At 49.4% G+C, this 57,671-nt stretch carries 45 protein-coding genes, 2 tRNA genes and 2 pseudogenes (2 of these 49 cut by a window edge); 5 read left to right on the top strand and 44 right to left on the bottom strand.

Annotation, left to right across the window (positions count from 1 at the left end; genetic code table 11):
• From GPL15_RS22335 to GPL15_RS28200, 14 genes and pseudogenes are all read right to left on the bottom strand, one after another.
• Window positions 1-617, bottom strand: partial view of an iron ABC transporter permease gene (locus GPL15_RS22335; protein ID WP_215700879.1) — the beginning only. 1,180 nt of this gene lie to the left of the window's left edge; 617 of the gene's 1,797 nt are visible here — the first part of the coding sequence; the start codon lies at window positions 615-617; its stop codon lies beyond the left edge, outside the window.
• Between the two features lie 112 nt (window positions 618-729).
• On the bottom strand, window positions 730-2,004 hold the full coding sequence (locus tag GPL15_RS22330; protein ID WP_215700878.1) for an extracellular solute-binding protein: 1,275 nt from the start codon (window positions 2,002-2,004) through the stop codon (window positions 730-732).
• A gap of 110 nt (window positions 2,005-2,114) precedes the next feature.
• The gene (locus GPL15_RS22325) at window positions 2,115-2,870 is read right to left on the bottom strand and encodes a response regulator (protein WP_215700877.1); all 756 of its coding nucleotides are present in this window, start codon (window positions 2,868-2,870) and stop codon (window positions 2,115-2,117) included.
• Entirely contained in the window at window positions 2,867-4,585 is a 1,719-nt protein-coding gene (locus GPL15_RS22320) for a sensor histidine kinase (RefSeq protein ID WP_215700876.1), read from the bottom strand. Before GPL15_RS22320 ends, GPL15_RS22325 begins: the two co-directional genes overlap by 4 nt.
• Before the next feature lie 25 nt (window positions 4,586-4,610).
• A complete protein-coding gene (locus tag GPL15_RS22315) occupies window positions 4,611-6,407 on the bottom strand; it encodes a S8 family peptidase (RefSeq protein WP_215700875.1) in 1,797 nt (598 codons plus the stop codon).
• The gene (locus GPL15_RS22310; protein WP_215700874.1) at window positions 6,364-7,293 is read right to left on the bottom strand and encodes a glycoside hydrolase family 25 protein; all 930 of its coding nucleotides are present in this window, start codon (window positions 7,291-7,293) and stop codon (window positions 6,364-6,366) included. The genes GPL15_RS22315 and GPL15_RS22310 overlap by 44 nt, the downstream gene beginning before the upstream one ends.
• 135 nt (window positions 7,294-7,428) lie before the next feature.
• Window positions 7,429-8,148 carry a DUF5131 family protein gene (locus tag GPL15_RS22305; protein WP_215700873.1) on the bottom strand — a complete coding sequence of 240 codons (720 nt, stop codon included), beginning with the start codon at window positions 8,146-8,148 and terminating at the stop codon, window positions 7,429-7,431.
• 258 nt (window positions 8,149-8,406) lie between these two features.
• Window positions 8,407-8,754 (bottom strand): LysR family transcriptional regulator, encoded by a 348-nt coding sequence (locus GPL15_RS22300; RefSeq protein ID WP_215700907.1) that lies wholly within the window; start codon window positions 8,752-8,754, stop codon window positions 8,407-8,409.
• Window positions 8,755-10,545 (bottom strand): beta-glucuronidase, encoded by a 1,791-nt coding sequence (gene uidA / locus GPL15_RS22295; protein ID WP_215700872.1) that lies wholly within the window; start codon window positions 10,543-10,545, stop codon window positions 8,755-8,757.
• Window positions 10,546-10,567: 22 nt separating this feature from the next.
• Complete coding sequence (locus GPL15_RS22290) at window positions 10,568-12,604, bottom strand: heparinase II/III family protein (protein ID WP_215700871.1); 2,037 nt, start codon at window positions 12,602-12,604, stop codon at window positions 10,568-10,570.
• Between the two features lie 17 nt (window positions 12,605-12,621).
• The gene (locus tag GPL15_RS22285) at window positions 12,622-13,803 is read right to left on the bottom strand and encodes a glycoside hydrolase family 88 protein (RefSeq protein WP_215700870.1); all 1,182 of its coding nucleotides are present in this window, start codon (window positions 13,801-13,803) and stop codon (window positions 12,622-12,624) included.
• Window positions 13,804-13,916: 113 nt separating this feature from the next.
• Window positions 13,917-14,753 carry a carbohydrate ABC transporter permease gene (locus tag GPL15_RS22280; protein WP_215700869.1) on the bottom strand — a complete coding sequence of 279 codons (837 nt, stop codon included), beginning with the start codon at window positions 14,751-14,753 and terminating at the stop codon, window positions 13,917-13,919.
• A gap of 14 nt (window positions 14,754-14,767) precedes the next feature.
• Entirely contained in the window at window positions 14,768-15,841 is a 1,074-nt protein-coding gene (locus GPL15_RS22275; RefSeq protein WP_215700868.1) for an ABC transporter permease subunit, read from the bottom strand.
• 1 nt (window position 15,842) lies between these two features.
• Window positions 15,843-16,025, bottom strand: a pseudogene (locus GPL15_RS28200) (DUF6783 domain-containing protein); the annotation flags it as partial.
• On the opposite strand from GPL15_RS28200, the pseudogene GPL15_RS28195 reads away from it, so the two are divergent.
• Window positions 15,963-16,133: pseudogene (locus GPL15_RS28195) on the top strand (DUF6783 domain-containing protein). The pseudogenes GPL15_RS28200 and GPL15_RS28195 sit on opposite strands and share 63 nt — an antisense overlap.
• Here the strand turns inward: GPL15_RS28195 and GPL15_RS22270 are convergent.
• Window positions 16,122-17,510, bottom strand: a complete 1,389-nt coding sequence (locus GPL15_RS22270; protein WP_215700867.1) for a sugar ABC transporter substrate-binding protein — start codon at window positions 17,508-17,510, stop codon at window positions 16,122-16,124. The pseudogene GPL15_RS28195 and the gene GPL15_RS22270 sit on opposite strands and share 12 nt — an antisense overlap.
• A gap of 286 nt (window positions 17,511-17,796) precedes the next feature.
• Here GPL15_RS22270 and GPL15_RS22265 point away from each other — a divergent pair, with 286 nt between their 5' ends.
• The 3 genes from GPL15_RS22265 to GPL15_RS22255 all read left to right on the top strand — a co-directional run bounded on the left by GPL15_RS22265 (window position 17,797) and on the right by GPL15_RS22255 (window position 23,327).
• Window positions 17,797-19,665: a histidine kinase gene (locus GPL15_RS22265; RefSeq protein WP_215700866.1), complete on the top strand. Its 1,869-nt coding sequence runs from the start codon at window positions 17,797-17,799 to the stop codon at window positions 19,663-19,665.
• Window positions 19,662-21,278, top strand: a complete 1,617-nt coding sequence (locus GPL15_RS22260) for a response regulator (RefSeq protein ID WP_215700865.1) — start codon at window positions 19,662-19,664, stop codon at window positions 21,276-21,278. Before GPL15_RS22265 ends, GPL15_RS22260 begins: the two co-directional genes overlap by 4 nt.
• A 165-nt stretch (window positions 21,279-21,443) precedes the next feature.
• Window positions 21,444-23,327, top strand: coding sequence for a heparinase II/III family protein (locus GPL15_RS22255; RefSeq protein WP_215700864.1), 1,884 nt, complete (start codon window positions 21,444-21,446; stop codon window positions 23,325-23,327).
• Between the two features lie 172 nt (window positions 23,328-23,499).
• Here GPL15_RS22255 and GPL15_RS22250 read toward each other — a convergent pair whose 3' ends face one another.
• From GPL15_RS22250 to GPL15_RS22200, 11 genes are all read right to left on the bottom strand, one after another.
• Window positions 23,500-24,246 (bottom strand): glutamine amidotransferase, encoded by a 747-nt coding sequence (locus GPL15_RS22250; RefSeq protein ID WP_215700863.1) that lies wholly within the window; start codon window positions 24,244-24,246, stop codon window positions 23,500-23,502.
• Window positions 24,247-24,261: 15 nt separating this feature from the next.
• Entirely contained in the window at window positions 24,262-25,389 is a 1,128-nt protein-coding gene (locus tag GPL15_RS22245) for an amidohydrolase family protein (protein WP_215700862.1), read from the bottom strand.
• A gap of 40 nt (window positions 25,390-25,429) precedes the next feature.
• Window positions 25,430-26,365, bottom strand: coding sequence for a BadF/BadG/BcrA/BcrD ATPase family protein (locus GPL15_RS22240; protein ID WP_215700861.1), 936 nt, complete (start codon window positions 26,363-26,365; stop codon window positions 25,430-25,432).
• A gap of 71 nt (window positions 26,366-26,436) precedes the next feature.
• The gene (locus GPL15_RS22235; RefSeq protein WP_215700860.1) at window positions 26,437-27,507 is read right to left on the bottom strand and encodes an SIS domain-containing protein; all 1,071 of its coding nucleotides are present in this window, start codon (window positions 27,505-27,507) and stop codon (window positions 26,437-26,439) included.
• Window positions 27,508-27,553: 46 nt separating this feature from the next.
• A complete protein-coding gene (locus GPL15_RS22230; protein WP_252198560.1) occupies window positions 27,554-29,947 on the bottom strand; it encodes a glycoside hydrolase family 9 protein in 2,394 nt (797 codons plus the stop codon).
• Entirely contained in the window at window positions 29,944-30,408 is a 465-nt protein-coding gene (locus GPL15_RS22225; protein WP_215700859.1) for a RidA family protein, read from the bottom strand. Before GPL15_RS22225 ends, GPL15_RS22230 begins: the two co-directional genes overlap by 4 nt.
• A gap of 15 nt (window positions 30,409-30,423) precedes the next feature.
• Complete coding sequence (locus GPL15_RS22220) at window positions 30,424-32,025, bottom strand: amidohydrolase family protein (protein ID WP_215700858.1); 1,602 nt, start codon at window positions 32,023-32,025, stop codon at window positions 30,424-30,426.
• Window positions 32,026-32,062: 37 nt separating this feature from the next.
• Window positions 32,063-33,184 carry an alanine racemase gene (locus GPL15_RS22215; RefSeq protein WP_215700857.1) on the bottom strand — a complete coding sequence of 374 codons (1,122 nt, stop codon included), beginning with the start codon at window positions 33,182-33,184 and terminating at the stop codon, window positions 32,063-32,065.
• 23 nt (window positions 33,185-33,207) lie between these two features.
• The gene (locus GPL15_RS22210) at window positions 33,208-34,047 is read right to left on the bottom strand and encodes a carbohydrate ABC transporter permease (protein ID WP_215700856.1); all 840 of its coding nucleotides are present in this window, start codon (window positions 34,045-34,047) and stop codon (window positions 33,208-33,210) included.
• A gap of 1 nt (window position 34,048) precedes the next feature.
• Window positions 34,049-34,981 carry a sugar ABC transporter permease gene (locus tag GPL15_RS22205; RefSeq protein WP_252198559.1) on the bottom strand — a complete coding sequence of 311 codons (933 nt, stop codon included), beginning with the start codon at window positions 34,979-34,981 and terminating at the stop codon, window positions 34,049-34,051.
• An 83-nt stretch (window positions 34,982-35,064) separates the two neighbouring features.
• Window positions 35,065-36,396: an ABC transporter substrate-binding protein gene (locus tag GPL15_RS22200; RefSeq protein ID WP_215700854.1), complete on the bottom strand. Its 1,332-nt coding sequence runs from the start codon at window positions 36,394-36,396 to the stop codon at window positions 35,065-35,067.
• A 399-nt stretch (window positions 36,397-36,795) separates the two neighbouring features.
• Here GPL15_RS22200 and GPL15_RS22195 point away from each other — a divergent pair, with 399 nt between their 5' ends.
• On the top strand, window positions 36,796-37,452 hold the full coding sequence (locus GPL15_RS22195) for a helix-turn-helix transcriptional regulator (protein ID WP_215700853.1): 657 nt from the start codon (window positions 36,796-36,798) through the stop codon (window positions 37,450-37,452).
• Between the two features lie 176 nt (window positions 37,453-37,628).
• Here GPL15_RS22195 and GPL15_RS22190 read toward each other — a convergent pair whose 3' ends face one another.
• From GPL15_RS22190 to GPL15_RS22110, 18 genes are all read right to left on the bottom strand, one after another.
• Complete coding sequence (locus GPL15_RS22190; RefSeq protein ID WP_215700852.1) at window positions 37,629-37,901, bottom strand: hypothetical protein; 273 nt, start codon at window positions 37,899-37,901, stop codon at window positions 37,629-37,631.
• A 196-nt stretch (window positions 37,902-38,097) separates the two neighbouring features.
• Window positions 38,098-38,223, bottom strand: coding sequence for a hypothetical protein (locus GPL15_RS27810; RefSeq protein WP_275950521.1), 126 nt, complete (start codon window positions 38,221-38,223; stop codon window positions 38,098-38,100).
• A gap of 153 nt (window positions 38,224-38,376) precedes the next feature.
• Window positions 38,377-38,466: transfer RNA gene (locus GPL15_RS22185), tRNA-Ser, on the bottom strand.
• Between the two features lie 4 nt (window positions 38,467-38,470).
• A tRNA-Tyr gene (locus GPL15_RS22180) sits at window positions 38,471-38,554 on the bottom strand.
• Window positions 38,555-38,729: 175 nt separating this feature from the next.
• Window positions 38,730-39,536, bottom strand: a complete 807-nt coding sequence (locus GPL15_RS22175) for a prepilin-type N-terminal cleavage/methylation domain-containing protein (RefSeq protein WP_215700851.1) — start codon at window positions 39,534-39,536, stop codon at window positions 38,730-38,732.
• An 80-nt stretch (window positions 39,537-39,616) separates the two neighbouring features.
• The gene (locus tag GPL15_RS22170; RefSeq protein WP_215700850.1) at window positions 39,617-40,168 is read right to left on the bottom strand and encodes a hypothetical protein; all 552 of its coding nucleotides are present in this window, start codon (window positions 40,166-40,168) and stop codon (window positions 39,617-39,619) included.
• Entirely contained in the window at window positions 40,165-40,617 is a 453-nt protein-coding gene (locus GPL15_RS22165) for a hypothetical protein (protein ID WP_215700849.1), read from the bottom strand. The genes GPL15_RS22170 and GPL15_RS22165 overlap by 4 nt, the downstream gene beginning before the upstream one ends.
• Window positions 40,614-41,471: a hypothetical protein gene (locus GPL15_RS22160; protein ID WP_215700848.1), complete on the bottom strand. Its 858-nt coding sequence runs from the start codon at window positions 41,469-41,471 to the stop codon at window positions 40,614-40,616. Before GPL15_RS22160 ends, GPL15_RS22165 begins: the two co-directional genes overlap by 4 nt.
• Before the next feature lie 26 nt (window positions 41,472-41,497).
• On the bottom strand, window positions 41,498-49,465 hold the full coding sequence (locus GPL15_RS22155) for a type II secretion system protein (protein WP_215700847.1): 7,968 nt from the start codon (window positions 49,463-49,465) through the stop codon (window positions 41,498-41,500).
• 12 nt (window positions 49,466-49,477) lie between these two features.
• The gene (locus GPL15_RS22150; RefSeq protein ID WP_215700846.1) at window positions 49,478-50,107 is read right to left on the bottom strand and encodes a hypothetical protein; all 630 of its coding nucleotides are present in this window, start codon (window positions 50,105-50,107) and stop codon (window positions 49,478-49,480) included.
• Window positions 50,108-50,695, bottom strand: a complete 588-nt coding sequence (locus tag GPL15_RS22145) for a hypothetical protein (protein ID WP_215700845.1) — start codon at window positions 50,693-50,695, stop codon at window positions 50,108-50,110.
• A gap of 29 nt (window positions 50,696-50,724) precedes the next feature.
• The gene (gene pilM / locus GPL15_RS22140) at window positions 50,725-51,738 is read right to left on the bottom strand and encodes a pilus assembly protein PilM (RefSeq protein WP_215700844.1); all 1,014 of its coding nucleotides are present in this window, start codon (window positions 51,736-51,738) and stop codon (window positions 50,725-50,727) included.
• Window positions 51,739-51,764: 26 nt separating this feature from the next.
• A complete protein-coding gene (locus GPL15_RS22135; RefSeq protein ID WP_215700843.1) occupies window positions 51,765-52,592 on the bottom strand; it encodes an A24 family peptidase in 828 nt (275 codons plus the stop codon).
• Window positions 52,593-52,726: 134 nt separating this feature from the next.
• Entirely contained in the window at window positions 52,727-53,182 is a 456-nt protein-coding gene (locus tag GPL15_RS22130) for a hypothetical protein (protein WP_215700842.1), read from the bottom strand.
• A 147-nt stretch (window positions 53,183-53,329) separates the two neighbouring features.
• Entirely contained in the window at window positions 53,330-53,755 is a 426-nt protein-coding gene (locus GPL15_RS22125; protein WP_215700841.1) for a prepilin-type N-terminal cleavage/methylation domain-containing protein, read from the bottom strand.
• A gap of 117 nt (window positions 53,756-53,872) precedes the next feature.
• Entirely contained in the window at window positions 53,873-55,084 is a 1,212-nt protein-coding gene (locus tag GPL15_RS22120; RefSeq protein WP_215700840.1) for a type II secretion system F family protein, read from the bottom strand.
• 29 nt (window positions 55,085-55,113) lie between these two features.
• Window positions 55,114-56,163, bottom strand: coding sequence for a PilT/PilU family type 4a pilus ATPase (locus GPL15_RS22115; RefSeq protein WP_215700839.1), 1,050 nt, complete (start codon window positions 56,161-56,163; stop codon window positions 55,114-55,116).
• Window positions 56,164-56,174: 11 nt separating this feature from the next.
• A protein-coding gene (locus tag GPL15_RS22110) for a GspE/PulE family protein (RefSeq protein WP_215700838.1) crosses the window boundary here: on the bottom strand, window positions 56,175-57,671 show its 3' portion. It continues 198 nt past the right edge of the window; only the last 1,497 of its 1,695 coding nucleotides appear in the window; its start codon lies beyond the right edge, outside the window; it ends in the stop codon at window positions 56,175-56,177.

The following is a 57,671-nucleotide window of genomic DNA, read 5'->3' as shown; positions in this document are numbered from 1 at the left end:
TCTTCCAGGTTTGCGTCCATGTTTCTCAAAATACCGCCGATAAAAATATAAGCAAAGGGCGCATAATGAAGGCCCGATACAATCACCATTGGAAGAAGCCCATAGACAAACCACTCCGGAGCACAAATTCCGGTAAGAGAATAGATAAATCCCGGCGAACCGGTTCCTATCCCCGGATTTTTGAACATATTGAGCCAGAATAAAGCCAATGTCCAGGAAGGCATGATGTACGGAAAAATGAAAACCGTTGAGATAAACCGTTTTGCCTTTAAATTGGATCTTGTCACCAGCCAGGCCACCGTTCCCCCGAATATGAGAGCAAAAACAGCGGACAGGGATGCCAGGATAATGGAATTCATCATCGGTTTATAGAAGTTTATATAACTGTATTTATGCGTGCTTGTGCACAATAATTTTTTCCAGCTTTGAAGTGTCAGTTCTCCTTTTTTCAGACCAGGCAAAACCGTAGCGTCCGTAGCGTGTACGATGAATGTATGATGGAGCAGTTCGCACAGCGGATACAGAGTCAGTAAAACCAGGATTACGGAAAAAAGGACTAATATGATATTGGCCGGTTTTGAAAAAAATGCTTTGATTCGATTGGAAACCTTGTTCATATCCCTCTCCTATCCAAATATTTGGTCAGAAAAAGAGCGCTGCAAAATCAGATCCAAATTAAGATTTTACAGCGCCCTCCACATCCTATTAACTATGTCTTATGCCGCCCGTTTACTGAGTACAATAAGTGATAAAATCCAGAATTCCGTCTGCATATGCCTTAGGCAGATAGAGCGGATCTTCTATTACCAGGCAGTCTTTCCAGAAAGCCAGCTCCCTGTCGCCTTCCAGTGATTGAATCGTCGTATTGGTGGAATATGTGCCAATATCGGAATCTTTCGTCTGGAATGCGGACTTAAAGCCGTCTTCAGTCATTAAGAAATAGATAAACAACTGTGATGTATAAGGACGGTCTGTGTTAGTTACCATCTGAAGATACATGGGGTACATGAATCCGGAAAATCCTTCCGGCTGTTTCTCAGCATAAGCCGCTACAGAGAGTTTATCCTGGGCAACACTGTCGTCACGCAGTTTGGAATAGACAAACAATCCCATATTACCGCCCAAACCATCAGCCAGCTCTGTTGCAATATCTCCGTCACCGGAACCGAATTTAACATTAGCCAGCATCTTCTTGATAAACTGATAACCAGCGTTCGGACAATCTTCATCCAGTTCGATTTCTTTTCCATAGAAGTCTTTATAAGCGGCTTCAATCTTCGCAGACCATGGGTCGCTTGTGAGCATTGCGAGGAAGTTCTTGTTGACGGATTCCTTACTGATGTCCTTCATAAACAATTTTCCTTTGAATGAATCTTCCGCCAGTTCCCAAATATTAGAAATCCCTTCTGATCCGTCCGTGTTGTTGTAAATAAACAATTTGTTGTAATAATAGCAGATCAGAGGAGCCTGATCCTCTTCGATGATGCTGTCTTTCAAATATGGCGGAACATAGTTTGTAACATAATCATAATCCACCAACTGGGTCTGGAATAAATACGAATCCTGCATGAGCACCACATCGGCGGTATCCTTTGTGTTAGCTTCCAATTCCGTTGTCAGCTTTGTGTACAAATCCTGTCCGCTCTCATTATAATACTCTCCCTGGATGCCGTATTCTTCTGTAAATGCAGCCAGCGCTTTCGAAATTCGGCTTGTAGGCGCATAAACCATAAAAGTTCCTGCCCCGTCCGCTGTCGCTTCATTCTGCGCTGCCTCAACCAGTTCTTCCAGAGTCATCTCTCCGCCTTTTGCCGCCTCTGTCTCCTGTGCGGCTGTTTCTGTTTTGGATGTTTCTGATTTAGATGTCTCCGCAGGCGCTGCTGCCGTGCTCTTCTCCGGCTCTTTCGCACCGCTGGTTTCCGCATTCTTAGAACCGCATGCCGCCATTGAACTCATCATTGCTGCTGCCATAACACATGCCAATACTCTTTTACCTGTTCTCATAAAACCCTCCTCTTATATTGATTACCCCTTTGATGGTTCTAATTATAATGGAGATTCTGTCATATGCTAATAGAGTATTTTGACATTCATCTTGAAATATTTGACATTATTTAATACACTTTTTTGATCTCCTGGTATTCACTGGGAGACATCTCCATGATTTTCTTAAAAATTGTGCTGAAATAATTGCTGTCTGTAAAGCCTACCTGTTCCGCCGCCTCACTCACCTTCATCGGGAAATTGGCCAGCAGCCCGGCCGCCACATGAACCCGGTAGTTGGTCAGATACTGGCCGAATGTGTATCCAGTCTCTTTTTTAAACAGCCGGCAGAAATACGCTTCGCTGATTTTCAAATATTCCGCCACATCCGAAACCATAATTTCCCTGGTATAGTGTTCCCTGACATAGGCGATGGCTTTTTTTATGTAAATATTCTCCGCCTGTATCTCCTCATCCGTAAGCAAAACGGTTTTTGACGTTTCTTCATCTATTTTATGAAGCTTGATTTTCACCTTCCTGATGCACTCTTCCAAATCTTTATAGTGGAACGGCTTTAACAGATAATCTACCGCTTCCAGTTTCAGCGCGCTGTGAACATAAGTAAACTTCTGGTGAGCCGTCAAAAATATGAATTCCGCGCCGCATTGTTTGCTCCGCAGCATCTTAACCATCTCAATCCCATCCACAACCGGCATTTCGATATCCGCAATGACCAGATCCGGCTTCATCTCTTCTATCACTTCGATTCCCTGTTTACCATTGGACGCTTCTCCCACAATCTCACAGTCCAGGCTCTTCCAGTCAAATGTCTGGATGATCCCTTTGCGCACATAAAATTCATCTTCCACAACCACAACCCTTATCATACCAATTCCTTCTCCCCGTTTATTCCGCCTTCTACCCCTTCCACAGGCAGAATTACCGTAATTGTGACTCCGTCTTCGCTTTCCACCTGCATTCCATATTCACTGCCGTACATCAGCTGGATTCTGCGGTGCACATTGTACATTCCCAGATGAGAACTTTCATTTTGGGGCAGGGTTAGATTATGCCGCAGTTTCTCCAAAAGATCTGAAGCAATCCCCACTCCGTCATCCTGACAGATAAATACCAGCCTTCCTTCATTTATTAAGGCCGTAACCCCCACATTCAGATGTTCCCTGCTGCCAAAGCCGTATTTAATAGCATTTTCAATCAGCGGCTGCAGTAAGAGTTTGGGCATCAGACATTCCTCCACTCCCTCTTCCATCCGGAGCTGATAATCGAATCTCTCACAGAAACGCACTTTCATGATTTCCAGATAGATCCTGATATACTTCAGATCCTCTCCCACAGTCACCTTTTCATTGGCGTTGCTGGTATTATATCTGAGCAGTTCCGAAAGGGATACCGTCATAAACTCTGCCAAATCCGCGTCTATTTTACACATAAACCGGATATTGTCCAGAGTGTTGAACAGAAAATGGGAATTGAACTGGGATTCCAACTGTTTCACATGGGCGTAAGCCACTGTTTCCGCCAGCTCTTTATTGGTTTCAATCTGCCTTTTCAGACTGTCCAGCATTTCATTGTAACATTTTCCGATATTTTCAAACTCTGTGCTGCTGCGGATATCCAGATACGCATCCAGACATCCTTCCGTCACGCTTTGAAAGGCTTTATCAATTTCCCTGATATCGGCAGTACTTTTAACGGCCATCCGTTCCGCGCTGGAAAAGGCGATGAGGAATACCAGAAAGAGCACAAAAAAACCGGTAAACAAAGCAGCAACCAGCATGCCAACCGTGTCCGTATTATCCGTAACCGTATAGACCGACAGCATGCCATTCCAAAGTTCACTGACCGTGGTATAATAACTGCCTCCTTTATAACTGTAAAAACCCGTTTTATCCTTTAAATCCCGCTTCATACGCCCCACTTCATCCACAAAGCTGTAGCTGCTGGTAGCAAATACCCAGCCGGTTTGATCCACAAGCATATTTTTCTGCAGGGAACCGGAAAGAAGAGCTGTAAATTCCTGCTGTGGTATGGATACAACTGCGTATCCGGCCGTCGTGGAATCCTTTTTCACAGCCCTTCCCAGATATATCCTTTTATCGCTTCCTATGGATGATGTGTAAATTGCAGTGCTACCGGGATCAGCTTCCAGAAGATCCAGTATCTTCCACTTTTTTTTAATCTCATGTTCCAGACGGTCGGCTTCCTCTTCTCCCGTTCTCATGCATATCTTATGATCCTGATCCAAGAGATACAAATCCGCGCCGTATCCCGTATCCACAGATACCGTATAGAGTTTCCGCATGATCTTCTGTCTCTTGGTCGTAGATATCCTGTGGTCAATGATATCCGGAGTCTGAACAAGGTCCTGAAGCAGTTCATCATATGACAGAAGCGTGTACTCCACCGCTTTGGCAATTTCCTGGTTCGTATTCCGGTTCCTGCTTATTATAAAAAAGCTCCCAACCCCCAGAACAATGACAACACAAAGCACCATCAGTTGAAAAACAGGAGCCAGAGAATACACCAACAACATTCTCTTTAAGTTTTCTTTAAATGATCTGACCGACTGATTCTTTTTCATTGGTTCCCCCGCCCCGTATGTTCCTTTACTGTTCCGAAGCATACAGGTTTACTGTTTTTACCGCTTCATTCCCCGCGTGATCCCTGGCATAGAAGGTAAAGCTTCCTGTGCCGGAAACCGGAATCTGCGCCTCCCCTTTTTCGTCCACACTGAGAACCGTTCCTCCGCTGCCTCCCGCAAACTGTTCCGCTGTCATGGCTCCCGGCCCATAGGAAGCCAGAGCCAAGTCTCCGTCGCTGTCATGGAACCGCACAATCAAAAAGGAACCTTTTTCCCGGTTATCCAGTTCTATCTCTATATCCGGCGCATAACCAATCCGCTGCCACTTTCTTCCAGACAGTCTGCCCGTATCATAAGACAGCGCCGCCCCTGCGTCCAGCATGCCGCCGGTCAGTGTCCTGCCCGCCAAACTGTCTAAAGGGCGCGCGCTGGACAAAAGGATCTCCTTCACGTCCGCCATGGTGATATCCGGATAATGGGAATAGACCATGGCTGCCGCCGCCGATACCATGGGCGCCGCCATAGAAGTTCCGGTCATATATCCATAACTGCTGCCCGGTACTGTGCTGAGTATGAACGTTCCCGGCGCCGCTATATCCACACCGGCTGCTCCGTAATTTGACCCCGGATAAAGGCTGCCGTCAAAGCTTAAATTCGCCACGGAAATGATGTTGTCTAAAGGATAGGACGCCGGATAGCTGGGCTGGGCATCGATGTCCCTGCCCTGATTCGTCTGGCCGTTTCCATTACCGGCCGATACCACAAACAGCATATCGGAATTGCCGATGGCCTGGTAAACAGCCTGATCCGATTCATCAGAAGACAGGCTCAAGTTGCAGATCACCGCTCCATTTGCCTGGGCATACCGGATGGCCTCCACCAGACCGGTGCTCTTTCCGCCTCCGTCAGAGCCGCCAAGGGCTTTCAATACCATGATCTTCGCCCTGCCGCCCGGCACAATACCGGATATACCCAGGCCGTTATTGGTCACAGCTCCGATGGTTCCGGCCCCGTGTGTGCCGTGTCCGTCTCCGGAATCGGGAAGCACAATGTTATTATTATCATGAAAGTTCCAGCCGTACACATCATCAATATATCCGTTGCCGTCGTCGTCAATTCCATTATCAGGTATCTCACCGGGATTCACCCATACTGCCCCTGAAAGGTCTTCATGGCCATAGTCCACTCCTGTGTCAATCAGGGCAATCACGGCTTCACGGCCGCCTGCTCCGAACCGATTCCATGCGGTTTCCGCATTAATGTCAATACCTGCCGTTGCTGCCATTCCTGCCGCCATGCCAGTCCCTGCCGCCGAAACGACGTCATCCGTCCCCTCTGTCCCCTGAGGAACAGCCTGCCCAAATGGCACGGACAGCACCGGAAAATTCCCGCCGCTTTCATCAATCCGGAAGCTTCCGTCGTTGGATAAGGCCCATTGATCGGCTGATAATGCATCATTACTGGATATGCCCTGTATCCGGTATACGGATTCCTCTTTCCCGGCGGGTATGAACCCATAAGAATCCGTCCGGTAAAAAACCTGGGGCCCGTCTGCCGCCGCCGCACTTAAAGCCGTCTGATATGCCGGAACCTGACAGTTCTGATTTATCTGATCTGTCTGCTCTTTCTGCTCTGTCCGCTCCGAACAGGCAGACAACTGGATTCCAACTAGAAACATAAGGAACATTATAATCTTTTTCTTCATGCCGCCTCCGCTGTTTTCCGGGATTTGATTGATCTGCTCCCCGCATCCGGCATTATCAGAGGACTTCTTCCAGTCACTGTACCGAACCGTCAGAGCCGAATGTGTAGGATACCCCATCAATCACCATGGTCGTATCATGTATCATGATGCCGTTGGAATCCAGGTAATACTGCTTTTCCTGATCCTGAATCCATCCGGTCTGCTTAACGAAATTTTTCATATAGTACCACCTGCCGTTAATGTTCTTCCACCCGTCAGCCGGAATAGAGGCGCCATAATCCTTAAATGCCAGCTCAATGGTAACATCCCCTTCGATCCCTGCTACCGATCCCTTATCCGTAGTCTGCCAGATGGTGCGGTTCGGGTATGCATAATTCGTTCCGTAACGTGCATACCAGATTTCATAAGGCACACGGGATACGTCGATATGTTCAGTCAGCCACATATTATTGGCGTAAACCACCGGCTGATAGCCTGCGTCCGATATAATCCTGCAGAATACATTGATCTGATCGGCGATCTGCTCTTTTGTCAGGTTGTTGTCCAGAAGGATCTGGGATTCCACATCATAAGCCACAGGATAGGACACCGGGTATTCTTTAATCACTTCCAGAACATATCTGGCCTCCTCTTCGGCAGTTGCAGCATCCAGAGCCTGGGTATAAAAAAACACCCCTGTCTTCAATCCGCTGGCAGACGCTTCCTGCATGTTGATTCCAAAATACGGATCCTGGTCTTTCAAATATCCCAGGCGCACCATTGCAAAAGACACTCCGTCCTCTCTGACCTTTGCCCAGTCAATTCCTGTCTCCTTATTGGCCCTGTTCTGGTACTTGGTTACCGTGATCCCCTTGGCAACCGCACCTTCTATGGGCGTTCCCGACGCGTCCACATACTGTCCGTTTTCCATCGTCCACGGTTCCGCCGCCAAAGTCTTAAAAGGGGTAACGGCGCATATGGCCGCAGCAAGCATAGAAACTCCAAATACTGATATCTTTTTCATCCTTTCCTCATTTCCACCGTCTGATTACGGTATTATATCATGTTTTAATATACTTACAGTTTACTACCTCACCCTTACTGTGAGTCAACTTAATATTTCTTAACAAAATCTTATCCGGTATGCCGGATATTTTTCTCAGCGCTTATAATTGATTCCGGCTTTTTGAGCCTGAGTCATCTGATCCTTGCGTTCGATGAGGTAAATCCGGCCGCCCTTTTTAAACCTGGCTCCAGTCTGCTTAAAGTAAAAGGGCACATCCGCCTCCATGCACTGTCTCATGGTCTCCAGCACCCAGGAAAAATCACAGATTCTGGCCTCCGGCCCGGATTCTCCGCCGCAGGTCACCCCCTCGATCTTACCGGACGCCAAATAGGGCTCTATATGAATCTCTTCCAGCATAGGTTCCTGGATGATCTCCCGGTGGAGGATCGGAAAACTGAGAAAAAGGGGAAGGCGGTAATCCGCCCGGTTCTGGTTCTCGCAGGTACAGCAGATGGTCACATTCTCATATCCGTCCCCCCAGTCGGACGGAAGTTCCGACATGAAACGGTGGATCCTCTTGGTGATAATATAAAAGTCCAGATCCCGTCTTTCCCTCATCATGGACCAGGCCTCAGCCCGCCAGGTATCCGCCTCTTCCAGAAAAAAATCAGAGGTCATGCAGGCATATACGGTTTCTCCGCCCGGTATTTTATATTCACCTGTTCTGCTTTTCTTTATGGGGAGGGAAAAACTGCTGGTCTTTGTTACGATCCTGCTGTCCTTTCCAAACTCCGCATCCCTCCGGTATACATAACAATTCAGACAGCCCGGGCTGATCTTCGAACAGCCGTGCCAGGGATTCCAGATCACCATACTATCACCGCCTTTGTGTGCAAATACAAACGAACATATGTTCTTTTTTGTTATTATACCGGATATTTTCTCATTTTTCAATAGGAAGAGGAGCATTTACATAAAAATGTTAAAAAAAGGTTATTGTTTACAGCCCCGCAAAGCGGATACGGCCTGTCGGCCGTGCCGCTTTGCGGGGCTGTAAACAGTAAAATAAAAAGAAACAGCAGCTTTTTAAGCCACTGTTTCCCTTCCTGCTTTTTGACTCCTTCATATATTTCAGCATCCTGTTTCATAAGCCAGCTGTTCTTTAAAAATACGCAGAAATTCTCTTGCAATTTCAGAAAGCCGTTTCTCCCCCGGATACGCCACAACCAGTTTCCAGGAAGCTTTTAGGCTCTCATCCAGACAGTAACAGGCGGTTCCATGCTTTTTGTAGTATAGCGGATCTCTGGTACAATCCCGGCCAGGCGGAGAATCCTGGGAAGAAGACAGGTTCCCGAATTCCGTCGCCTTTAACCCTTCACTGCTCCTGATGAAAATACGGCGGCCAAAATCCTGTTCCATTTGGAGAAGGGTCTGGCTCAGCGAAGGCTGGGAGACAAAAGCTTTTTTGCAGCACCTGATCTATTTGTAATAAAAGTTGGGAATCTTATTCCATCTGCTCCGCAGTGAATGGGCAGCCAGTTTCGGCGTCCTCTCCCTGGTGAAGATCCCTTTTCGGTTTCCCACTACCCTCATAGGCCCTTGTATGGTGGCAAAATCGGCGAAATTCCAAATCTGCTCTCCTATAAAGAAAGACCGTTTATCGCATTCGGCGTTGATCCTCTCATAATATTCAGCCTGGAATTCCTCGCTGAACATTCCCGGAACAATCTGATGCATTCCCGCCACCGTATCGGCCCCATATTCGGTGAGCATCACCGGCTTTTCCTGTTCCTGCCAAAAATCCAGCTCCATGTTCCACCCGTTACAGGCCGCGTCCAAATCGCCGCTCAAATTATACCATCCATAATATCTGTTTAAACAGACCACGTCCATTGTACGGCTGGTTATGTCTTTTGTATAATCATTTTGGCAGCAGACCAGCGTGACCGGACGGTTCTGGGGATCTTTTGTATGGGCCAGTTCGTATAACTCATGCCAGTAATCATAAGCATCCTGGGGGAAATGCTCTAAATCAGGCTCATTTCCCAGGCTCCACATGACCACAGAAGGGTGGTTTTTATCCCGGTCTACCAGGTCTTCGATCACCTGGCGGTGATGGGCCATGGTGCCGTATTTATATACATTATCCCGGCCCCCCATATTGACGCCCACTGCCGGCGTCTCATCGATGATCACAATCCCTTCCCTGTCACAGAGGTCATACATCTCCTCCGCATAGGGGTAGTGGCTGGTTCTGAAAGAATTGGCTCCCAGCCAGTGAATCAGGTTCACGTCTTTTACATTCAGGCAGTTGTCCAGACCCCGGCCGTGAAAAAAGGAATCCTCGTGTTTTCCAAAACCTTTAAAGTAAAAGGGCCTGTTGTTGATTAAAAACCGGGTGCCTTTCACCTCCACGCTCCTGATACCGAATGCCAGGTCATAGCTGTCGTCCCCATATGTGATGTGCGCGGTATAAAGGTAAGGCACTCCCGGCCACGGCCACCAGAGTTTAGGCTCCGTTACCGTTGCAGTTCCCGTAAGGCCCTCTCCACGGGCCTCCTCTTTTCCTTCCGCATCCAGTATGGAAATCGCAGCCTGGCCCTCTCCCTCGGCTTCGATCCGGTACTCTACGGAGCCGTCCGTCCCAGTTACAAGGGTAACGTCTTTTATCCGTGACTGAGGGGTGGTATAAAGCCATACGGGACGGAAAATGCCGGCATAGTTAAAGAAGTCAAAGTTCGGGCGGTTCTGGGGCGCCTGCTGCTTTTTGGCCTTTTCCACGCTGGGGATGCCCGGGTTATCCGATCCGAAAAAGGCGGTCTGGTCAGGGTCATTTCCCATAGGAAGGGTGTGATGGTCTACCCGGTTGTCCACAGCTACGGTCAGAAGCGCTGTGCTTCCGGGGACGGCAAACTCCGTTATCTCCGCCTCAAAAGGCAGAAATCCGCCCTGATGGGTGCAGAGAAGGCGCTCTCCCAGCCAAACCATGGCCTGCCCTGCCACCGCTCCAAAGCGCAGGAAAATCCGCTGCCCCGCCGCCGCAAACGGCACCTCCACATTTCTCTGGTAAAAAGCCCAGCCATAATGATCCCTGTATTCCCTGCAGTCCTTTTGGTCGTTGTAGCTGGCGGGCACCGCGATGGGATCGGGATTTTTTAAGATTCCGGGCATTTCTTCCTGCCCGCAAAAGCTTCCGTCATCCAGTTTAAAATTCCATATTCCGTTCAGTTCCATTGCCACTCTGCTTCTGTTCTGTTTCACGCTTAACATAATCGATTCAACCTTTCTCTGCCTAATAGTTCATGACAGTGCCGGCGATTCCGCCCTTTTCTTTTTCAAATACAATCACATTTCCAAATCCCATACATCCGTCCGCTTCCACCATATCCGTTGGGGAATTGACCTCCTGGTGGCAGAAGACCGCCACATACTCCCTGCCGTCCAGCCGTATTTTCACAGCCTCCGCCATGGAATCGGGATAGGTAATCCCCTTTAAAGCAGAGCGGACCGGTATCTTCTGAAGGAAAATGCTGTTGTCCTTTCCCGTCTCCGAACCGCAGATTACCGTGATCAGGGAAGAAAATCCCTGCCCCTTTAATGTCACCTGAATCCTGGAACGTGTTACAGCCTTATTATAATCCCTGGCAATGCGGCCGACCCCGGCTTCCGCCCCGGCCCCCGGGGTCAGAAAATACACTTGAGCATTCACATTCTGCCCTTTATACAGGGCTTTCCATCCGGTCTCTTCCGGGGAAATGCCCTTATAAAGTTCCACCTGGCCCAGTTCGCTGAAGTTCCAGTACTGGGTGTACTGATGGGTTCCTGCGGCGTACATTTCATCTATAATAAGGTAGATATCCGGTTTTATGTGGAGAATCTTCCGGTTTATATAGACGCCGTCTTCCATATATCCCAGGTGTCCGCCCTGGACAAATTCATAGAAATCATTGAATTTATATCCCTGCTTCAAAGGCTGGCATAATTTTTCGCATTCCCAGGCATCCTTGTTCACCGTAAAATAGTTTCCGTCCACAGTTACCGTATTGTGGGCCGGCGGATCTTTAAACTCGAACCGCCCGTCTCCCACCACATAAGTATACCTTCCGCTGTCGGTCAGCACATCTTCCCCGTGCAATACCAGATCAACGTGGAGTTTGTCGGAATGCCCGTGTCCCGCTCCCATGGTCCCGCAGTGGAAATGAAGCAGGTTTCCGTCTTCCTTCCATCCGTCCCTCATATAGTAATTCCCGCTGTCGGCCAGGGCGATGGAAGCAAAATCAGGCTCAATGGCTTCCATCCCCTCATAAATCCGGGCGCTTTCAATCCCCAGATCCCATACGCTTTCAAAATCCAATTTTGAATATCCGCCGAATTTCAGCACGCTGTCCCTGAAAAGATATGCCGCAACGGATATGTAATCCCTGATGTCCACATGGTCGGTATCCCCCATCATGAACTGGCAGTGGTCCGGCTTTTTCCAGGCCAGATCCGCATAGGCCATTCTGCGCACCTTTTCTAAAATGGTCTCAGGCACTTCGATGTCATTTCTGGACGCTAAAATCAGTACGTCTTCATAACAATGGAGGACTTCGTTGTGATATCCGGGGGACTGCTCCCACTGCACCCCGTCGTCCATGATCTGCATTCCGGCCTCAATTTCCAGATGGTTCAGGGCAATTTCCGTATACCGTTTCCGCAGATGTTCATCCGGCATGGAAATGCCGATTTCAAACAGGCCGTGATTTTCAATCACTCCCCAGTTGCTGATATAGCGGTAAGGGGAATGCATTTCGATCAGAAATTCCGCATGTTCCACCAGGCAGCGGTAAAACGCATCGATTACCTTGTCCGTCAGTTCCGGGCTGTCTTTAAAGTACCGCACCGCTTTCACCCAGAATTCTCCGCGGAATCCGGCTTCCAAAATCCTCCACGCCGTTTTCTCCGTCTCTTTTGTCCGCTTCATTCTGGTGATCCAGTCCGTCAGCAGGCGTACGAAATTCCTGGCGTATTTTTCATCTCCGGTCAGCTGATAAGCCTGGCCCAGGCAGATGAAATAGCGGTGGCGGTTAAATTGAAAGATGAATTCCGGGTCGTCTCCCGGCTGGTATTCCCAGTCTATCACCCCGTCCGGAAATTCCACCGGTTCCCAGGTCCGCTCCAGATCCCATTTTAAATCGAACAGAAAATAATTGCGGCAGACCTCATCGGCTGCCCGGATTATATGCCTGCAGTCCTCCGGCCATTCCTTCCAGCAGTAATCCGCCACGGCCTGCATATCATCTGTAAAAAAATATTCGTCACGCCTTGCAAAGAACTCCTTTTTCGTCATGTTCCTGCCTCCTGTCTTTACCAGTACATATTCCAGTTTTTATGAAGCCTGGTAAGCGCCTCCATATAAAAATAATCTCCCCAAATATTGCATTCGTCCACCCCGTAATGGTTACAGGTATTATAAGGGGAATGGTTGGAATAGGTGCTGTGGAGCACCTGCCCATTGGACGTCCGGCAGTCTTTTACCGCATAATGGTCCGCCAGGGATTTCATAAACCGTTTCGCCGTGGAACGGTAATAGGCGGCGTCTTCCGGTTCCAGATATTTTGCCATCTCCAGCATTCCGCAGGCCGCGATGGAGGCGGAAGACGAATCTCTGGGCTGGTCGTCCCCATCGCCAAATTCCAGATCCCAGAAGGGAATCAGATCATTCGGCAGGTGATTGAGGTAATAATCGGTCACGCCTTTAAATATACCGATATATTCCCTCCGCCCCGTATATTTATAGCCGATGGCGGTTCCGTAGATTCCCCAGGCCTGGCCTCTGGCCCAGGCGGACCCATCCCTGTATCCCTGGCAGGTGGCGCCATGATCCGGCTCCCCGGTCTCTCTGTTGAAAAAGAAGGTATGCCAGGTGGAAAAATCATCCCTTATCACATTGGCCAGGGCCGTATGGATGTGCTTTTCGGCAATCTCCCTGTATTTTGGATCGTTTGTTTCCTCGGTGGCCCAATAGAGCAGAGGCAGGTTTAACAGGCAGTCTATGATCAGCCTGTAATTATCCGGCGCGTTTAAAGGCCCCCAGGCCTGGATAAATTCCCCCTTTGGATGGAAGCGGGTGATCAGTTCATCCGCCGCTTTGATGGCCGCAGTCCTTCCCGTCAGGCTCTTTATCAGCTTATATCCGGCCACACAGGAAGGCGAATACAGAAAGCCTAAATCATGGGTCTCCACATCCGACCTCTGCTCAATGCGCTGGGCAAAACTTTCCATCTGGATTTCGGCTGCCTCTCTCAAACACTGGTCCCCGGTGTGTTCATAGGCCAGCCAGATCTCTCCTGTCCAGAATCCCGGCGTCCAGTCCACATTGCCGGTGGGAGCGTAAAATCCATTCTCGCTGTACGCCTTTTGAAACGCATGGGTAAAGTCAGGCAGAACCCGGAGCACCTGCCGGGATGCATTGTCCAAAGCATTCGTTATCTCTTCCGGCGTTATCTCTTTCATCTGATCCAGATCATTTCGGTTAATATAGCTCATTTCGTTCTCTCCTTTTCCAGTACTGTTAAAAAACGGCTTTTTTGGAGCCCTATAGGCCCTCAGGCCGGCTGCACGCACAAAAGGGGATCCGCTTTTGTGGACCCCCTTCCTGTTTATCCTTTCACGCCGGTAGCCGCAACGCCTTCAACAAAATATTTCTGAAGCGACAGGAATACACAAAGCACCGGAATCAGGCTCAATACGGAAGCCGCCATGATCAGGCCGTATTCAGAACCGAACTGGCTGATGAACATGCGCAGTCCTAACTGAAGTGTTTTCTTGGATTCGGTTGTCAGGTAGATGAGCGGTCCAAGGAAGTCGTTCCATGTGTTGACAAAGGTGAAAATTGTCAATGTGGATAAAGCCGGCTTGGACAGCGGCAGCATGATTTTATACCATATTCTGTATTCGTTCATTCCATCGATTCTGGCCGCTTCGCAGAGTTCCGTAGGAATTCCCTGGTAGAACTGCTTCATCATGAAAACGCCAAAGGCAGAGAAGGCCTGCAGGAAAATAATGGCTAAATGGGTATCCGCAAGCCCCATGGAACGCATCATCATAAACTGTGGAACCATGTAAACCTGCCATGGAACCGCTATGGTGGCTATGTAAGCCAGAAACAGCACGTTCTTTCCCTTAAACTCCAGCTTTCCAAAGGCATATGCCGCAAAGCTGCTGGTTAAAAGCTGTAAAAATGTCACGATCAGCGTCAGTTTCACCGTGTTGAGCACGAATTTAGCCAGCGGAATCCGATTCCAGATATCCACGTAGTTCTTCCATCTTGGGTTAGTGGGAATCCACTGGATCGGGAAAATGAATACGTCCTTATCCAGTTTAAATGACGCGGACAGCATCCACGCAAACGGCACCAGCATAATGGCTGCCAGAATAATCAGCACTACATAGAGAATGCCCTTAAATAATCTGGTCTTTCTATTACTAATCTTCATCTCAGGCTTCCTCCTTAATTCGCGTATTTCTTCTCACCGCGGAACTGTACCAATGTGATGGCCAGAACGATGAGGAACAATATCATGGCAACTGCGCTGGCATAGCCCAGATTCCAGTTTCTGAAAGCTTCTTCGTAGATGTGGTAAACCAGCACGATGGCGGATTCATTCAGCACTCCGGTATTTCCTCCTGCCAGCATGTAAACGATGTCGTATACCTTAAAGCAGTTGATAGTAAGAATAATTGTTACGAAAAATGTAGTGGGCTGAAGCTGGGGCCATGTGATATAGCGGAATTTCTGCCATACATTGGCTCCGTCCAGACTTCCCGCCTCATATAATTCAGCATTGATTCCCTGAAGTCCGGCCAGGTAGATTACCATATAATATCCCATGTTTTTCCAGACGGAAAACAGGACAACCGTAAACATAACCCAGTTCTTATCCGCCGACCACTTGGGAAGGCTTTTAGCCGCAACACCCAGATGATATAAGATCATGTTGACCGGACCGCTTTTGGCCGGGGAAAAGAGCATATTCCAGACCGCAGCCACCGCAACCAATGACGCTACATAAGGAAAGAAGCTGACTGTCCTGAAAAAATTCTTTCCTTTAATTTTCTGATTCAATATGACAGCCAGGCCTAAGGCCGCCGCCAGGGTCAGCGGCACCGTGGCGATACAATACACCACCGTATTCCTCAGGGATGCCATAAAACGCTGGTTTCCGAACATCTGCATAAAATTCTTCAATCCGGCAAATTCCATTGGATTATTGCCGTCCCATTTTAAAAATGCCAAAACAAATGCGAAAATTACAGGTCCGAGGGTAAATACCGCAAATCCAATAAAATTAGGAGCGATAAAAGAATAAGCCACCAGGTCCCGTTTTGTCTGCCTGCTAAACCGCTCCCCCGTCTTTGCCTGCCTGATTTTATCCTCTGTTTTTTCAACCCTTTTCGCCAGCCGCTCCCGGCGTTTTGGATCATTTTCTCTCTGCACCTGCTGCTTTAATTCCTCAAGCTGGGGATTTAGAACAGCCAGTTTTTTTTCAACCTCTGCCGGGTCAATCTTTCTCACCTTTGCCATCTCACTCTAAACCGGTTATCCGGCCATCCTCCTTTTTCATAATTTCTTTAAATGAGGCAGACGTTTGTAACACCGTCTGCCTCTGTTTCCTAGAGTGTGTTTGAAAATTGCTTTCTGTCAGATGTGCGTCACAGTTTGTGGGAGATTTGTCCCGAATGAAGGGCGCATAGCGGGCTATGTAACCTGAATTCGGGGCAAATATACCGCAAAGCGGGACGTGCAGATGGCGGAAATGAATTTTCAAACACGCTCTATAACTGCCCTATATAATTGTCTTTGCTTACTGTCCTAAAACCGTTTTGATTTTTTCATTCATGCTGGCAATGCCTTCATCAATGGTCATATTTCCGGTCATAATATTGTCATGAGCCTCGTTGAGGATGGTTTCCATCTCAGAACTCTTTGGATTAACCGGCATTTCCAGATAGAGGTTTGCGGTCTGAAGAGCTTCTTTATTGGTCTCATCTGTTGGGAATCCGGCGATTCCGGAAATCATGGTCGCGATATCATCTGTCATCAGAGCCGGGATTGTGCCGGTCTTAGCCAGGATCTCAGCGCCTTCTTCACTGCATACGAATTTGATGAAATCCCACGCTTCGTCTTTATGAGGCGCGCTGGTAGGAATGGATAAAGCCGTAATTGTAGCCAGGGTTGAACCAGGCTCCACGCCTTCTGCATGGGGATATTTTGCGATTCCCCAGTTGGCGCAGTCCGCATATTCTCCGTTGTTGATCTTCTCGATCAAAGTTGAGATAAACCAGGTTCCCATGTTCATCATACCGATGTTGCCCTGTGAAAATGCGCCTGAATAATGAAGGTTGGATGTCTTTAAAGTGGCATAATCCTGGCATACGCCGTCTTCCTGCTCTTTTAAGATCATCTCGTAATAAGGTTTCAGGAAGTCGTATTCCCCGTCAACAATCGTATGTTTTCCGTCCAGGATACCGAAAAGCTGCACCGCGCTTCTCCATGTATGGTAATGGGCGCCGAATACTTCTGAACCCGGTTCTGTGTTGGTAATCTTCCTTGCCAGCTCATCATACTGCTCAAATGTCATGTCATTGGTTGGATAAGCAGCACCCGCCTTGTCAAACACATCTTTATTATAGTAAACCACCCAGAAATCACTTCTGAACGGAAGTTCGTAAAGCTGGTCATTGACTTTGATCTGGTCCGTAAGCCCTTTAAATGCATCTAAGTCAACTCCGTCTTTTTCTATGTAGGAATCCAGCGGCTCCAATACCCCTTTGTTCACCAATGTGGTATATCCGGGCACATCCTTAACGGTAACCACATCGAAATCAGAACCATTTCCCGTAAGCTGTGTTCCAAGAACGGTCTGGTAGTCGGAGCTTCCCAAATCGATCAGCTCGATCTTAATATCCGGGTTGGCTGCTTCATATGCCTCTATCAAAGGATTATAGTATGGTGTAAGATCCTTATCCCAAATGGACCACTTGAGCACCGTCTGTCCTGCTGACGCTTCTGTCTTACCCTCAGCCGCTTTTGTATCCGCTGCTGTTGTATCCGCCGCCCCGCTGGCTGCTGCTCCGCTTGACGCCGCAGCCTGGGTATCACTTGATGCCGGTGCCTGTGTTCCTCCGCATGCCGCCAGGCTTCCTGCCATTGATGCCGCTAATATTAAACTCAATATAGATTTCTTTTTCATCCCTGTTTTCTCTCCTTCTGCCATTTTCGGCTTTTCATTGTTGCTTTTGTTTATGTCATAATTATATATTTTTAACCATAATCATTGAATGGAATTTCTTTCGTAAAAGATTCATTATTTAACTAAATCCTCACCCCTGTTTTTGCTAATCCTATAAAAACATACACTTTTTTATCATAACCAGCACTTTTTTCTGATTGTATTCAGCCTCTTGCACATATTTTCGAAAACTGTTTGACAAATATTGTGCAATTTAATATAGTATTGGTGAAAGCGGGGTAATTCTATGATAAAACGTATGATGCCAAAGACAATCCGCGGAAAAATTATCGCCTGTACAGGCGCTTTTACAGTGATAATCGCCGCCATAACCGTCACCATCTGTTTCTGTGTCTTTCAGACCTTTTTGATACGGAACCAAATCCAATCGGCGGAATACAATCTGCAGGTGGTTTCCCATAATGTTTCCACAAACATGGACAGCATTATCAACTTTAACGAATGGTGCACTTCCAACCCGGATATCAGCCGCTATCTGGACGCATTTAAAAACCAAACGAAGATGCCTTCCATTTCATCTGAAAATTCCTATTTAAGAATGGTGGCTCTCAGCGCCTATGAACGGCTGAAAGAGGAATACCGGAACACCAATTCCCACAATTACATAACAAGGGTGATCGTAAGCCCCCTCAACTGCCGGAATTATCTTCAAATCTCAGATACGGCCAGCTCCCTGACGCCGGATGCCGCTGATATTATCCATTATACCGATTTTTTTGAAGATATCTACAATGCAAAAGGGTATTTATGGCCCGGGCTTGTCAAAGATCCTTTTTCAACTTCAGAAACCAAAAAGATTCTGCCCATTATCCGGCCTGTTTACAACCAGTATAATTCCGAAATCGTAGGATGGACTTACTTTGCCATCTCCGACCAACTGATCAGTTCCTATTTAAATTCGTTTCCACTGGAAGAGGACAGCCATCTCTATATCACCATCGGCGGCCATTCCTATCAATATGTAAACGGGGGATTCACCGAAGATCCTCTGCTCTGTGAATCTCTTAGGGATATCAGCATCAATACCATAAACAGCCAGGCCAGCCTGGTGAAACTGCCGGACGGCAGCAAAAGGCGTATGGTCACAAGCCCTTTAAATGAAAACGGATGGACGATTTCGCTGGTGCTGTCGGAAAAAAATTACAACATGCAGAAACATGTATACCTGCTGCTCATAGCCGTGATTGCGGTCACCATATTTTTAATGGCATTCCTCCTCATCTATCTGCTGAACAAGGCGATCAGCCAGCCGGTACAAAAACTCAGGGGTACGATTGACAGAATCTCTCACGGCAATTTCGCCAGGGACCCTTCCATAGAATGGGAGGATGAACTCGGAGTGATCGGCCGGGGCATTAACCAAATGTCCGAGAACGTGGTAACCCTGATGGATAAAAGGGTAGACGATGAGAAACAGAAAAAGGACCTGGAATACCAGATTCTCCAAAGCCAGATCAATCCCCATTTCCTGTATAATACGCTGAATTCCATCAAATGGATGGCCACCATACAAAATGCCCCCGGCATCGCGGAGATGACCACTTCCTTAGCCCGGCTGATGAAAAACATTTCAAAAGGAACCGCTTCCCTGATCCCCTTAAAAGAAGAACTGGAACTGGTTAAGGATTATTTTCTAATCCAGCAGTACCGTTATGGCGGAAGCATTTCCATTGAATATCAGATTGAATCGGAAGACTTGTACCAATGCCGCCTTCACCGGTTCACCCTTCAGCCCATGGTGGAAAATGCCCTGTTCCACGGCATCGAACCAAAGGGCTGCGCGGGAAAAATCATAATAAAAGCGGAAAAAGCGGGCGGGCCCGGTTCCTCCCCAGCCCTGAAAATTTCGGTCACGGATAATGGGGTAGGCATGACGGAGGAAGCCATTTCCAAGGTCCTGGCAGGGGGAGCCAGCCCCAGCGCAGACTTTTTTAAACAGGTCGGTATCGGCAACGTGAACAAACGGATTCAATATGATTTCGGACCTGATTATGGCATTCAGATTGAAAGCAGGCTTGGCGAATACACAACCGTATCTATCATACTCCCCTATTCCATAGCTGAGGCGGAACAGGGAAAAGGAGGGATTCAATGATTAAACTTTTAATTGTGGATGATGAACCATTGGTTCAGATCGGCATCAAATCTATGATAAACTGGGCGGAACACGGGATTGAAATCTGTGGGACGGCGATGAACGGAGAAGCGGCGTTAAAGCTTATCAAAGAATATTCGCCTGAACTGGTGATCACCGATATCAAAATGCCCATCATGAACGGACTGGATCTGGCAAAAACATGCCGGGACACTTACGGACCCATCCCCCTGTTTATCTTTCTCACCAGTTACGAAGAATTTCAACTGATCAAACAAGCCCTGTCCTATCAGGCCGTGGATTATCTGATAAAGCTGGAACTGGACGCCCAATCCCTGACTGATTCCGTAAAGCGGGCAATTGAACGGCTGGAGGATTTAAAGGTCAGCGAGGCCTACAAAAAAGAAGGCGGACGGCCCCTTTTGCAGAACTACAACGACAAATTCCTCATGCGGCTTCTCTACAACCTGTTTGACAGCAGGGAACAGTTTGAAATACAGGCAAAAGATCTGAAACTGGATTTCACGGATCTGTATTATATCGCCTGCCACGGGGAAATCTACAGCGAAAAAGCCGATTCCATGGAACCGGCCCAGCAGGTAAACCTGTATTCCAGCAGCCTGCAGATGACCCGGGAAATTTTATCAAAATACCTGGCCTGTTATATCATTTCCCTGGACAAGCGGCATTTTGCCGTGATTTTCTATTCCGCTTCCAAAAAGGATTTGAGCCTCAGTTCCCTCAAGGAAGCCCTAGACAATACCTGCCATATGGTATATAACTATTTTTCTGTCCGGCTGACTGCCGGAATCGGAAGCATTGCGGAAGATCCGCTGAAAATCAGCGAATCCTATCAGGAGGCCAGGCGGGCGTTTAACATGGCATCTCCTGACAGCCCGATCATGACATTTTCCAGCATCACGGAAGACGTCCTTAAAAACTCCTTCAATCTGGCGCTGTTTAAGGACGCCCTTACAAAAGCGTTTGAAGAATTCGATACGGATGTGCTGAACACCGCCATCGCACAGATCACTGAGCTCTTCGCTTCCCACCCGCTCCGCTACCTTCAGGCTATGGACGGGGCCTGCAACATCCTGTATCTGGCAATTTCCCTGCTGCCGGACGGCGAAGAAACCATGAATCAGATCTTTTCCGGCCATACCGACGGATACCGTTCCATCTATAAGCTGAAAAATGTGGACCAGGTCAACGAATGGCTGGAAACCTTCCGAAGCGGGCTCAACCAGGTTCTTCAGAGCAAACGAAAAACCTATAAAGACCATGTGATCACCAATGTCCAAAAATATATCAACAACCATGTGGAGGAACGGCTCACCTTAAACGAGGTTGCCGCCGTTTTTGGGCTGAGCCCCAATTATCTGAGCGCCCTTTTTAAGAAATCCTGTAATATCGGTTTTTCAGAGTACATCACCCAGAAAAAGATTGCAAAGGCAAAAAATCTGCTTCTGGAAGAAAATATGAAAATCTACGAAGTGGCGGACATGCTGGGATTTGAAAGCGCTTTTTATTTCAGCAAAGTATTTAAAAAGGTGGAGGGCATCTCTCCCCGGGAATATGTCCAGGCCCATCTGACCGGCCCCATGACATTTTAACGGCGCAAGGCGCCCCTGGCTGGAAAAACAGGGGGCTGGCATAAAAATTCAGTGAAAAATTGCATCTATATCTGTAAATATTTCATTGTAAATACCGCTGATCTGGTATTAAATTAAAGTACAGATCAGCGGTATTTTTATGCCGTATAAAAGGAGCAGATAACCATGTTTACAGAAATCGCAGAACAATTGACCGCCCCCTTGTCTCTCTTTCGCCCATCCTCTCCTGTCCAGGACCGGGATTTTTGGAATCATTTGGACAATTCTTTAAAACAGCGACTCATAAAAGACGGGGAATTATATTTGAACTACAGCTATCCGGTTCTCACTGCCGGGGATTATATGGAGTTTTCAAGAAATGGAAACCGCGTAAACTATGAAACCAAGCTCTTCGACCGCCGCACGGCCTTAAATTCCCTGGTGCTGGCCGAATGCGTGGAAAACAAAGGCCGTTTCATGGACGATATCATAAACGGGGTTTTCGCCATCTGCGGGGAAAGCGGCTGGCAGCTTCCCGCACACAATTCCTACATCCGGGATACCCCTCAGCTTCCCCTTCCCGATGTGACACGTCCGGTCATCGACCTGTTTTGCGCGGAAACAGGCGCGGTGCTGGCCCTGGCCGAGTTTCTGTTAAGAGAAGCATTCGCGTCCATAAGCCCTGCCATCTCAAAGATGATTGACCACAATCTGGAAACCAGAATCTTCACCCCCTATCTGACGGAACATTTCTGGTGGATGGGAAACGGCAGGGAACCGCTGAATAACTGGACGGTCTGGTGTACCCAGAACGTGCTGCTGGCCGCATTTACGCGGAATACGGACGGGAATGGAAAAAAGGAGGAGGCCATATTGGCCAAAGCATGCCGGAGCATCGATTATTTTCTGGAGGAATACGGGGAGGACGGCTGCTGCGACGAGGGCGCCCAATATTACCGACACGCCGGGCTGTGCCTGTTCAACTGCATGGAGGTGCTAAACGGGATAACGGGCAATGCCTTCGCTTCTCTGTATGAAAATAATAAAATCAAGAATATCGCCGCATATATTGTAAATGTGCATATTGATGATATTTATTATGTTAATTTTTCCGACTGCTCCCCGGTGGCCGGAAGATGCAATGCAAGGGAATTCCTGTTCGGCCTGAGAACCCGAAATTCAGATTTGATGGAACTGGCCGCCTCTGACTACCAAAAAAGCGACGACCCGCTTCTCACCAGGGAGCACAACCTGTTTTACCGCCTCCAAACCCTGGCCTGTCATGAAAAAATGATCACATATGGCAAAAATCCTCCAATCCCCCACGGGGACCTGTATTATGAAAGCACCGGCCTTTTTATCTCCAGAGACAGCCGCTTCTGCCTTGCCGTAAAAGCCGGAGGCAATGACGACAGCCACAACCACAATGACACAGGCAGCTTTACCGTTTATAAGGATGGGAAGCCCTTATTCATAGATATCGGCGTTGAAAGCTATACTGGAAAAACATTTTCGCCCCGGCGTTATGAAATATGGACCATGCAGTCACAGTATCATAACCTGCCCACATTTTCAGGATGCAGCCTCTCCGACCTGGAAGCTGCGCCCTACGCATACACAGCGGATTTTTGCGGCGGGATCGGGGCGATGGAAATGAACGGGGCGGATTATAAGGCCAAAGACGTGGCTTATCTTTTAGGTAAAGATTACAGTTTTATCACCATGGATATTGCGGATGCGTACCCGGATAAACGGATCAAATCCTATATCCGCAAAGCGGAACTTTACAAGGAAAAAGAGATTGTGATCACGGATTCCTATGACGGTTCTCTGTCGCCGGCCGTCCTGTCATTGATGACCTATGAGAAACCGGTTTGGGATGCCGGTTCGAAGGTTCTTTTAGTGGGCAGTCTGGGAGAATGCCGGATCACAGGAGAATGTGGAGTTGAAATTCAGAGCATTCCCATTGAAGACCAGAGATTGCGGTCAGCCTGGAAACATGAGATTTACAGGTGTTTGGTAACTTTTATGGGGGGGAAGGTGGAATTGAGGATACGGGCAGACGGTTAAAGGAAAAGGGGTTGTCGCAGAATGAATGTCAAATTCATTTTGCGGCAACCCTATTTTCTATCTCTCAATACTTTTTCCCCGTTTCCATCTCTATCGACATACCAGTAAAAATAAATCCTCAAATTGGAATGTCTTCGGACCGGCTTCATATGCGGGGAACATTCAATCTCTTTTACCTTCCACAGATCCATTCCGCAATGTTTGTAAACAGCCGCGCATACCCTTCCCAGCTCAGAAACTCCTCCGAAGCCCAATTGGGCGTGCAGTCGGAGGTGAACGCATAGGCCCGCCCTTTTCCGAAGCCCATGGCCGCCAGAAAAGGATCATTTCCAAAGGATGCGATCACATCCGCGCCTGGTTTCGGCATTACTTTGTTGTAGCCGCAGAGGATCGGCCATCCGTCTGCGGGCAGGCCCTCTACGGTGGGGTGATCCTTTAAAAGAACCTGCGGGCGCACGCCTTCCGGGCATTCCATGCGGTCGTCCCAGTTTAGCATCTCCACAGGCAGGACCTCAGCCAGAGGGGTCATGCCGTATCTGGCTGTGTTGCCGATGCCGGAAAAGCTGAAATAACCGCCGCACATCAAAAGGCCGCCTCCCTGGTACACATAATCGCGAAGGAGCTTTAAGCGGTTAACCCGCACTCCTGTAGATGGGTTTTTCAGCATGGTGTTGCTGCCCACATCGCTTAAAATTACCGCATCGTATTCCTTCATCTCTTCCATGGTCACAGGAAAATGTTCCACCACATCGTGGGTCATCATGTGGGTTACGGAAAATCCGCCCTGTCTGAGCATGCTGCAGAACCCGGCCCCCTTCCCATCAGAATAGGCGGGCAGGGTCACATAATCTGCGCCGCGGACATAGGTGAAGGTTCCCGTATAGCTCTCCCCTAAAAACAATATCCTCTTCTCTTCCATCTTCTTCCTCATCGCCTATCTGTATTTTTTCAGGCCCTCATAGACTTCCAGCAGCAGCGGATACGATATCTCGTGATACTTCATCCTGTTCCCTCTGCGGTAGAGCTCCACCAGCTCCTCCGTATATTCCAGCACCTGGTCCACTTGCACATCCACAGGCTCCATGCCCGTCATTTTTTCAAAATTCGTATGGTATATCTTCTCAAGAACCTCATCGGGAAGCCCGATTCCCTTGATCGGAAAACCGTATCCTTCAAAATCGTCGGTAGTCTCCAGAAAATGGCGGATATTCTTCACATTTTGCTCCGCATATTCAATCTTCTCCTTCATCGGAGTCATGCCGTCTCCGCTCAGGCCCCCGTTATCCGTGCCAAATAGAATCCGGTCCGCGTATTTGATGAAGAAATCATGCCATTGATCCGGGATTTTCGTGAAGTTCTCATACATCTCAACTCCCGGAGTCAGATCGAACCTGACATTGGGGAACCGTTCCATCACCTCTTTTGACCGCCCGATATCATCTGAAAGGAAATAAAAATGAGGGAGCACCACCTGAAGCCTGGGGTGAGCGGCCAGAACCTTGTGGGTATCCTGATAGATCTCCTCCTTCTCCGCATAGGTTCCGTCGTCGTACAGCCACCCCTTCTGAAGCGCAAAATCAGGGCAGGTGTCAGCACTCCAGAAGGTCTCCGGGTCGTTCACATGCATCAGCAGCGGAATCTGCTTTTCCTCCAGATAGGAGAACATCTCCTCATAACACGGCTTGCTGATCCATGACTTCCCTAAATCCCTGTGGATCATAGGTTTCATCTCGATCATTTTTATGCCGTCATATCCCATCTCCATATACCGCTTCACCTGACCGGTGAAGTCCTTGGGGCAGATGCCCTCCGGCGTATAATAGTCGAAACCGGCGTAGGCAAAAACTTTCTTCGGATTTCTCATCTTAAACAGCATGGTGAGGGGATTCTGGGAGATATATTCCGGATTCCACTGCGGCACACTGGCCACCACGAACTGGGAACAGCCTGTGCGTTCCATCAGCTCCTCCGTATCCCTGTAAAATGCTTCCAATCCCGTATAACCGCCATGTAAATGGCTGTGTCCATCCACGATCTTTCTCATATTATTATCCTTTCTCATACGGTCGTTTTTCCATATCACGACATTTAATCAAACTTCCCTACAGCAGCTTTGCAGCTTCCACCGCATATTCCAGCGCAGTCGTCTGTGAGGTGGTGAAGTCCAGGCCCAGGCCTGACCTTAGCAGTTGGCCCGTTCGTTCCCGTATCCTCTCATTTTTCACCATGACGCTGCCCCAGAAAACCACAGGTATTCCCAATTCCTTCATGGCTTTTACCGTCTCCCCGCTCTGAGCCAGCGCGCTCTCCAGAAGACTGCAGAGCTTCCCGGACGTCCTCTCGATGATATCCAGGGCCGCCACGTCCCCCTCTCCGGCCGCAGCCTCCACCAAAGGCGCCAGCCTGGCCACTTCCGCCTTGTTGGCACAGTTCTTCAGAAGATATGCGTTCAATGCCAGCGGCTCCCGTATGGGAATGGCCTCATAAAAGAGGGAATAGAGAGCTGGGCACGGCAGCCGCCCGTCCAGATGGTTAACGGCGGCCCGCAGCACCTCCACACCAATATCAAAGGCGCTGCCCTCATCGCTCAGCAGGTTGCCCCAGCCGCCTCTGCGGACTATGGTTCCGTCCCTGTGCCTGGCCATGGCGATGGAACCAGTACCGGCCAGAAGCACCGCTCCCGGCTCTTTTTTCAGATGAAGCAGCACCTCGCAGTCGTTGATCACAAGCAGCCTGTCCTTTGAAAATCCCAGCTCCAGAAACAGGCCCCTGCACTGTTGTTTCATCGCCGGATTATCGATGCCGCTGGCGGCCACGCAGATCCCGGCGCAGTCCTTCACCTCCAGCCCCATGGAGCGCAGCCCCTTCCAGGTAATATCCCGGTAGCGCTCCCTGCAGGTTTCATAGCTGTTGGAATTGAGGGTGCAGCCCGTGCCTGAAAAGTTCATGATCTCCGTCCGGCCTTCCAGCCGTATTCCCATTCTGGCCGTGGTGCCGCCAATATCCATTCCAATCCAATAGCGCATCCGATCTCTCATATTTCTCCTCCATGACGAAGCATTCCGCCCAGTCGGACGGACTGGCCGTCAGAATCATATTTGCCGTCCCTTTACAGCTTCGTATTCATAAACTGATAGAATTCCGGGAATTTCGGCTTGTCGCAGTCGATCCTCTTCTCCTCCGATCCCACCGCCGACAACACCTGCGCAAATATCATGGTTTCAAACGGCTGGGTATACCACATGCCGCTGCCCTTCAGGCAGAGCGTCTTTTCATCCGTTTCCGTCAGGCTTTTAGAGGTTATCAGATAACCGTCGCAGCCCTTTTCCCCGCAGAACCGCCGCAGCCGCGCCATGCGGTCCGCATTTTCATCGGTGGAGGGAATCCAGAAATAGCACTCTCCCTGCCCGATGGTATTGTTCACTCCATGGAGATATTCTTCAAATTCATAACAAAAGGCCGGCACATACAGGGTTTCCAGCACCTTCAGGGCGCTCTCCATACCCACTGCATATCCTTCTCCGTCCGATACCCAGGTAAAATGAGGGTAGGAGGCCATTTTTGTCACATGCCGTCCACAGAATTCATAACATTTTTCCGTATTTTCAGACGCATAAGCGAAGGACAGCTTCAGATTGTCCACGTAAACGTCCAGTTCCGCTTCTGTTTTTTCCCCCCACAGCTTTGCCAGCCCCATGGCCGTTACATACAGGGTGAGAACAGTGGCCGTCATGCCCTTTGTCTTCGGACCCACGCTCTCCTGACCGCAGCCGATCAGGATATGCCCGTCACAGGCTTTTGCCAGCGGGGAGTCCCCGTCCGAAGTCATGGCCGTCACCTCATACCCCTTCGCCTGAAGGTCCCTCACCGCATACATGGTGGACGTGCTCCTGCCCGACTGGGACACGGCGATCACCAGCGTATCTTCCGGCTCAGAAAACCAATGCCCCATACGGGTGGGCATCAAAACCCTGGTCTCCACACCCAGCAGCTCTTCAAACAGTTCTTTTGCCGCCAGTGACGCGTTCATGGAACTTCCCGATCCCAGCAGCACGATCCGCGATGCCCTTCTACCCTTCATCCTCTCAAGGAAAGGCCCGGTCAGGGCCTCCCTTTCCTCTAATATCCCAGCCCACACCCCGGGCTGTTCCTCTATGTACTGCTTCATCTTTTCCGCCATATTATTCCTCCATTTCAAATCATTCAGCCTCTGTCTGTCCGCTATTTTACAGAAGATCTGCCGCAATCCACAGCCAGCGGCCCACCGGAGTGGTCCACACCTCCCTGTAGGTCGCGATATTAGCCTGCGGCCAATAGGGGAGGTCTTCATTGGCTCTTGTCTGGATTCCCACAGGGATTTCTCCTACGGTCTCACCTAAAAGCGCGGTGTACTGCTGCCCGTAACTGCTGCCCGCTCCATAGATGATGGACTGGCCGAACGGGTTCTTGCCCACGGTCCAGTACAGCTGCTCTCTTGCCACCTGGGTCAGCCTCTCATCCTTGAAATAAGCTCCCAGCAGGGAGGCCGCTTTACCCATAGAAAGGTGAAGGGCCGAATTGCCGCGGTAGGAAAACCAGACAGGGAAACATTTCAGGTAATATCCATTTCCTAAAGGAACCCCCTGTTTTAACTGCTCGATATAGTTGATCCTCTCCCTGTCGTAATCCACCTTCGGATGGATCAGCTGGAAGGTCTCCACGTCATCCGCCTCTGTTTCGGAGAAAATTCCGGCCGGAACCATCCCGTAAGGCGCCGTATATTCTGTCAATGCCAGCAGATAGTCTCCATACAACCTGGCTGCGGCTTCCCATTTTTCCCTGTCCGGATGGTCCGGCAGAGCCTTTAACGCCTCACAAAGCGCCTGCACGAAGATCTGGTCGCGGCTCTGGTGGGAGAAATGCACGATGGCCTTTTTGCTCTCATCCCGGTAGAAGAATCCGTGAATGGACAGCTTTTCATTGTCCGTCTCCTGGCATGCGGCCATTTTATTAATAAACTCCGCGATGAGAGGGATGTATTCCGGATCTCTTGTCGCCTGGTAGATCTGGGCCGCCGCCCATCCGGCCGCCGCGTAATACTGGGACAGGCTGGCGGATGCTGTGTGTTCCTTCAGATACGGTTCCTCCATCCCCACCAGACGGAACCGCTCCAGGGCAAAGCCGTAGTCCTGCCTGGCCGCATCCTTACATTTCCAGGCCAGGGCCTGGTCTTCTTTAGCAAATGCCATTCCCGCATAGGCTTCCAGACCAGACATCACAAAATTGTCGAAGGAACGGTTGTGCACTCTGGCTTCACAGTCGTCCATATTGCCCAGCATGCCGTCGGTCCAGCGGCGGATCGTCGCCCCGGTAGCCCGGTAGCCGTCTCCAAAGCGCATCCGGAGCACGAAGTCCAGGCCCCAGTTGGCCTCTTCCATCAACCTTCTGTACAGCATGGGATTTCTGCCCTTAACCGCCTGGGCGGTCTCCAGGATGGAGTGGGTCACTTCCGCCGTCTGTATAGTCTGCTGGGATACGTCGGCCGCATCGTGCCATCCTCCCTGATAGGCCAGCTTCAGTCCATTGTGCTCTGCATACACGTCGCCATGGCAGGTTCCGTGTTTCTGGGGCACCGGGTAACCGCAGCGCTCTCCGAACAGGAAGTTGACCAGCTTCCATACCACTTCATCCATGGCCGTATCGGAAATCGGGAATTCCTCGCTCTCATAATCCCCAAACCGCAGGAAATACACTCCGTCCTCTTTCACCTCCGTGAAATCCATCACCCCGAACTCCCCATATCTGGCGATCCTGCGCTCTATGGGCCCGCGATATACGCTCTGCCCGCTGTCCGCGTCCACCACCTCAAATTCCGTTTGTTTTGTATTGGCCACAGCGGTTTTCACACCTTCTTTAAAATATCCGGCCGTGGAAAATACTGCTGTTTCCTCCCTGCACTGCCAGCCGTGAACCACGTTGACATATTCCGCCTCCTGGAAGCGGATATCCCTCAGCTCAAACCGCAGCTCTTCTCCCCCGCTCAGCTCCTGTCCGTACCGGTGCACATTGAAGGACAGCTCTTCGATCTTATCATGGGCGATGGAATCGATCTCCCAGATACAGATGTTCCACTGGTAATTCTTCAGATTGATGGCGTTAAATCCCTCTCTGGAATAGGCGTCCGGTATCTTCTCGATCCCGTTGTTCACGAAGCCGGCCCGGATGATGGGGTTGTGAAGTCCCGGACACATGGGTTTTACCTGGAACCAAATCCGGTTTCCCCTGGACATGTCCATATCCTTCACATTCAGCTTTGCGATATAGGAGCCGAAGGTGGCGTAATATCCATTAGCAGCGTCCACGGCCCTCACCTCATTCTCAGGCCAGTGATCCGCCCTGGAACCGGTGGTCAGCACCAGGGTGCCTTCCGGTGAAATTTCAGCATGTCCTTCTCCGTCAAATGTCCAGGGTTCCATGCTCTGCTCATCCCACACCCTGACGTCGTTTAAAATCTTCTTCCTGCTGTTTCTGTGCTCTATGGATTTGCTCTCATCCACAGTCAGCGGAACGTGTATCCACATGGATTCCTCTAAACGTTTTTCAAACTGTCTGTCCATCTCATTATCCCTCTCTTCGATCAATCATTTTCCACTTCAAATATCGCTTCTGTCTCCACCGGTATGTTGCCGGGAAGCACGTATACGCCGATGGCGGAACGGGCCGGAAGCCCCATCTCGCTTCCCCACAGCTCCTCCAACAGTCCGCTTCCCCCATTGGCCACCGCCGGCTGGTCCAGGAAATCCTCTGAGCTCTCCACAAATGTCAGGATCTTCACCACATTTTTTACCTTTCTCAGATCACCGATCTCACGCTCCAGCACTGCCAGCACATTCAGCATGCTGTTTCTGGCGAAACCTTTTCCCTCTTCCACTGTAAAATCGCGCCCCATTCTGCCGTTAACCGGTTCGTCTATGGCAGGACCGCAGCCGGAGATGTAGACGAGTCCGGAACCGAAACGCTTGGCCGGGGAGTAACTGCCCCCTTTCTCCGGAGCTTTCGGCAGTGTGATACCCAGTTCTTTCATCTTTTCATATACGTCCATATTTTCCTTCCTCCTTTAACATTTTCCAAATTCCAGCACACGGCCCTGTCCTGAATTCCGGCCCGTGGTCACTTCTCCGCCTAAAACCGTCCATGCGATCCCTTCCGAGAGCTTTCCGGAACAGCTGTAATCCGACCGGTCCCTCAATTCTTCCGGCTTAAATACCAAAATGTCCGCATCGCAGCCCGGCGCCAGAATTCCCTTTTTATTCATCTTCATCCTCTGGGCGGGCAGGCCGGTCATCTTGCGGATGCCCTGCTCCAGAGGCATTATTTTCTTTTCCAGCACCATTTCTCTTAAAAATCTGGGAAATGCCCCGTACAGTCTGGGATGTGGGTTTCCGCCTCCCCCGTACAGGGAATCGGAGATCAGAATGGTGTAAGGCAGCTTTGCGATCTGTTCCACATCCTCCATGGACATGCTGAGCACGATGATACCCACCTTTCCTTCCTCAGATACTGTGAGTTCCGCGATGAAATCCTCTTCCGAGTCATATCCCAGGCTTTCGGACACCTCCTTAACCGTTCTGCCCTGATAAGCCCCATGCTCCGGCCTGGATACGGAACTGATTAAAATCCGCTCCCAGCCGATGCTGGCCGCCATATTGTCCCAGCCCTGGTGCTGTCTGCGCAGCTCTTCTTTTAATTTCCTTTTTCCTGCCTCTGTCTCCATAAATTTCACGGTCTGCTGCATATCCTCGCCCAGTACCGACGGAGGTAACAGGGATAACAGGGTGGTCGCGCCTCCCGTATAGGGATAGAAATCAGCGGTCACCTCCACGCCTTGTGCCCTGGCCTCTTCGATCTTATCGATTGCCTTCCAGATTCTGTCGTTCCAGTTGGAAATTCCCGTAGCCTTCAGATGGCTGATATTCAACCGGACGCCTGAAGCTTTTGCGATTCCGATCACCTCGGACACGGATTCCACCAGGCTGTCCCCCTCTCCCCTGATATGAGTGCAGAGAATGCCGTCCCGTTTTGCCACAGGCTTCACCAATTCTATGTAATCCTCCTGCGTGGAATAACACTCCGGCTGGTACATGATGCCGATGGACATCCCGAACGCGCCCTGTTCCATGGCCTCATTCACAAACCACACCGCCTGCTCCATCTCTTTTCCTGTAAACGGAGCCCTGGAAAATCCCTTAACCGCTGATTTCACGGCTCCGGCTCCAGCTAAAAATCCCATGTTCAGCGGCAGGCTCTGACGCCTCAGCGCCTCTGTGTATGCGCCGTAGTCCTCAAACGCCATCGAACGGGGAATCCGTCCCACCACAGGCTCGATATAATCATATACCTTCTGCCTGGACATTTCTGAAGTCGGAACCGGCGACAGCCCGCAGTTTCCGGCCACAGCGCTGGTGATGCCCTGGGCCAGCTCCAGTTTCCCGAAATCCGGGTCTGTAAACGGCGCGATATCGCAGTGGCGGTGAATATCGATGAATCCGGGAGTCACAGCATATCCCTCCGCATCGATCACCTGATCCCCATCGCAGGGCAGGTGCTCTCCCACCTGTGCGATCCTGTCCCCTTCCACCAGGATGTCCGCCAGCCTGCCCGCAGAACCCGTGCCGTCATAAACCATACCATTCTTAATAAGAAGTTTCTTTTTATTCATTGATCAACTGCGCCTCCGCAAACCCAATGCCTGTAGTTTAAACGACCATCCCTCTGGCATCCACTTTCATTTTTTCTATGTTCTCTCCATCCAGCAGATATATGTAATTATGCATATTAACAGCCGTGCACACGTGGATGGGAACGAGAAGGAGCGTATCCCCAACCTTTAATCCAGTTTTCCCGCCGGCCGCCGTGACAATGCCGTGTTCCTCATTCATCCGGGACAGCGTAAGATCCGGCCGCCCCTCCACTGCGGCGTAACCTTTATAATAGAAAGGAGGCGTGTTTAACGCGATATCGGAAGGAAATGTCTTGCTGCCTCCGTCGATCACCGCATAACTGTCATGGGGCGTGCTCACCACCGTAACCGCAAACCGGACTGCGATCTCTTCCGGCTCCGCCACATGTTCGCAGCAGAGCAGCTGGTCCTTAAAGATATAGGTTCCCGGCCGCACCTCCGTAAGCTTTCCCGTCCTGGCGGCTTCCACTCCCGTAGGAGAGGAACCTCCGCTGATCTCTGTAACATTCACTCCGGCCTCAGCCAAAGCGTTGGCCGCCTGTTCCAGGAGCTCCCCTTCTTCCGCAGCCGCCAAAGCGTTGTCGTCTGTGGTCTTCCCTTTGTAAATCAACCCTTTAAATGTATAGATACCGGTGAGTCTGAGCCCGTCCATCCCGGCGATCTCCTCAGCCAGGGCCGCCGCATCCGAGAGAGGCACGCCGGTGCGCCCCGCGCCCGTATCGATCTCCAGCCGCACCTCTATGACCGTGCCGGACCTCATCGCCTCCTCATTGAGTCTGACCGCACCTTCCCGGGTGTCCACGCCCACAATCAGCCGTTTGACCCGCTTTGCCAGTTCGACGCAGCGCATGATGCGGAAGCTGCCGATCTGGGGATAGGCGATGAAGATGTCGCCGATTCCGCCGTCCGCCATGACTTCCGCCTCGCTGACCTTGGCACAGGTGATCCCCGAAGCTCCGGCCTCCAGCTGCATTCGGGCGAAATAGGCCATCTTGTGCGTTTTAATGTGCGGTCTCAGAGCGCAGCCCGCTTCGCCCACAGCCGCCTGCATGGCTCTGACGTTCTGCCGGACCTGGTTCACATCAATCACAATACACGGCGTTTCCAATGCCTCCAACTGTTCCTCTGTTAATCTCATCCGCTTCTTCTCCTTTTTTGAATTTATGCCTTCAAACCGCTGGTAGCCACGCCGCGCACGAAATTATTCTGGAATATCATAAAGAACACGATGACAGGCAGTACGAAAATCACGGCCGCGGCCATCAGTTCCGTCCATTTTACGGTATATTCGCTCATGAACTGCTGAAGCCCCAGAGACAATGTCAGTTTCTCAGGCTTGTTGATATAGATCATGGGCGCCAGATAGTCGCTCCAGGCATTCATAAACGCATAGATTCCTATGGTGGTCAGCGCCGGTTTGCACAGCGGCAGGGCCACGGTAAAATATCTCTGGAATTCATTGGCCCCATCGATCTTGGCAGCCTCGATGATGGAGTTGGGAACTCCTGCAAAAAACTGCCTCATGATGATGATGTGAAACGGCTTTCCCAAAAATGCGGGAAGAATCAGAGGCAGGTAGGTATTGGTGAGGCCCAGTTTGGAATAGACGCGGTACAGAGGGATCATGATGACCGTATAAGGGATCATCATGGTTGCCATCAGCAGACCGGATATCAGGGCGGATCCCTTCCAGTTGATCTTGGCTATGGAATAAGCCACCATGGGAGTCACCAAAAGTTCTCCGATTACGCAGCATACGGTGATGAATATGGTATTCATCATGTACCTGGCATATGGTATGGTGGACAGGGCCGCCGGATAGTTGTCGAACACCACTTTTCTCGGCAAAACCTTCACCGGTATCATAAACGCGTCCTTTCCCGTCTTAAAGGAGGTGGTCAGCATGACCACAAAGGGGGAGAGGAAGATCACGCACACCGCCGCCACAATCAGAAGGAAAGCGGCCTGATAAATCATTCTTCTATAAGTTTTCGATCTCATATCATTCCCCTCCCGCATTATCCGTGACCTTCTTCGTCACTTTAGTCATTATTACGGTAAGCACCGCCACCAGCACGAACAGCAGCCACGCCATGGCGGACGCCTTGCCCATCCTCATATAGGTGAAAGCGTTATGGAACATATACAGCGGATACATCAGGATGGAGTTTCCCGGACCTCCGTTGGCCAGCCCGCCTCCGCCTGCGCCTCCCGTGCTGGCGCTGGTGATGACGTATACCTGCTGGAAATACTGGAATGAGTTGATCAGGTTTAAAATCACCTGATAGACCAGCACATGAGCGATGCACGGCAGCGTGATATAGAAGAACCGCTGCACAGCGTTGGCCCCGTCGATCTGAGCCGATTCATAATAGCTGACCGACACTTCCTGCAGCGCCGCCATGCAAACCAGCATGGTGGTGCCCGTGGTCCAGCTTCCGATCAGCAGCAGCGCGAATTTCGTATATCTGGCGTCCATCAGCCAGGACGGCCCCACGATTCCGATATGGGCCAGGAAATTATTGATAAATCCGTAGGTGGGATCAAACATCCAGATCCACACCATGGTGGCCGCCACCATGGGGATGACGGAAGGCAGGAAGAAGATGGTCCTCACCAGTCCTCTGCCTTTAAACTCCTTTGTCACGATCGTCGCCAGCAAAAGGGCGATCATCAAATTCACAGGCGTGGAGATAAATGCCATGAACAGCGTATTTTTCAAACTCTTCCAGACCAGAGGGTCCTGGAAGATATCCACATAATTCTCCAATCCGATCCATTTCGGAGCTGAAACGGGATTGAATTCCGTAAATCCGTAGTAAAATGACGCCGCCAGTGGATATACGCTCAGACAAAGAAATCCGATAATCCACGGCAATGCGAATAAAAAACCATTTCTGTCATTCCGGGTCAGCTTATGCCCTCTCTTTTTCAAGTAAAAACCTCCTATCTTACTGATACTTAAAAAGGGGCGCCGCATGAAAGCTTCCTATGCGGCACCCTTATTCCGGCATCTGATTATGATAAATTCTTTGCCTGTTTCGCCAGTTCGCTCATCGCTTCTTCCGGCGTTTTCGTACCGTTATATACATAATCGAGATATTCGTCAATCAGAGAGACATATTTCGCATAATCTTTGATCTTCGGATACTGGATTCCGCGTTCCAGCTTGATCGCTTCGATAAATTCCTTGTTGCCAGGAATTGCGAGGATGTCAGGATCATCATATAAGGTCTTCAGAGCTGGAAGATATCCGACGCCGATATCGATGATTTTGGCGCCTTCCTCGTTGGTGATCCATTTGATGAAATCCCATGCTCCGTCCTTATTCTTTGCAGTCGTCGGTATGCTCAGGCTGCCTGTCTCAAAACGGCTGACGCCGCGTTCCTCTTCAACTCCTCCCATGGATGGGATCAGCGTGATTCCATAATTCACTTCCGCTCCGAAGTTCTTCATCATGGTGGGCAGCCAGGAACCGTCGATGCGGAATAACTGTTTGCCTGCGAAGAACATGTCCTGCTCTGTGTAACGGTTGGTATTGGCTGTGGCAATAAATGCCTGTACCTTCTCAACTCCGTATTGTTCGCGGTATTTCACATTGTATTTCAGGCTCTCGATCACTCCTTGGGACTCAGGAGTCAGGGTCTTTCCGTCTTCCGCCCACCAGCGTCCTCCGAAACCATAGATCAGCTCCTGTCTTGCAGAGGCCAGCGGGAACAGCGGGTAACCCAGTCGTTCGATGTTACCATTACCATCCAGGACCGTGGCCTTGACCGACATCTCGTACATCTCCTCCATGCTCTTAGGAGGCTCCTGGTAACCGATCTCCTCCAAAATATCCTTATTGTAATAGAGCTGGATGGAATAACCGCTGATCGGAAGCGCGTAAACCTGTCCGTCTATGGTGTTGGCTTCCACCGCCTGAGGGGAGTACATGTCCATATCGTAGCTCTCCTTCTCCACGTAAGGGGTAAGGTTTTCCAAAAGGCCGTTGGCCTGATATGTAATGATGTTGGAGTTGGAACCCTTGATGATATCCGGCGATTCATTGCTTGCCAGAGCCACAATCAGCTTCTGCTGGTCTGTAACGCTCAGGCCTTCCACCTTGTATTTGGACTGAGACGCATTGTACTGCTTGATCGCCTCTTCATAGGGAAGCGCTTCGTCGCCCTTGTTGTTGTACCAGAAAGTAATCACTTCAGGTTCTGCCTGCGCCTCCGGCTTCGCTTCTGTTTTTGCCGATGAGGGCTCCCCCGCTTTTTCCGTAGCCGGAGCGTTTCCTTTTCCGCACCCTGAGAGAAGTGCTGCTGCCACCAGTAAACCCAATGCCTTGTAACCGATTTTCTTCATAAATAACCTCCTTAATATAATTTTATTTTTTGTTTTTTGCTAACTTTTTATAATATTATCTTTTTATAATATATAACTATTTTTTTGATTATTTTTTCTTCCTGTAATTTTAAAATACCATATACGACATATTTTGTCAATCACATTTCTAACTTTTTTTCTGTTTTTTAGGTTAAAATTACCATATTTTACCATATAAAATTAATTTTAGTTTGGTATTTCATGATTTTTATTTTATTTTTTTATATTAATCGAATTATTTCACTACTTTTTGTCAGGCAAACATAAAACCATACTTTTTTTCATTTTTCTTTTTTTCACGACGACAAATCATATTGAATTTTTATAATCAATATGATAAAATTAATGATATAATAATTTTTTGTTAGGAGGATGTTGATGAAATCAATCAATGATGAACTTCCGCTTTTTCGATTAATTTTAGATTTGATTGCGAATCAATTCGGTGATAAATGCGAGGTTGTGCTGCATGATCTCACGAAGGATTACAGCAGCACCATTGTGGACATCCGCAATGGGCATCTGACCGGGCGCTCCATTAACGGCTGCGGCAGTAACATGGGTTTGGAAGTGCTCCGCGGTACAGTGACGGAAAATGCCAGATACAATTATATCACAACTGTATCCAACGGCCATATGCTCCGTTCCTCTTCCATCTATATTAAGGATGACGACGGGAAGATCATCGGCTCAATTTGCATTAATTATGATATTTCGGAGACCTTGCAGTTTGAGAATTTTCTAAGGCAGTTTAACCACTTTGAACCGGTTCAGGAAGAGGATGAAGACCAAGAGGTCTTCTCTCACGATGTGACCAGTCTCCTGCAGCACCTGCTGCAGAAAGCCCAGTCTAAGATCGGCAAGGAGCCGTCGGAGATGGATAAAGAGGAGCGCCGGGCATTTATCCGCTATCTGGACAAGAAGGGGGCATTTCTGATCACCAAGTCCAGCGAGCAGGTGTGCGAGCTGCTGGGGATCAGCAAATTCACGTTTTATAACGATCTGGAGTTGGTGAGGGCGGCGACGGGGGAGTGAGTTTTCTGAATAGGAAACATTGATATGAAACCGAAACATTAAAATGGTTAGTTCTATATAAAATAAAGGGGGTGCTGCGAATCTAGCATAAGCTAGTTTTGCAACACCTCCTATCCCCTCCAAGCCGTCCTGCCATTGCTTTATAAGTATAACATAGACATTCTTTGCAGTCTATATCATATAATTTTCTCCAAACAAAACATTTTTTTCCCATCCGAACCGCACTGTACCACATGGAAATCCAGCAGATTTCCCTCTGTCCAAAGTTCCAGCGCATCCAGGATCCGCATAACCGTTGACCGGTTCATAAGCCTCTTTTTATCAAACGCAAAAGCCCCGAACTCACGGTTTACAAAATCAGTGATCTCCGTAATAGTCAGGGGATGTTCTCTTGTGGCGTGGTTTTCCAATACATTTATAATTAATAAAGAAAACATGGTCTGATGCATGATATTCTACCTCTCTTCCAGCATCAAGAAAGAATCCCGTTCGCGGGATTCTCCGCCTACGGCGGGCCGCTTCAGCGGCATAATTCCTTTCCGCCGTAGTGCGTTCCTGCCCGGATGGCTTTTTTGTTTCATAGGACAAACTTTTCTATGAAACAAAAAAGGACCTGCTACAGGCCCTCATGTTTTCACTTATATTTTACAGGACGCCCGGGCAGTGATTTTCAGTTACACCAAAACGTCCGCTGTCATAATGTGAAGAATCACTGTTGACACCGGACTGCCCATAACTTGACTTCTGGTTGAAAATTCTTATTACTGCCATGTGGGTTTCCCTCCTTTTTCCAATCTTTCATTCAGTATAGACAGAAATCTGTCTTCTGTCAATAGCAGAATATCTGACACAATTTCTACTGACACAATAGCATTTAAAAATGTAAAAGCAACCGTTCAGACGGCTGCTATAAAATAGTAAAAACGCAGATGAGAGGATTCGAACCTCTGGACCGGTTTTCACCAGTCAACTCCTTAGCGGGGAGCCGCATTCGGCCAGCTCTGCCACATCTGCAAAATGGAGAGAGGTGGACTTGAACCACCAGAATCCCAGGATACCAGATTTACAGTCTGGCCCGCTTCCAATTACGGTTTACCTCTCCCTGCCTCTTATGACTGTATCATATCACTGGATCCTGTGCACATTTGCCTTATTTTTTAATTTAACCGAAAAAAAGAAAAAATATACTAAAATATAGAATTTTCTTTTTCCACCCTCTCTATTTTCATTGCCGCCCCAATACATACATGCCTTCTTGTAAGGAAGTTCCAGATCAGTTAATCCGATTCCTTATAGCCGGTCACTTCAGCCCACTGGAGTTTTCCGTTTGCATGCTTCTTGTTTTTGATCGCCTCATCCAAAGATTTAATGTCATCATAAACGATATTAGCCGATCCGCCCGGAGATCCGTTCGTTTTTGTGGCCCCATACCATTTACCGTCCACGATATTATAAACATAAGGCACATGCCATCCGGAGGCCGCAGTTTCATCTTTCCTTGCAAACAGCCAAACACATTCCTCTACAGGTTTGGATTGGTCTTTTCCCTGATAATATGGCTGAATGGAATAGGAGTCGCTTCCCACCGTCAAAGTAGGCCATTTTCCATTATATTTTTCAAGAAATGCCTTTCTGATAAGGTCATTGTTATTTTCCTTACTGGTATGATTTTTTAAATATTCTACGGTAAAATCCCTGTAATCACTGACAAATGTATCCGAGACTTTGATATCTTCTGTTCCACCCATGGAGGCTCCGTGGATATCACAGATGACCTTTATATACAGTTCATCTAACTGCACCGTGTATTCACCGCCCGCAGGACAGTATGCGTCTGACTTTTCCAAAACCGCTTCCGCATCAGCATCGGAAAGGCCGTCATCACCCATCCGGTCCAGCATAATCTGTCTGACCAGGGTTTTCCGGTTGTATTGGCACACCGTATCTTCAGTCTTCTTTTTCTTACTCATGAACATGGGCACCGATACTGCCACAAGCACTGCGATTATAGCCACCACAATCAGCAGTTCTGCAAGGGTAAATCCCTGTGTGTGTTTATTCTTATTTTTTTCCAATTCCGTCATTTTCCCCTCCATGCCTAAGTATTTTTGGCGCAGACGCGCTGTTGGTTTGAGATTACATTCTTCATCCCCACATTTTGTTATCAGCGGTTGAGCAGCCTGATCCTGACATTTTCCAAAGAAGCCTTAACCTTGCCATTGGAATCGCAGATATCATAAGACAGCTCTATGTAAGAACCGTCATCCCCCAACCGGAACAGCGGTTTATCTTCCTTTTTTCTGATCCAATAACCCATATAAGTTTTATCCTCATAAGGATAAGCTTCCTTTCCATCGTCATACTCCAGCGCCAGTTTTCCCCAGTCCCCTTCCAAAATCCGGATCTTCATAACGACGCCGGAACCATAGAGTGCGCTGTCATACCGGATTTCACTGCCGCCTTCCAGGATTTCCGGTTTGGATGCATAGCGAAGCTCTTCTGTCATGGACAGCAGGATGCTGTTGGCCAGAACTCTGGATTCCGAATATTCCTTTTCTGCCCTGTATACCTTGGCGGCAGTTCCCACACCTGCGCTTACGGCCAGAGTGAGTAAGGACATGATGAGCACTGACACCATCAGTTCCCCCAGAGTCACTCCAGCACAATCCGCTAAACGTCCTTTTCTTTTCTCACCCGGACACTGCGTTCCTGTCATTTTTTGTCCTCCGTCAGTGCTACCGCCCAATAAGATACCATATCGTCTCCGTAATAAAAATCTACAGCGTAATCCTGGGAAATAATACCCCCTGCTCCCACAGAGACGGTAATGCTGCCCGCTTTCTTTTGTACCAGCTCGCCATCTGATTCAAAACATTCTAACTGTGACATGGCCTTATAAAATATGTCATCGGCCTTCTGAGTATTGGTATTAATCTTCTGTGAGACGGTCACCATGCTGAGAAAAAGAGAGCTGGCCACAGCCACAAACAGGATGCCCACCAGAACTTCCGCCAAGGTTTCTCCGCGCCGGCTCCCCCACTTATTTTTCACTTGTTCCTTCAGCCTGTATTTCCGGCTTGTTTCACAGTTCTTATCATGGCTTATTTCACGGCTTACTTCACGGTTCATTTCACGGCTTGTTTCACAGTTCATTTCACATTTCATTTGCTGCCGCCTCCTGTCTTCCCGCCCACTGATATGAGCGGTTTATCCGGTGAAATGATCACCTGGGAGCAGTAGTGATAGGTGGTTGTTTTAATCCCGGTGTCCGGGTCGGTTTCAGACTCTGTTTCTTCCTCCAACGTATAATGAATCAGCCCTCCCATGGTCATGCTCATCCGATACTGGCCGTATGATTCATCCGCTATGGAAAAATCCGCCACGGCTGTCACATGGAGCTGCTGGGAATTACGGCCGCTCAATACAACGTGATCCGGTGTCACGGTCAATGTGACGGTTACCGGAGGAAGCCTATACCCGAACAAACCGCCGGATTTTTCACCTTCTCCCTTCGCTCCCGGCTCACTGCCGCCGTCCATTTCCCCGCCGTCCGCCCCTTCAAATGTCAGGCTGAGTGCCTCGCTGCTGCCCAGGTCTTTGGGAACCTGAAGTTCATTATCATTTAAACAGTTCAGGTATGTCTGATAGAAACTTTGAAGCAGAGCCTGTTTCACTGCCATCCCCTCATTCTCCATGAGCATTGAATCCAGCATGCTCTCTTTAAATTCCATTCTGTTATCGCTGTCCGCCGCCGTCTCCTGTCCGTCGTGATCCGCTTCCCATTCCCCGGCGCAATCCTTTAACTGGGCTTTCAGGAGTTCGGCTGCGGACATAACTGCCAGGTAACTGCCCTCATTGCGTTTCTCCATCTTCACATGGCTGACGTTGGCCGAAGCCGCCGCCAAAACCACGGATCCCACCATGGCACAGATCAGAAAATATAATAAGGCGATTGCCATAGAGGCGCCCTGGCGGCTTTTCCATTTGTCTGTTCCTGATTTGATGTATTCCTGAAGCATTGGCCGGACGCCTCCTTTCTCTGAATTTAAGGTGTTTTTTCATAATATGGCTGGTAACCAAACGGCCAGAGGCCGGTATGGTTCCATCCGTCACCCCCTGCTCCCACTGCCTCCAGCATCGGGAACGGATATCCTTCATATCCCGGTCCCGCATTTTCTAAGGCAGGCCGCATAGCGGTCAGAACCGCATTCTGCTTATCACTCATTTCTCTCGTCATTTCCTGGCCGAACTGTGCTGTGGTCCACGGCTCTACAGCAGATTCCACAGGGCCGTACTCCGCATTGTGGGAAGGCAGCGCCGAACCATCTTCTCTCAGGAAAAAGCAGTCGGACACGGCTGCGCGTTCCAGAGGCTGCCAGGTTCCCCCGAGATCAGTCAGATAAAAATACGGTTTTCCGTCATAGGAACCGCTGGCCCAGCGGCCTGCTTTGATCTGCTTTGTCTCAAAAAGATCCCGCCGCCTGCCCATATTTTCCGGCTCCTGCGTGAGCGCCCGGTCATACTCGTCCAGATTGATCCGGTATCCTGTATAAACCATGCCCTCTGCCGGTGATTTTTCGTTAATCCAATAGAGATATTTTCCTCCGCCAGCCTTGTTGACCGCCCACATGGTCATCAGCGCATTTTCCTGGGATTTTTTGAAAAAAGTGTGGTAATAACTGATATCTGAATCAGCAGACGGAGGGATCAGCCTGTCGCTGCTGTCAAATGTCATTTCATAGGCGCTTCTTATCTCCTCAACCGGAGCTTTTTCATTCGTGTTCTCACGGCCGCTTTCCAACCACCGGGGATATTCCGGATACCCCAATATATTATATACCAGGGCGGAAATATTGCTGTTATCGAAAATTCCCCTGGTTTCCGAATCCATTCCGATATCCAGATTCCAAACTGCTTTGCCGTTCTGGTCCGTTCTCCGGTTATGCACGTTTGCGTCCTTCATAATCCGGATCAGATTCTGTATCATATCGTCTGTAACGGCAAATGTGTCCCGGCTCATTGACAGATGCCCGATAAAGCCTCCGGCTTCCGCTGTCTGGATTTCATCCATGCCGGCTGGATCAGTATCCGCCGCCACTGCGCCGACGGAATAACACCGGGCCACGGATACCTGGCTGCTCTTCTGTGATGATATGCTTCCTCCAAAGCCGCCCAGAGCCGATCCTGACGCGGCGTTAGCCCGGCGTAAAGATACATCGCCGGAAGCATAGCAGTTCTCTATCCTGCCGGAAGCGGTGACATCCCCAAAGAATCCACCGGCCTTCAATACGTTCAGCGCTCCGCCTTCTCCATAAGCCGCCACATTTCCGGACGCGTAACACCGGTCAATCGTTCCGTTTTCCATCTTTCCCACAAATCCTCCGGCTGCTGAATCCGCAGGCCATAAGGCCGTTACATCCGCGTAAGCATAACATTGTTCTATGGACCCGCTCTTTATCGTACCGGCAAAACCGCCCACATTTCCGGCGCCCGTGATCTGAAGGCCGTTGACAGACAGTTGTTTTATCTTATTAGAAGGGCCTGCCGAAATGGTGCCTGCGATTCCCCCTGCATTGCCCGCAGCCTGGATATAACCTGGCCTTTTCACCAAACCGTCAGATGGCGCGCTTTCCACACGGATCCCACTAAAAACCGTGTAATCGGTAAGAACCGGCGTCAGGCCGCCTGTATTCTGGCAGTTTTCTGTTATGATGGAACTGACCTTGACGCTGCTGTACTCATGATCCGCGGCCTGAATGGTCAAAACACGGTTGGCTGCGGCATTAACCACTCCTGCCACGGGGATGCTCCCTCCCGGTTGGACATGCACCGAAATATCGGGCAGGATCACCTCTTTTGGCAGTGTCATGCTGCCTTTTTCCAGAAACTTCCCGGCCAGGCCTGCAATGCCGGAATCGGTGTGATAGCCGTTTTTTCCAGATTCAGCGGCGGCAGAGATACTGCTCCCGCTAAAATCCCAGGATGTCCCTTCAGCCAGAACTGCCGCCTTGCTGTTTTGCCCGATCAGTCCGCCATATGCGCAGTAAGTGTTGTTCCTGCCTGGATCCGCCGTAACAAGCGAAGCCCCATGAATCCCCATATTTCCAAAGCTTATGGAACACAAAACCCCGTCTCCGGAAGATTTATACAGGGAACCAAGGACAAATCCGCCGATATGGTATTGGCTGGTTCCGGCATTTTCCACCAGGATGGAACCCTCCGTCCCCTGAACCCACAGATCGGAGATGGATACCGGATAATTGCCGATCTCGCACAAACCTGCTGCCAGACCTGCTCCGTCATACAGCTTCGTATTATGGCTGGCAGAGGTCTGCCTCACTGTAATCGTCCCCGTCATGCTGATATTTCCAACGGATACCGCTCCGTTTCCCGAGTTGATCTGGCCGATAAGGCCTCCTACAGCCCGGTCCCCTTCCATGACCGCGGTTCCCGCGCCCTTTCCTGTAACGCTCACTCCCTGCACATTCCCGCTGTCCATATATCCGACGGTTCCGCCCAGATGGGTGGCCCTGCTGCCTTTGACTGATACATCGTCCATATGCAGTCCGTCTATGGTTCCCCCACCGGTCAGCCGGCCCACCGCTCCGCCTATGTATTTGACCTGTGTTGTCTGACATTCTATCACGGAGTTATTTACAATGCAGTCCTTGATGGATGAACCGGAAAGAGTTCCAGCCAATAGCCCGAACGCTTCCGCTCCTGCTGTCAAATCATGGATTTCCAGCCTGGCTTCATCTAGTGTAACATGATCGATTTCCGTTTTTCCTGACGCTGTGCGGCAGAATACCCCTCGGTAATCCTCATTTTTCCTGACCATGGACGCGCCCCTGATCGTCAGATCTTTAACTTGGGCTCCGTTCAGATGACCGAACAGAGGAACATCCCTATTGGCATCCACTTTATTAAAGGTTCCGGTCTCTAAAACCCCGCTCCGGGATTTCCATGCCCCCAGGCCTGTTATTGCATGGCTGCCTCCGTCATATACGCCGCCGAACTGCGTTTTCTCAGATCCGATGGAGCTGTTAAACCACCGGTATCCGCTCCTCCCCCTCTCTTCATTTAAGGGCGCCGTATCGGAATAATAAAAGGCGTAGTCATTTTCACTCCCCAGATCAATGTCCAATTCCTGTACAAATGATTTTTCATAGTAATTCTGCAGCCCCTCTCCGCTGCTGTTTTGTACCTGGTTATCACTGCTGAGAGTGCACAATTGTCTGGTTGTACGGATATACAACTGTTCCGGATCTTCCGGCCGTTCGTCCGTGCTGATTCTGGATTTGGCGAAATGTGGGCAGTAATAAAATTCCCTGTCCTTTTTAATAATCCCGGAACTGACGCCTCCCATCTCATCATAGTAATTGGATTCCACATGGATGGATATGCGCTGGTATACGCTGTCAGAGGGAACATAGGCATTGGTTACCACAGCCGCAGGCGGCAGAATGCGGAAATAATAAGTGCCGGGACGGTTGTTGACGCTTAACGAAATGGGCTGGTCCGGATATCCGCTGCCGCTTCCGACTCCAACCGCCGTTTTTTTGCCTCCCATATCCTGATAATAGGAGACCCCTCTTTCGATCTTTTTGCCGCTGTTGTCCCTTAAATTATATACGCTCTTCAAATAATTTGTAGTGTACTCCGTGGTGTTATCATTTCCATTCCAGTCTTCCCATGACAGATATGCCTTTTCATTGGATGATGAATTTCCCTGGATCAGGTTCTTAACATTGACCCCGTCCATTTCCAGATATTCGGTGTTAAAGAGCAAACCATATCCATCCATAAAAATGTGTTTATCATCCTGAAGTGATTCGAGCCCCAGCTCCTTATTATAGAAACCTACGGCATAATTTCCATCTTCTTTATAGATTTCAAAGTAGGTGAGTTCTGCCCCCACGTATTCATAATTTGGCCAGTCACCGTACTGCACCAACCCGTCCGCCTTGGGAAACGGATATACGCCGGGCAGCATCCTGCTGAATGTTACCGTATCCCCGCCGTTTTGATCTGCTGATACAAGACCATGTATGGCCTGTTTTTTCAATTCCGCGTAAGAAAGCGGCTTTGCGTTTCCTCTCTTTTCGGCGCCCTCTTCTGAATAGTTCTCCGTCCAGTCCATATAATAGCAATTCGTCTGCGGTTTTTCCGAAAATGGATAAAACTCCGCGCTGTGCCCTTGTGTACCGGCATATTGGCAGTCCGGATAGAGGATATTCCCGTTTGGCTGTACCTGGTAACTGCCGCAATAGCCGCAGCTCACGGCAGCGTAACAATTGCTTATGGTCCCTGCGGCGTCATCGACGGAAAAACCGGCGGCAATGCCGTCCGCACTGGTGGACGTAACGCGGCGCAGCGCATAACAGCCGTTGATCTTTGACAGCTCACGGGTCATATAGACAAAACCGGCTGCTTTGGCTGCCGCAGTATAGCAGTTGGAATAAGAGTTTTCAATCAGGCCGGAAGAACCGCTTCCATTGGTACATACAAACCCGGCCGCCACTCCATATTCACTGTCTGTTGCAGTCACAGCGGCGACGGCGGCACAGTTCTTTATCGTGCCATAATTCTCGCCTACAAAACCGGCTGCATTGCCGGATGCCAGAATCCGGGCGTTAGTATAATTATTCGCAACAGCTTTACCGTCATCCCCATAGATATGCCTGAACTGCCGGGGATCACCGTCCTCATACTCCCCTGCCACATCCGGCTGTTTAGGAATCACATAACAATTTTCAATGCTGGCGCTTCTGATATTTTCATATACCAGCCCGGCCGCCCGGCTCAAATAGGAACCGGAAGCATCTATGTCAGGGCTTATCAGTACTACATCCTTAATGCTGCCGCAATTTGTGTATACAAGTCCGGCCACAGTAAACTGGTTCCTGGTTCTGACCTGCATCCGGTCCAAAACCATGTCCTTCAAACTGGTGTTATCATCGGTAAATCCAAACAGCGCCATGCCGTTCACAGCCCCCACAGAATCGTCTGTCAGAACCAAATTGCTGATTTTGTGTCCGCCGCCGTCATAAGACTGGCTGAAAACCTGGGTTTTGCTTCTCCCTATCATGCCCTGGTTCAGGTTTTCCGGCACATGTTCCGCATCCGGGTACGTCTCACCGGCACGATATGTTTCATAATCCACATCCCGTTCCTGCACATAGTCCCACCCCTGTTTCCAATAGCCGGTATTGTTCTTATCTCCACGGCCGGCTTCATACCCCAGCTCATAGAGATGGCGCGCTGTGCGGACAATGGCTGCGCCCGGGTTCTCTTTCGTCTGTTCCTCTGTAAATACTATGGTTTTAGCAAAATGAGGATTATAATACGCGGTAAATGCCGCCCCGTCCACAGTGAGCGCCAATGTATCATAGAAAGAATCCTTCCTGCCTCCGGGCTGGTTAAAGTCCTGATAACTTCTGTGGCTTATATGGATCCACGGCAGCGCATAAAGGTATTGGTTTTTTCCTTCCACCTGCACATTCTCGCCAATAAGCCGGATTTCACTGCCGTTCCAGTCAGGCGGCCCGCTTTCCGCTCCGCCGCCGGAATCCTGGATTTTACCATTTGGATATACTTTTACGGTTCTGATTGTATCGCTTAAATACCCATATCCATCGCTGATTACCGGCAGATCATCCCTCAAACTTCCGTTTCCTTCGGCATCCGGGTACCAGAAGCCGAATTCCTCGCCGCCCTCTTCCCGGGCCTGATATTTTTCATAATATATCAGACCGGTAAAAGAACTGCCGGCCCAGTCTCCGCGGTAAGTGTCCAGCCAGATCGGATATAGGAACGCCGCATTTTCATCCTTTCGGTAAATCTCATCATAAGGGGAGGTATTGATCCTCTCAGCCTTACGTGCCCCCTGAGCCAAAGCCTCTTCCACGCTGCCGCAGCCAGTGATATCCGGCTCATTGCCGCCGGAGGCGAATGCGGTTCCGGCCCCGTAGGTTGCCTCCAGCCGCAGATCATGTTCTCCTGAGACCCATTTTCCGGCAAATGGCCCGCATTGCGGTGAACTCACGGAGCAGGCCGAAAATGTCTTTTCAACCCTTCCGCTTCCTCCCAGTTCACCGGCAAACCCTCCGGCCGCACCGGACGCCTTCACATTAGGCCGGTCCGCCATATAAGCGCCTGAAACCGTATGCCCTCCGGAATAACATGTCAGAATTTCACTCCGGCCGGACAGGGCTCCGATAAAGCCTCCGGCTGTCTGTCCTGCAGCCACCTTCACCGACGCGAAAGAATTTCCGGCCGTCAGATCCCGTGACTTGCCGATCAGGCCTCCGGCATAATCAAAATCAGTGACAACCCCTGTCCTCTCATAGAGATCGGACAGATCTTCGTCCGCTTCCCCGTCTACAAAGGCTCCGCAGTTGAAAATCTCCATTTGATCCAGATATCCGGCCAGGCTTCCCGCATAAGAACTGTTCCAGACGCTTCCTGCCGGAATCACCGCCTCCACATGGGGATTTAAAAGCATTACGTCCTGGATAACATTGTATTTCCGAACATCCCGGCCATCACCAGACGGACGCCCTTCCATAAAGCCGAACATCCCGGCATAACCGCTGGCACTTCCCATAGGATAGGAAACCGAAGCTCCCTGCGCCACATGGATTCCCTTTATCTGATGGTTATTTCCCATAAATGCCTGCAAATCTGTTTTATGGTTGCTGATCGGGTAAAAATGAATCTGTCCAGTCGCGCCGAAATCCCGCCTGGCCGTACAGACTTCATCATAGGATCTGCCGTTATACACCGGTTCCAGCCAATCGATATCTTCCATCACTTTCGCGCAGACCACCGGGTACTCTGACTTCCATTCATCTGCACCGTCCGTACCATATCCAAAGCCTGATACTTCGTAGGAAAGGTTCTGGAGATGACGGCCATTTTCCACCCATACCTCATCTCCCTTTCCGTCGCTCCCTCTCAGCCCGGCAAACAGGCTGTTGATCTCCACTGCTTTGGTCTTGGGTATATAAACCGCATCACTTCCCAAACAATAACCGGTCACGGTGATATGAAGATCATCGCCTGCGGCTATTCCTGAAAAATGATCGGCAAAATGAAGCCCTTCCTCCAAACTGTCAAGGGTGAGGACATAGGATGCGCTCATCTCCCCTCCGGAAGCGGGAAGCGCTTTCCATATCATGTCTGAGTTATGAAAGGTATCTTCCGGTTCCACCGCAGTAATCCCGCCATTTTGCAAACGGAAACTGTACCGGTTTCCATTGCTGCTGTCGGTCTTCGAAGAAATGGCCACATCAAAGATGGCCGACTGATAGATGGAAGACGGCATGGATATGGACGCCTCCAGCCTCTCTTCATTATAGACGGATACCTGGAATTCCACCTCTTTCTGCTCCTCTATTGCCGCCGCAGCCTCACCGCCATAATATCCAACAGACGGAACCATGCGGTTTTTCTTGTTCTCAGGCCCTCTCAAACGTTTTCCGTCATACTCGTTAAAATTCTCATGATAATAAAACAGGCTTTCTTTTTGAAAGGCTGCCCCTTCCCTCTCCCAATAATAAACCCCATACACCACATTGGCACGGCGGTTAAACTCGATCACATAACTGCCTTTATCCTCTCTTACGAGGGCAGGAGAAAATGCGGTGTCATTCATCCAGGAAAAACTGCCCGCCTCTCCATCGCAGAGGGCATAAGTATCTGGTTTCAACCCATAAGAAGGGCTGTAGTCTGAGGGAATCCAATCTTCCGGCATCTCAGATCCGTCATTTCCATCAGGCGGAACCTCCAGCACAATGCCGTTTAGATTTAAGCCGGACAGGCAGTTCTGGGCTGTAATGAAAATCTGCCTGGCTTTTTCATCCAGTTCTGACTGTCTGAGAGAGTTTCTCATATGAATGACGGCAGGAAAAGAAACCGCTGATAAAATTGCCAGAATCCCGACAACCATCAGCAGTTCCGTCAGAGTAAAGCCCTGATTTCTTCTCAACTTATGCCAAAAATATTTATTCATGGTCTACACCCGTCACTCTGTGGCTGCTCCCGTTCCTTCTGCCGCGGCCTCTTTTTCATATACAAGGCCGTTGGTATCAGAAGCGCCGACAGTGGTTTCATAATAGGTGATCAGCACGTTGGCGCTGATCGTCTCTGATTTGGACATTCCTCCTGATTTTCCCCTGCCGGAGCTGGCAGAGAGATCCAAATCCTTTATAATGCAGCGGAACTGGCTCTCAGCCATCTTATCCAGTATATTCCTCACCGTTTCATAGGATCCGGCCTGAAAGGCGATGGAAATATCCCGCCTAACAATGGTGCCGGAAACCCTGGCCTCGGAAAAGCTGAGATCATATGAAATGGCTCCGTCCAGCGCCTGGTACAGTTCCCGCATCTCATCTTTCAGGTTATTATAAGGTTTTATTTCCCCTTGGGATACCTGATCCGCATTCTCCATCTCGTCCAGCATTTTTTTCTTCCTGGAGGCTCTCATAAGCTGGGCGCTCAGTTCATCCTCCACAGGAATCTGCTGGCTCACACAACTGGCGATCTCCTCCTTTACAGGAGCTGCCACAACCAGATAATAAAAAATCCCCAGAAACAAAACGCTCATGAACATGAGCAGGATAGTCTCACGCAGCGTGAATTTACGATTCAGCATCTACCGGTTCCCTCCTGTCAATGTTATAGTTAAATCTGCGGACACGCTCTGCAGGGGCTGGACTTCCTCATCCTCATCCCGTTTTTCCGTACTGGCAGTGGAAACGGAAATATACTGCACCAGCGGACTGGCTTCTAACTCCGCCACGATGGAGGAAACCTGGTAGAGAGGAAGTTCTGTGATCACCATACGGCATACATTTCCACGAATACTGATGCTCTCAATATCGGCCTGGTTCATCACACAGGTTTCAAACAGGTTCATCACTTCCATCCTGTCCTGAAGCACCGCCTCGTCCTCATCCAGATAATCACTGAAAAACCGGCTGTAGCGCTCTCTCACCTCATTATAATCCTTGTTATACTGTACATATCCGCCAAGTTCCGACTGAACCTGTTCCAATGACGCCTGGGCGGCATACATCCTCTCCAAAGGCATCATGACGCCGAACTTTACAAAAACCGCCAGAACTGCCAGGAAGACGCAGAATACAGGGATTGCCCTGGTGGGGCTGCTTATCGTCTTTTCATGGATGATCAGGTTTACCGTCGTTTTTGAAGGATATTCATTCTTCCTGATTCCTATCATACCCTTTATGTTCCTCCCATTTTATCAGTCTATTGGTACGTAATGCCCGCCGCCGCAGGGCTGATGTACGCTTCCCTTGGAATATTTCCCAGCACCGTAAAAAGTTCCGATACTGGCCTGACTTCCAAAGAAAGGTGGGCGGAAACCGCTTCTGTCAGCGGGGTGATCAAAGCTCCGCCGCCGCAGTAATATACCCTGTCCAGCCGGCTGTCAGGATTATTAAAGCTGTAAAAGTTCACAGCCCGCATGATCTCAACACCGATCGCTTCATAAATATCCCTGCAGTCTTCCAGATTCCAGATATCTTTATAATTTTCCATCACATAGGACTGGGCAATATGCTGATCCACATTTTGTACGGCGGCAACCGTCTGAATCAGGTGGGCGCATCCATAGTCGATTTCACGGGTTACCTCAAACCGGTGGTTTGTGAATATATGAAGTTTGGTGGAATGATACCCAAAATCCACGAAACCGTATTCTCTGGGTTCGTTTATCTCTTCCACAGCCTCATGCTCCCGTATCAGGTTTGAGTACGCAAATACCTCCGGAGCCGCGATCTCCAGCTTAAAACCGGCCTGCCGTATCATGGTTTCATAGTCTGAGATCACATCCTTAGGCGCCGCTGCCGCCATCAAATCCATGGCAACGGGTTTCCGGTTTTCATCATACTGCATTTCCAGGACACAGTAATCAAATACATACCGTTCCTTTCTATCGTTGATGAAATCATGAAATTCATAGGGAAGGTTTAATTTTAAATGATCAACGTTCATAGCCGGCATAGTCAGCCTGCGCGCAAACGCAATGTTGTCCGGCAGCACGATGGCACAGCTTTTATCTGAAAACTTATACTTTTTCGCCATATCTTTCAAAAAGCCGCTCATGGCCTCCATGGAAACGATCTTTCCATTGTTGACATAGTTATCCGGCAGCGGTTCAATCGCCGCCCTGCAGAGGCAGTTATTGCAGCACTGGGTCATTTTCACCTGTTTGGAACCGATCTCGATCCCTGTATATTTTTTGGAAATACTTTTTATCATAGATCAATCTTCCTTCACTGCTATTCTTAAAAAAGGCTTATATACCAGCCCGTTATCCGGCTTCCCACCAGCACACACAGGATGGAGGAAAGGCCGATGGCCGGGCCAAAAGGGATCAGGCCGTCTGCTATGCGTCCTGCCGCTGTTCCTTTCTCCCCCCGCCTTTTAAACGCCGCCTTTAAAACCGCCGCCAGTATCAGGCCCAGCAGACAGCTCAGGATCAGGTTGAGCAGATTCACAGCAAACCCAAGATACAAGCCTGTAATGAAAAAGAGTTTTATATCCGCGCCGCCCAGGGATTCCCGTCCCAACATGCGGTCAAACACCAGGGAAATACAAAGCAGGCCGCCTGCAATCAAAAAACCGCCCGCCAGGCTGTCTGCCAGATACCGGACCATTTGATCCGCATGAAACGGAAGGAAAAGGCACCACCACAAAAATGATGCCGCCTGAAAGCGGTTGGGTATCTCATAGCTTTCCAGATCCACCAGCCCCTCCGCCAGAAGCAGAAAAGAAAATCCCATATAATATAGGTATTGAAAGGAAACATCGAACCGGAACAAAACAGCCAGGGATACGCAGGCCATGAAGAGTTCGACGGCCGGATAGCGCAGAGAAATCTTCTCTTTACAATACCTGCATTTTCCCCCAAGAAGCGCCCAGCTTAATACAGGGACCAAATCCCAGGCTCTCAGCACGTGGCCGCACCGGATGCAGTGGCTCAAACCGCGCGTTATCTTTTCTTTATGAACCGTCCTCCAGGCGAGACAGTTAACAAAACTGCCGCCCACCGCGCCTATCACCGCGGCCATCACCGCCAAATAAGCGGTTAACCATCCATCTATATCAAGCATTCTGATCCTCCATGCCGGAGCGGCTTTTGGCGTAGGAACGCGCTGAGAACTTCAGATTCTCAGCTGCGATTCAAATTTGTGGCTCCGACACAAATTCGGGTGTGAAAGATAAGCCTTCAGGATTATTTTTCACACTATTTTCCCTTCACCCATGACAAAGTGATTTGACTGCCGTCATACTGCACTTTGATTACCATGGCGCCTTTTTTTCCTTCGTATTGTTTTTCCCGTATGGTCATAACAGTACTCTCATTATATCCCTTCGGCAGTTCTCCCACAATGGAATTGGATCTATGGTCAAAATACCCGGTACTCAATCCGTCTTTTATGTGGGTACAGCTCTCTTTTCCATTGCAGTCTTTCACAATACAGTCGCTTCCTGCCATATTGAGCATGGCTGCCCGCTCCGCAGTGAGAACCAGATGATTGTCGCTGCCGGTTCGCATGGAGTCCCTGTAGTGGAGGAGGGACAGGATTATGGTTGCTGCCGCTATTATCGCAAAAACTGCTATGCAGATCGTTTCTATGGCGGAAATTCCGCGTTTTGAACATATTTTTTGGCGTATCATATTCACTGCTTTTGCATTCATTGGGTCACCTGCCTGTATTGTTGAGAATAGCAGTCGTTTGATTCTCTGAAGGAAACCGCTTGGACAGCGGCGCCCTGCAGAAAAACAAAAATGGTAGGGGGGCGAAGCCGCAACCCATCGGCTTCGCGTAAATTATAGAAATTATAATTATTCTTTTACCCAACTCATCTCAATCTTTATATCTGAGTCGCCGGTCTCCCCTGTAATATTGATTTTTATAGCACAATCCTTAGCAACAGTAGTCTCTGTATAGTTTAAATAACTCGTACCGCCTTTGATCGCTGTACCTTGGCCATAAGCTGTCGGTATATCACCAGTTACAATTGTTCCAGCCTCAGCATCATAATATATATCCGCTGTAAGATCTCCTATTTCTCCATTCAAATATGCTGCAACTGCCGCTGCTTTAGCTGCTCTCATATTTGCAATATCTGTCGCTTCTCTCGATTTTTCCAACTTACTATTAAAGACAGGAACTGATATAGCCACCAACACCGCGATAATCGCCACAACAATCAGCAATTCCGCCAGCGTAAACCCTTTTTTATTCAATCTTTCTTTTAATCTTCTCATCTTATTTCAAATCCTCCTAAGGCATTTATTCAAAGGCTATGGGTTGTTATAGCCTGTAGAACCACATTTCTCATATGTAACCCCATCTCTAACTCAAACCCCTATTTCTCATACTCTTTACATGAGATCATACATGGTAAAGATGGGCAGATAAACCGAAATTACAATAAATCCGGCCACAATAGCCATCAACACCAGGATCGTAGGCTCCAGCTTCGAAATGGCTTTCTGCGTCGCGTGTTCCGCTTCGTTATCAAAATAACTACCGATGGTCTTGAGAGTTTCTTCCAGCTCTCCCGTCTCCTCACCGATTGCGCACATCTCATTGAGCGTCCTGGGATAGCAGTTTCTCTCCCGCATACAATTGCCCAAACGCCGCCCCTCTTCCAGCCCGGTCACCATCTTTGCAGTCTCCATGGCCAGCATATAATTATCCAGGGTCTTTGCAGTCACTTCCAACGCCTGGGGCACCGAAAGCCCCGCGGCTAAAAGAGTGGACATCGTATTGGCATACTGGCCCGATGCATTCAAAAGGCCGATGTTCCCAAAAACCGGGATTTTCAGCTTCAGACGGTTCCATCGGATACGCCCCTCGTCCGTCCGTATGGCTGCGAGAAACAAAATGACAGACACAGCCATAACCATCAATATAATTAATATATTCTCTTTAAAAAAGTTTGACACATTGATGAGCAGCTGGGTCGGCGCAGGCATTTCTCCGCCCAAATCCCGGAAAATACTGGTCATAGTGGGGATGACTTTAACCATAATAACCATCATCACCACAATCGCTACGCATACCACAAACAGAGGATAGCTCAGAGCCGCTGATATTTTCTGGTTTGTTTTATACTGCTTTTCATAATAAATGCTCAAATTCTTGAATACCTGCTCCACAGTGCCGGACTGTTCTCCTGAACGCACCGTCTCAATAAATGTGGACGGAAACGCTTCCTTATCCACATTTTCAAAACTGTCCGCCATACTGTGCCCTGCGGCCACGTCTTTTGCCACCTCTGTTAAAAACCTGCGCAGCTTCTTATCCGAGGTCTGGTCCGCTATCAGTTCCACGCACTTAGCCGCCGGCATACCGGCAGTCAAAATAATGGCAAACTGGGAGCACATGACCGACAGCGCCTTTAAATTCACCTTCCTGGAGCCGATCTCCTTTGTAAGGATACCGCTTTTTTCTTCCACAGGCGTAATCTTTGTCACCAGACGGCAGGTTTCCTTTATCCGGGCGACGGCCGCGTATTCGTCATACGCCTCAATAATTCCGCTGACAGGCGCTCCGTCTTTGGAGATAGCCTTATACTTATATGTAACCAATGGGCATCACCAACCTTTTCTTTGGGCTATTACCCGACAATAAATTTCTTAATATACTCCTGATCCCTGGCCGCCATCCTGGCCGTTTTGGCTGAAATCACCTGTTCCTTCCAAAGGCGGATCAGAGCGTTGTCCATGGTTATGCTTCCGTCATAAGCCGACGTTGCCATGGAATTTACCAGTTGGGGCGTTCTTCCCTCCCGGATCAGATTGCGGACAGCCGGGGTGACCATCAACAGTTCACAGGCCGCCACACGGCCTTTTCCTATTTTTCTCACCAAAAGCTGCTGCGCCAGCACCGCCTGAAGGCAGGTGGATAACTGCATCCGTACCTGGTTCTGGAAATCAGCCGGAAATACATTGACCATTCTGTCAATGGAATCCGCCGCCGAATTGGTATGCAGCGTGGAAAATACCAGATGGCCGGTTTCCGCTGCCGTAAGGGCGGTCGCTATGGTTTCCCTGTCCCGCATCTCCCCAATGAGGATCACATCCGGATCCTCCCTCAAAACAGCGCGAAGGCCGTCCGAATAACTCCTGGTGTCCCTGCCTATTTCTCTCTGGTTGATGATACATTGTTCCGGTGTATAAATATATTCCACCGGATCCTCCAGCGTTATAATATGCGCCTCCCTGGTGCGGTTGATCGTATCCAGAATTGCCGCCAGAGTGGTGGACTTTCCCGATCCCGTCTCCCCTGTCACCAGGACGATTCCATGCTGTAATTCAGGAAAAGACATCACCGCAGGCGGAAGTCCCAGACTGTCCAGCCTTGGGATGCAGCCCTTTAGAAGCCTCAGCGCAGCCGATATATGGCCCTGCTGCCGGAACAGGTTCATGCGGATTCTGATTCCGTCACAGGTATCCGCCAAATCCAGTTCCCCTATCTCTCTCACCATTTCGTAATGATCTCCTGCCAGCTCCTTTGCGTATGCCTCACAGTCCTCATCCGTAAGCGCCGTATCGTCCAGATTCATCAGCCGTCCGTTCTTACGGCATTTTGGCGGCAGCCCCGCCACCAGATGAATATCCGAGCAGCCCTCTCCATCTGCTTTGTGTATCATTTCATTTATAGTCACAACCGGTCTCCTTACTCCATTGAATTGATGGTGCGCTTTGCCTCTTCAACTGTTGTCACCCCTTCCAGAACCAGGCGGCGGCAGTTATCGCGGATGGATACGAAATCAGGGCCTTCCGCTGCCTTCAAAAGATTCGTTTTACTGTCATTTTCCGCTATGCAGCGTCTGGTTTCCCGGTTCATGAGCAGGATTTCGAAAACACCCGTTCTGCCCCGGTATCCGGTATCAAAACAATGGGGACAGCCCTTGCCTTTATAAAAAGTTATTCCATCAGCAGGCTCCATATTCAAAACCTCCAGCTCTTCCACCGTCGGCGTATAAGCCGTCCTGCAGTTTGGACAGATACGGCGCACCAGACGCTGGGAAATAATTCCGTTTACCGCGCTGGCAATCAGATAGGGTTCCACGCCGATATCCTTCAGACGGTCTATGGTGGACAAGGCGTCATTGGTATGTATGGTAGACAGCACCAAATGACCGGTAATCGCCGCTCTCATGGCTATCTCGGCCGTCTCACCGTCACGAATCTCTCCCACCGCTATAATATCCGGGTCCTGTCTGAGTATGGAGCGCAGCCCATTGGCAAAGGTCATGCCCACCTTTTCATTGATCTGAACCTGGTTGATTCCGGAAATATTATATTCCACAGGATCCTCCAGGGTGACTAAATTAACTTCTTCCTGATTCAGCTCACCGATCATGGTATACATGGTGGAGGATTTACCGCTCCCTGTAGGTCCTACGATCAGAACCACTCCGCTGTGGTTGGAAATCAGCTTCATATATTTTTCCAGATCCGGCCCTGTAAGCCCGATCCCGCTCTTGCTGAGCAGGGACGCGGACTTATTCAAAAGACGGATTACCACCTTTTCCCCATAAATAGTGGGCAGCGTAGAAATACGCAGATCGATATCTTCACTCTTAATACGCACATTCGCGCGCCCATCCTGTGGAATCCTATGCTCTGCTATATTCATTCTGCCCATTACCTTTATGCGGGATATGACCGATGCCTGTAAATCTTTAGGCACATTTAAAATCCGGTGAAGCATTCCGTCAATCCTCATCCGGACCGTCAAATCTTCCTCTCTGGGTTCTATATGTATGTCGCTGACCCGTTCGGTAACAGCCCTCTCAATTATGGAATTAACAAGCCTGACCGTCGGAGCGCTGATGGTATCCTCTTCCCCGATGACCATGGGTCCTGCGCTTCCGTCCTGTGTATCCTGCTGGGCGCCGGCCTGCTGTTTCATTTCTTCAATTGCCTTCGCCACGCCCTCGTTGCCATATAGGTTAAGGATGGCCCTGTCTACGCCGTTTGAGGTGGAAATCATCGGGATAACCCGTTTCCTTGAGGCTGTTTTAACCTCTTCCTGGGCCATGAAATTCATGGGATCTTTCATAGCCAGATACAATCTGTCCTTTTCCACCCGGACAGGAACCACTCCATGTTTGCGCGCAATATTCTTTGGTACAAATGAGGACATCTGAGGATCAATATCGATCTT

Origin of the sequence: Clostridium sp. MCC353 (assembly GCF_018785315.1) — a bacterium.
Lineage (GTDB): Bacteria > Bacillota > Clostridia > Lachnospirales > Lachnospiraceae > CHH4-2.
The sequence above is the reverse complement of the archived record's forward strand: the minus strand, read 5'-3'. Positions and strand labels throughout refer to the sequence as shown.

Bases quoted from the DNA above. Each gene is read 5' to 3' on its own strand.
- GPL15_RS22135 (WP_215700843.1), bottom strand. From the start codon at position 52,592: ATGCTTGATATAGATGGATGGTTAACCGCTTATTTGGCGGTGATGGCC.
- GPL15_RS22255 (WP_215700864.1), top strand. From the start codon at position 21,444: ATGTTTACAGAAATCGCAGAACAATTGACCGCCCCCTTGTCTCTCTTT.
- GPL15_RS22245 (WP_215700862.1), bottom strand. From the start codon at position 25,389: ATGAGAAAGGATAATAATATGAGAAAGATCGTGGATGGACACAGCCAT.
- GPL15_RS22220 (WP_215700858.1), bottom strand. From the start codon at position 32,025: ATGAATAAAAAGAAACTTCTTATTAAGAATGGTATGGTTTATGACGGC.
- GPL15_RS22320 (WP_215700876.1), bottom strand. From the start codon at position 4,585: ATGAAAAAGAATCAGTCGGTCAGATCATTTAAAGAAAACTTAAAGAGA.
- GPL15_RS22130 (WP_215700842.1), bottom strand. From the start codon at position 53,182: ATGAATGCAAAAGCAGTGAATATGATACGCCAAAAAATATGTTCAAAA.
- uidA (WP_215700872.1), bottom strand. From the start codon at position 10,545: ATGTTAAGCGTGAAACAGAACAGAAGCAGAGTGGCAATGGAACTGAAC.
- GPL15_RS22265 (WP_215700866.1), top strand. From the start codon at position 17,797: ATGATAAAACGTATGATGCCAAAGACAATCCGCGGAAAAATTATCGCC.
- GPL15_RS22310 (WP_215700874.1), bottom strand. From the start codon at position 7,293: ATGAAAAAGATATCAGTATTTGGAGTTTCTATGCTTGCTGCGGCCATA.
- GPL15_RS22240 (WP_215700861.1), bottom strand. From the start codon at position 26,365: ATGAGAGATCGGATGCGCTATTGGATTGGAATGGATATTGGCGGCACC.
- GPL15_RS22160 (WP_215700848.1), bottom strand. From the start codon at position 41,471: ATGCTTCAGGAATACATCAAATCAGGAACAGACAAATGGAAAAGCCGC.
- GPL15_RS22215 (WP_215700857.1), bottom strand. From the start codon at position 33,184: ATGAGATTAACAGAGGAACAGTTGGAGGCATTGGAAACGCCGTGTATT.
- GPL15_RS22150 (WP_215700846.1), bottom strand. From the start codon at position 50,107: ATGCTGAATCGTAAATTCACGCTGCGTGAGACTATCCTGCTCATGTTC.
- GPL15_RS22175 (WP_215700851.1), bottom strand. From the start codon at position 39,536: ATGACGGAATTGGAAAAAAATAAGAATAAACACACACAGGGATTTACC.
- GPL15_RS22250 (WP_215700863.1), bottom strand. From the start codon at position 24,246: ATGGAAGAGAAGAGGATATTGTTTTTAGGGGAGAGCTATACGGGAACC.
- GPL15_RS22325 (WP_215700877.1), bottom strand. From the start codon at position 2,870: ATGATAAGGGTTGTGGTTGTGGAAGATGAATTTTATGTGCGCAAAGGG.
- GPL15_RS22145 (WP_215700845.1), bottom strand. From the start codon at position 50,695: ATGATAGGAATCAGGAAGAATGAATATCCTTCAAAAACGACGGTAAAC.
- GPL15_RS22195 (WP_215700853.1), top strand. From the start codon at position 36,796: ATGAAATCAATCAATGATGAACTTCCGCTTTTTCGATTAATTTTAGAT.
- GPL15_RS22275 (WP_215700868.1), bottom strand. From the start codon at position 15,841: ATGGCAAAGGTGAGAAAGATTGACCCGGCAGAGGTTGAAAAAAAACTG.
- GPL15_RS22200 (WP_215700854.1), bottom strand. From the start codon at position 36,396: ATGAAGAAAATCGGTTACAAGGCATTGGGTTTACTGGTGGCAGCAGCA.
- GPL15_RS22235 (WP_215700860.1), bottom strand. From the start codon at position 27,507: ATGGCGGAAAAGATGAAGCAGTACATAGAGGAACAGCCCGGGGTGTGG.
- GPL15_RS22270 (WP_215700867.1), bottom strand. From the start codon at position 17,510: ATGAAAAAGAAATCTATATTGAGTTTAATATTAGCGGCATCAATGGCA.
- GPL15_RS22190 (WP_215700852.1), bottom strand. From the start codon at position 37,901: ATGCATCAGACCATGTTTTCTTTATTAATTATAAATGTATTGGAAAAC.
- pilM (WP_215700844.1), bottom strand. From the start codon at position 51,738: ATGATAAAAAGTATTTCCAAAAAATATACAGGGATCGAGATCGGTTCC.
- GPL15_RS22170 (WP_215700850.1), bottom strand. From the start codon at position 40,168: ATGACAGGAACGCAGTGTCCGGGTGAGAAAAGAAAAGGACGTTTAGCG.
- GPL15_RS22260 (WP_215700865.1), top strand. From the start codon at position 19,662: ATGATTAAACTTTTAATTGTGGATGATGAACCATTGGTTCAGATCGGC.
- GPL15_RS22155 (WP_215700847.1), bottom strand. From the start codon at position 49,465: ATGAATAAATATTTTTGGCATAAGTTGAGAAGAAATCAGGGCTTTACT.
- GPL15_RS22210 (WP_215700856.1), bottom strand. From the start codon at position 34,047: ATGAGATCGAAAACTTATAGAAGAATGATTTATCAGGCCGCTTTCCTT.
- GPL15_RS27810 (WP_275950521.1), bottom strand. From the start codon at position 38,223: ATGGCAGTAATAAGAATTTTCAACCAGAAGTCAAGTTATGGGCAGTCC.
- GPL15_RS22225 (WP_215700859.1), bottom strand. From the start codon at position 30,408: ATGGACGTATATGAAAAGATGAAAGAACTGGGTATCACACTGCCGAAA.
- GPL15_RS22285 (WP_215700870.1), bottom strand. From the start codon at position 13,803: ATGAGCTATATTAACCGAAATGATCTGGATCAGATGAAAGAGATAACG.
- GPL15_RS22165 (WP_215700849.1), bottom strand. From the start codon at position 40,617: ATGAAATGTGAAATGAACTGTGAAACAAGCCGTGAAATGAACCGTGAA.
- GPL15_RS22315 (WP_215700875.1), bottom strand. From the start codon at position 6,407: ATGGGGTATCCTACACATTCGGCTCTGACGGTTCGGTACAGTGACTGG.
- GPL15_RS22280 (WP_215700869.1), bottom strand. From the start codon at position 14,753: ATGAAGATTAGTAATAGAAAGACCAGATTATTTAAGGGCATTCTCTAT.
- GPL15_RS22330 (WP_215700878.1), bottom strand. From the start codon at position 2,004: ATGAGAACAGGTAAAAGAGTATTGGCATGTGTTATGGCAGCAGCAATG.
- GPL15_RS22290 (WP_215700871.1), bottom strand. From the start codon at position 12,604: ATGACGAAAAAGGAGTTCTTTGCAAGGCGTGACGAATATTTTTTTACA.
- GPL15_RS22125 (WP_215700841.1), bottom strand. From the start codon at position 53,755: ATGAGAAGATTAAAAGAAAGATTGAATAAAAAAGGGTTTACGCTGGCG.
- GPL15_RS22305 (WP_215700873.1), bottom strand. From the start codon at position 8,148: ATGGTGATCTGGAATCCCTGGCACGGCTGTTCGAAGATCAGCCCGGGC.